General features: G+C 64.4%; 51 protein-coding genes, 2 tRNA genes, 2 rRNA genes and 1 riboswitch (1 of these 56 cut by a window edge). Of the genes, 25 read left to right on the plus strand and 30 right to left on the minus strand.

The window, feature by feature from the left end; all coding sequences use genetic code 11:
• The 4 genes from BraRD5C2_RS27810 to BraRD5C2_RS27825 all read right to left on the minus strand — a co-directional run.
• Positions 1-772 (minus strand): 23S ribosomal RNA (locus tag BraRD5C2_RS27810) (it extends 2074 nt beyond the left edge of the window).
• A 420-nt stretch (positions 773-1192) separates the two neighbouring features.
• Positions 1193-1268: transfer RNA gene (locus BraRD5C2_RS27815), tRNA-Ala, on the minus strand.
• A gap of 35 nt (positions 1269-1303) precedes the next feature.
• Positions 1304-1380 (minus strand) — tRNA-Ile (locus tag BraRD5C2_RS27820).
• A 209-nt stretch (positions 1381-1589) separates the two neighbouring features.
• A 16S ribosomal RNA gene (locus BraRD5C2_RS27825) occupies positions 1590-3080 on the minus strand.
• Together the 16S and 23S rRNA genes with 2 tRNA genes alongside form the textbook arrangement of a ribosomal RNA operon.
• Before the next feature lie 1029 nt (positions 3081-4109).
• Between BraRD5C2_RS27825 and BraRD5C2_RS27830 the strand changes: the two genes are divergently transcribed.
• Positions 4110-6173, plus strand: coding sequence for a M23 family metallopeptidase (locus BraRD5C2_RS27830; RefSeq protein WP_223974170.1), 2064 nt, complete (start codon positions 4110-4112; stop codon positions 6171-6173).
• 167 nt (positions 6174-6340) lie between these two features.
• Positions 6341-6607, plus strand: coding sequence for a hypothetical protein (locus tag BraRD5C2_RS27835; RefSeq protein ID WP_223974171.1), 267 nt, complete (start codon positions 6341-6343; stop codon positions 6605-6607).
• Between the two features lie 52 nt (positions 6608-6659).
• Here BraRD5C2_RS27835 and clpB read toward each other — a convergent pair whose 3' ends face one another.
• Both clpB and BraRD5C2_RS27845 read right to left on the minus strand, forming a co-directional pair.
• On the minus strand, positions 6660-9311 hold the full coding sequence (gene clpB / locus BraRD5C2_RS27840) for an ATP-dependent chaperone ClpB (RefSeq protein ID WP_223974173.1): 2652 nt from the start codon (positions 9309-9311) through the stop codon (positions 6660-6662).
• A gap of 192 nt (positions 9312-9503) precedes the next feature.
• Positions 9504-10067 (minus strand): helix-turn-helix domain-containing protein, encoded by a 564-nt coding sequence (locus tag BraRD5C2_RS27845; RefSeq protein WP_223974175.1) that lies wholly within the window; start codon positions 10065-10067, stop codon positions 9504-9506.
• A 56-nt stretch (positions 10068-10123) separates the two neighbouring features.
• Here BraRD5C2_RS27845 and BraRD5C2_RS27850 point away from each other — a divergent pair, with 56 nt between their 5' ends.
• On the plus strand, positions 10124-10639 hold the full coding sequence (locus tag BraRD5C2_RS27850) for a GNAT family N-acetyltransferase (RefSeq protein ID WP_223974177.1): 516 nt from the start codon (positions 10124-10126) through the stop codon (positions 10637-10639).
• 56 nt (positions 10640-10695) lie between these two features.
• A complete protein-coding gene (locus BraRD5C2_RS27855; RefSeq protein ID WP_223974179.1) occupies positions 10696-11472 on the plus strand; it encodes an MOSC domain-containing protein in 777 nt (258 codons plus the stop codon).
• A 58-nt stretch (positions 11473-11530) separates the two neighbouring features.
• Here BraRD5C2_RS27855 and BraRD5C2_RS27860 read toward each other — a convergent pair whose 3' ends face one another.
• A complete protein-coding gene (locus BraRD5C2_RS27860) occupies positions 11531-12193 on the minus strand; it encodes a TIGR02594 family protein (RefSeq protein WP_223974181.1) in 663 nt (220 codons plus the stop codon).
• A gap of 63 nt (positions 12194-12256) precedes the next feature.
• Between BraRD5C2_RS27860 and BraRD5C2_RS27865 the strand changes: the two genes are divergently transcribed.
• Complete coding sequence (locus BraRD5C2_RS27865) at positions 12257-12442, plus strand: hypothetical protein (protein ID WP_223974183.1); 186 nt, start codon at positions 12257-12259, stop codon at positions 12440-12442.
• A complete protein-coding gene (locus tag BraRD5C2_RS27870; protein ID WP_223974185.1) occupies positions 12427-13299 on the plus strand; it encodes an alpha/beta fold hydrolase in 873 nt (290 codons plus the stop codon). Before BraRD5C2_RS27865 ends, BraRD5C2_RS27870 begins: the two co-directional genes overlap by 16 nt.
• A 152-nt stretch (positions 13300-13451) precedes the next feature.
• Here BraRD5C2_RS27870 and metW read toward each other — a convergent pair whose 3' ends face one another.
• Complete coding sequence (gene metW / locus BraRD5C2_RS27875; RefSeq protein WP_223974186.1) at positions 13452-14117, minus strand: methionine biosynthesis protein MetW; 666 nt, start codon at positions 14115-14117, stop codon at positions 13452-13454.
• On the minus strand, positions 14114-15319 hold the full coding sequence (gene metX, locus BraRD5C2_RS27880) for a homoserine O-acetyltransferase MetX (protein ID WP_223974187.1): 1206 nt from the start codon (positions 15317-15319) through the stop codon (positions 14114-14116). Before metX ends, metW begins: the two co-directional genes overlap by 4 nt.
• Before the next feature lie 83 nt (positions 15320-15402).
• Positions 15403-15482, minus strand: a riboswitch (SAM riboswitch).
• A gap of 185 nt (positions 15483-15667) precedes the next feature.
• On the opposite strand from metX, the gene BraRD5C2_RS27885 reads away from it, so the two are divergent.
• The 3 genes from BraRD5C2_RS27885 to BraRD5C2_RS27895 are packed head-to-tail and all read left to right on the plus strand — an operon-like array spanning position 15668 to position 18579.
• Complete coding sequence (locus tag BraRD5C2_RS27885; protein WP_223974188.1) at positions 15668-16516, plus strand: chorismate mutase; 849 nt, start codon at positions 15668-15670, stop codon at positions 16514-16516.
• 24 nt (positions 16517-16540) lie between these two features.
• Positions 16541-17638 (plus strand): histidinol-phosphate transaminase, encoded by a 1098-nt coding sequence (gene hisC / locus BraRD5C2_RS27890; RefSeq protein ID WP_223974189.1) that lies wholly within the window; start codon positions 16541-16543, stop codon positions 17636-17638.
• An 8-nt stretch (positions 17639-17646) separates the two neighbouring features.
• Complete coding sequence (locus BraRD5C2_RS27895; RefSeq protein WP_223974190.1) at positions 17647-18579, plus strand: prephenate/arogenate dehydrogenase family protein; 933 nt, start codon at positions 17647-17649, stop codon at positions 18577-18579.
• Between the two features lie 315 nt (positions 18580-18894).
• On the opposite strand, the gene BraRD5C2_RS27900 is transcribed toward BraRD5C2_RS27895, so the two are convergent.
• Positions 18895-19992, minus strand: coding sequence for a MerR family transcriptional regulator (locus BraRD5C2_RS27900; protein ID WP_223974191.1), 1098 nt, complete (start codon positions 19990-19992; stop codon positions 18895-18897).
• A 221-nt stretch (positions 19993-20213) separates the two neighbouring features.
• Between BraRD5C2_RS27900 and BraRD5C2_RS27905 the strand changes: the two genes are divergently transcribed.
• Complete coding sequence (locus BraRD5C2_RS27905; RefSeq protein WP_223974193.1) at positions 20214-20903, plus strand: outer membrane protein; 690 nt, start codon at positions 20214-20216, stop codon at positions 20901-20903.
• Positions 20904-20992: 89 nt separating this feature from the next.
• A complete protein-coding gene (locus BraRD5C2_RS27910) occupies positions 20993-21487 on the plus strand; it encodes a VOC family protein (RefSeq protein ID WP_223974195.1) in 495 nt (164 codons plus the stop codon).
• Positions 21488-21646: 159 nt separating this feature from the next.
• Here BraRD5C2_RS27910 and BraRD5C2_RS27915 read toward each other — a convergent pair whose 3' ends face one another.
• From BraRD5C2_RS27915 to BraRD5C2_RS27925, 3 genes are all read right to left on the minus strand, one after another.
• The gene (locus BraRD5C2_RS27915; protein ID WP_223974197.1) at positions 21647-22636 is read right to left on the minus strand and encodes a Bug family tripartite tricarboxylate transporter substrate binding protein; all 990 of its coding nucleotides are present in this window, start codon (positions 22634-22636) and stop codon (positions 21647-21649) included.
• Positions 22637-22728: 92 nt separating this feature from the next.
• Positions 22729-23208 carry a hypothetical protein gene (locus tag BraRD5C2_RS27920; protein WP_223974199.1) on the minus strand — a complete coding sequence of 160 codons (480 nt, stop codon included), beginning with the start codon at positions 23206-23208 and terminating at the stop codon, positions 22729-22731.
• Positions 23209-23470: 262 nt separating this feature from the next.
• Positions 23471-25039 carry a hypothetical protein gene (locus BraRD5C2_RS27925; protein WP_223974200.1) on the minus strand — a complete coding sequence of 523 codons (1569 nt, stop codon included), beginning with the start codon at positions 25037-25039 and terminating at the stop codon, positions 23471-23473.
• A gap of 318 nt (positions 25040-25357) precedes the next feature.
• Here BraRD5C2_RS27925 and BraRD5C2_RS27930 point away from each other — a divergent pair, with 318 nt between their 5' ends.
• Entirely contained in the window at positions 25358-25675 is a 318-nt protein-coding gene (locus BraRD5C2_RS27930) for an antibiotic biosynthesis monooxygenase family protein (RefSeq protein WP_223974201.1), read from the plus strand.
• A 100-nt stretch (positions 25676-25775) separates the two neighbouring features.
• On the opposite strand, the gene BraRD5C2_RS27935 is transcribed toward BraRD5C2_RS27930, so the two are convergent.
• Positions 25776-26963, minus strand: a complete 1188-nt coding sequence (locus BraRD5C2_RS27935; RefSeq protein ID WP_223974202.1) for a DUF2125 domain-containing protein — start codon at positions 26961-26963, stop codon at positions 25776-25778.
• A 177-nt stretch (positions 26964-27140) separates the two neighbouring features.
• Between BraRD5C2_RS27935 and BraRD5C2_RS27940 the strand changes: the two genes are divergently transcribed.
• The 3 genes from BraRD5C2_RS27940 to BraRD5C2_RS27950 all read left to right on the plus strand — a co-directional run bounded on the left by BraRD5C2_RS27940 (position 27141) and on the right by BraRD5C2_RS27950 (position 33144).
• Positions 27141-27749 carry a gamma-glutamylcyclotransferase gene (locus tag BraRD5C2_RS27940; protein WP_223974203.1) on the plus strand — a complete coding sequence of 203 codons (609 nt, stop codon included), beginning with the start codon at positions 27141-27143 and terminating at the stop codon, positions 27747-27749.
• Positions 27750-27867: 118 nt separating this feature from the next.
• Complete coding sequence (locus BraRD5C2_RS27945) at positions 27868-29679, plus strand: caspase family protein (RefSeq protein ID WP_223974204.1); 1812 nt, start codon at positions 27868-27870, stop codon at positions 29677-29679.
• Positions 29680-29850: 171 nt separating this feature from the next.
• Complete coding sequence (locus BraRD5C2_RS27950) at positions 29851-33144, plus strand: efflux RND transporter permease subunit (RefSeq protein WP_223974205.1); 3294 nt, start codon at positions 29851-29853, stop codon at positions 33142-33144.
• Positions 33145-33276: 132 nt separating this feature from the next.
• Here the strand turns inward: BraRD5C2_RS27950 and BraRD5C2_RS27955 are convergent, their stop codons facing one another.
• Entirely contained in the window at positions 33277-33681 is a 405-nt protein-coding gene (locus BraRD5C2_RS27955; protein WP_223974206.1) for a carboxymuconolactone decarboxylase family protein, read from the minus strand.
• Positions 33682-34129: 448 nt separating this feature from the next.
• On the opposite strand from BraRD5C2_RS27955, the gene BraRD5C2_RS27960 reads away from it, so the two are divergent.
• Positions 34130-34597 (plus strand): peroxiredoxin family protein, encoded by a 468-nt coding sequence (locus BraRD5C2_RS27960; RefSeq protein WP_223974208.1) that lies wholly within the window; start codon positions 34130-34132, stop codon positions 34595-34597.
• Between the two features lie 109 nt (positions 34598-34706).
• On the plus strand, positions 34707-36188 hold the full coding sequence (locus BraRD5C2_RS27965; RefSeq protein ID WP_223974210.1) for an aldehyde dehydrogenase: 1482 nt from the start codon (positions 34707-34709) through the stop codon (positions 36186-36188).
• Between the two features lie 70 nt (positions 36189-36258).
• Here the strand turns inward: BraRD5C2_RS27965 and BraRD5C2_RS27970 are convergent, their stop codons facing one another.
• From BraRD5C2_RS27970 to ftsE, 5 genes are all read right to left on the minus strand, one after another.
• Positions 36259-37014 carry an SDR family NAD(P)-dependent oxidoreductase gene (locus BraRD5C2_RS27970; protein WP_223974211.1) on the minus strand — a complete coding sequence of 252 codons (756 nt, stop codon included), beginning with the start codon at positions 37012-37014 and terminating at the stop codon, positions 36259-36261.
• A 248-nt stretch (positions 37015-37262) separates the two neighbouring features.
• Positions 37263-38024 carry a lysophospholipid acyltransferase family protein gene (locus tag BraRD5C2_RS27975; protein WP_223974212.1) on the minus strand — a complete coding sequence of 254 codons (762 nt, stop codon included), beginning with the start codon at positions 38022-38024 and terminating at the stop codon, positions 37263-37265.
• A 1-nt stretch (position 38025) separates the two neighbouring features.
• Positions 38026-38745 (minus strand): YdcF family protein, encoded by a 720-nt coding sequence (locus BraRD5C2_RS27980; protein WP_223974213.1) that lies wholly within the window; start codon positions 38743-38745, stop codon positions 38026-38028.
• Positions 38746-38904: 159 nt separating this feature from the next.
• A complete protein-coding gene (locus BraRD5C2_RS27985) occupies positions 38905-39876 on the minus strand; it encodes a cell division protein FtsX (protein ID WP_223974214.1) in 972 nt (323 codons plus the stop codon).
• On the minus strand, positions 39869-40528 hold the full coding sequence (gene ftsE / locus BraRD5C2_RS27990) for a cell division ATP-binding protein FtsE (protein WP_021079468.1): 660 nt from the start codon (positions 40526-40528) through the stop codon (positions 39869-39871). The genes BraRD5C2_RS27985 and ftsE overlap by 8 nt, the downstream gene beginning before the upstream one ends.
• Before the next feature lie 166 nt (positions 40529-40694).
• On the opposite strand from ftsE, the gene BraRD5C2_RS27995 reads away from it, so the two are divergent.
• Both BraRD5C2_RS27995 and BraRD5C2_RS28000 read left to right on the plus strand, forming a co-directional pair.
• Complete coding sequence (locus BraRD5C2_RS27995) at positions 40695-41558, plus strand: MJ0042-type zinc finger domain-containing protein (RefSeq protein WP_223974215.1); 864 nt, start codon at positions 40695-40697, stop codon at positions 41556-41558.
• Between the two features lie 37 nt (positions 41559-41595).
• The gene (locus tag BraRD5C2_RS28000; RefSeq protein ID WP_223974216.1) at positions 41596-41973 is read left to right on the plus strand and encodes a response regulator; all 378 of its coding nucleotides are present in this window, start codon (positions 41596-41598) and stop codon (positions 41971-41973) included.
• A gap of 108 nt (positions 41974-42081) precedes the next feature.
• Here BraRD5C2_RS28000 and BraRD5C2_RS28005 read toward each other — a convergent pair whose 3' ends face one another.
• Positions 42082-42396 (minus strand): YrhB domain-containing protein, encoded by a 315-nt coding sequence (locus BraRD5C2_RS28005; protein WP_223974217.1) that lies wholly within the window; start codon positions 42394-42396, stop codon positions 42082-42084.
• Positions 42397-42465: 69 nt separating this feature from the next.
• Positions 42466-45099 carry a TIGR02302 family protein gene (locus tag BraRD5C2_RS28010; protein WP_374708053.1) on the minus strand — a complete coding sequence of 878 codons (2634 nt, stop codon included), beginning with the start codon at positions 45097-45099 and terminating at the stop codon, positions 42466-42468.
• Positions 45100-45270: 171 nt separating this feature from the next.
• Here BraRD5C2_RS28010 and BraRD5C2_RS28015 point away from each other — a divergent pair, with 171 nt between their 5' ends.
• Both BraRD5C2_RS28015 and BraRD5C2_RS28020 read left to right on the plus strand, forming a co-directional pair.
• On the plus strand, positions 45271-45654 hold the full coding sequence (locus BraRD5C2_RS28015) for a carboxymuconolactone decarboxylase family protein (protein WP_018268955.1): 384 nt from the start codon (positions 45271-45273) through the stop codon (positions 45652-45654).
• Between the two features lie 98 nt (positions 45655-45752).
• Positions 45753-46664 carry an NAD(P)-dependent oxidoreductase gene (locus BraRD5C2_RS28020; protein WP_223974218.1) on the plus strand — a complete coding sequence of 304 codons (912 nt, stop codon included), beginning with the start codon at positions 45753-45755 and terminating at the stop codon, positions 46662-46664.
• A 163-nt stretch (positions 46665-46827) separates the two neighbouring features.
• Here the strand turns inward: BraRD5C2_RS28020 and lysA are convergent, their stop codons facing one another.
• The 3 genes from lysA to argH all read right to left on the minus strand — a co-directional run bounded on the left by lysA (position 46828) and on the right by argH (position 49869).
• Positions 46828-48093 carry a diaminopimelate decarboxylase gene (gene lysA / locus BraRD5C2_RS28025; RefSeq protein ID WP_223974220.1) on the minus strand — a complete coding sequence of 422 codons (1266 nt, stop codon included), beginning with the start codon at positions 48091-48093 and terminating at the stop codon, positions 46828-46830.
• Between the two features lie 16 nt (positions 48094-48109).
• The gene (gene lptM / locus BraRD5C2_RS28030) at positions 48110-48379 is read right to left on the minus strand and encodes an LPS translocon maturation chaperone LptM (RefSeq protein ID WP_212318253.1); all 270 of its coding nucleotides are present in this window, start codon (positions 48377-48379) and stop codon (positions 48110-48112) included.
• Between the two features lie 92 nt (positions 48380-48471).
• Complete coding sequence (argH, locus tag BraRD5C2_RS28035; RefSeq protein WP_223974222.1) at positions 48472-49869, minus strand: argininosuccinate lyase; 1398 nt, start codon at positions 49867-49869, stop codon at positions 48472-48474.
• A gap of 128 nt (positions 49870-49997) precedes the next feature.
• Here argH and tlpA point away from each other — a divergent pair, with 128 nt between their 5' ends.
• Positions 49998-50678 carry a thiol:disulfide interchange protein TlpA gene (tlpA, locus tag BraRD5C2_RS28040; RefSeq protein ID WP_223974224.1) on the plus strand — a complete coding sequence of 227 codons (681 nt, stop codon included), beginning with the start codon at positions 49998-50000 and terminating at the stop codon, positions 50676-50678.
• Here the strand turns inward: tlpA and BraRD5C2_RS28045 are convergent, their stop codons facing one another.
• From BraRD5C2_RS28045 to BraRD5C2_RS28055, 3 genes are all read right to left on the minus strand, one after another.
• Positions 50679-50867: a putative motility protein gene (locus BraRD5C2_RS28045; protein WP_223974226.1), complete on the minus strand. Its 189-nt coding sequence runs from the start codon at positions 50865-50867 to the stop codon at positions 50679-50681.
• 68 nt (positions 50868-50935) lie between these two features.
• A complete protein-coding gene (locus tag BraRD5C2_RS28050; protein WP_223974227.1) occupies positions 50936-51154 on the minus strand; it encodes a helix-turn-helix domain-containing protein in 219 nt (72 codons plus the stop codon).
• A gap of 8 nt (positions 51155-51162) precedes the next feature.
• Positions 51163-51738, minus strand: coding sequence for a DUF2975 domain-containing protein (locus BraRD5C2_RS28055; protein ID WP_223974228.1), 576 nt, complete (start codon positions 51736-51738; stop codon positions 51163-51165).
• Between the two features lie 85 nt (positions 51739-51823).
• Here BraRD5C2_RS28055 and BraRD5C2_RS28060 point away from each other — a divergent pair, with 85 nt between their 5' ends.
• A complete protein-coding gene (locus BraRD5C2_RS28060) occupies positions 51824-52192 on the plus strand; it encodes a chlorophyllide reductase (RefSeq protein WP_223974229.1) in 369 nt (122 codons plus the stop codon).
• 21 nt (positions 52193-52213) lie between these two features.
• On the opposite strand, the gene BraRD5C2_RS28065 is transcribed toward BraRD5C2_RS28060, so the two are convergent.
• A complete protein-coding gene (locus BraRD5C2_RS28065; protein ID WP_223974430.1) occupies positions 52214-53071 on the minus strand; it encodes a LysR substrate-binding domain-containing protein in 858 nt (285 codons plus the stop codon).
• 105 nt (positions 53072-53176) lie between these two features.
• Between BraRD5C2_RS28065 and BraRD5C2_RS28070 the strand changes: the two genes are divergently transcribed.
• Together BraRD5C2_RS28070 and BraRD5C2_RS28075 are read left to right on the plus strand one after the other, a co-directional pair.
• Positions 53177-53560, plus strand: coding sequence for a tautomerase family protein (locus tag BraRD5C2_RS28070; protein ID WP_223974230.1), 384 nt, complete (start codon positions 53177-53179; stop codon positions 53558-53560).
• The gene (locus tag BraRD5C2_RS28075) at positions 53557-54768 is read left to right on the plus strand and encodes a pyridoxal phosphate-dependent aminotransferase (protein ID WP_223974231.1); all 1212 of its coding nucleotides are present in this window, start codon (positions 53557-53559) and stop codon (positions 54766-54768) included. The genes BraRD5C2_RS28070 and BraRD5C2_RS28075 overlap by 4 nt, the downstream gene beginning before the upstream one ends.
• 136 nt (positions 54769-54904) lie before the next feature.
• Here the strand turns inward: BraRD5C2_RS28075 and BraRD5C2_RS28080 are convergent, their stop codons facing one another.
• Positions 54905-55786 carry a 3-hydroxybutyryl-CoA dehydrogenase gene (locus BraRD5C2_RS28080; RefSeq protein WP_223974232.1) on the minus strand — a complete coding sequence of 294 codons (882 nt, stop codon included), beginning with the start codon at positions 55784-55786 and terminating at the stop codon, positions 54905-54907.
• Positions 55787-55969: the final 183 nt, after the last annotated feature.

Below are 55969 nucleotides of genomic sequence, written 5' to 3' on the forward strand. Positions count from 1 at the left end.
CTAGATCACTAGGTTTCGGGTCTAATACAACGAACTTGACGCCCTATTCAGACTCGCTTTCGCTGCGCCTTCGCCTATCGGCTTAAGCTTGCTCGTTAAATTAAGTCGCTGGCCCATAATACAAAAGGTACGACGTCACCCAGAACGTATCTTGGGCTCCGTCTGTTTGTAGGTGTCCGGTTTCAGGTCTATTTCACTCCCCTCGTCGGGGTGCTTTTCACCTTTCCCTCACGGTACTGGTTCACTATCGGTCGCTGAGGAGTACTTAGGCTTGGAGGGTGGTCCCCCCGTGTTCAGACAGGATTACACGTGTCCCGCCTTACTCGTGGATACATCATCGCATTACTCGTACGGGGCTATCACCCTCTGAGGCCCAGCTTTCCTGACTGGTTCCGATTGTCTTTGATGTATCACTGGCCTGGTCCGCGTTCGCTCGCCACTACTAACGGAGTCTCGATTGATGTCCTTTCCTCCAGGTACTTAGATGTTTCAGTTCCCTGGGTTTGCTTAAAACCTCCTATTTTATTCGGAAGTCTCATACCTTCTCTTGATAACCGGAAATCCAAAACCTCGCGGTCTGATTTCTTCCATTTCTGGTCGAACCCCAAAACACAAGGTCTTGGAGTTCCGGCTATCGAAGGTGGGTTTCCCCATTCGGAAATCCGTGGATCAAAGCTTCTTCGCAGCTCCCCACGGCTTATCGCAGCGTAGCACGTCCTTCATCGCCTCTCAGCGCCAAGGCATCCACCGAACACCCTTAAGGCACTTGATTGCTCTCATTATCAATGTCCACACACTCGGCAGAATGTTGTCTGCACAACTGCCACTTAAGGCGCGCATCCTCGATGAATGCGATTGCACAGCCGGACATTGACTAGAAAGACCAGCTTGCTTCGTAAGATCGGCCCGATAGCGAGGCGGTCAAGCTTCGCTACAAAGATCGTTTTACAACTCGCTCACCTCACTCATCTTGCGATGAATGGCGATTCGCGAGCGCCGAAAACGATCTGGAGATTAGGAATGGTACCCGCGAATTGCTTCGCAGATCCAAACTCGGATCGATCTCCTCTTTACGATGTCAGAAAACACGCACGTCACCGTCCATCCGGACCAATGAGTGCGAAGTGATGTTTCGCGGACGATTTGAACAGAGCTTCTTGCACAAGGTGCATTGTCGAGCTTCAATTCCATCTGGTGGAGCCAGACGGGATCGAACCGACGACCTCATGCTTGCAAAGCACGCGCTCTCCCAGCTGAGCTATGGCCCCGTACCAGAAGACGAATGCTCCGCACTCGATCAAAATGGTGGGCCTGGGAAGACTTGAACTTCCGACCTCACGCTTATCAAGCGCGCGCTCTAACCAACTGAGCTACAAGCCCCTAACACGAGGGACATGCCGGCGCGCACCCGACTTATCGTCGGTGCGTCGCACAGCGCTCAGCCCTGGCGCGTGTTCGTCCGCGAAGAAAGAGAAACGAAGACGGCGAAATCCCGCCAATGGAGCTCAACAATCCTGAAACTGTTGGCCCCTGAATGTTTCTAAAACGGTTCGATAGTGAGCGTGAGCTCGCTGAAGAACCATCCTTAGAAAGGAGGTGATCCAGCCGCAGGTTCCCCTACGGCTACCTTGTTACGACTTCACCCCAGTCGCTGACCCTACCGTGGCCGGCTGCCTCCCTTGCGGGTTAGCGCACCGTCTTCAGGTAAAACCAACTCCCATGGTGTGACGGGCGGTGTGTACAAGGCCCGGGAACGTATTCACCGTGGCGTGCTGATCCACGATTACTAGCGATTCCAACTTCATGGGCTCGAGTTGCAGAGCCCAATCCGAACTGAGACGGCTTTTTGAGATTTGCGAAGGGTCGCCCCTTAGCATCCCATTGTCACCGCCATTGTAGCACGTGTGTAGCCCAGCCCGTAAGGGCCATGAGGACTTGACGTCATCCCCACCTTCCTCGCGGCTTATCACCGGCAGTCTCCTTAGAGTGCTCAACTAAATGGTAGCAACTAAGGACGGGGGTTGCGCTCGTTGCGGGACTTAACCCAACATCTCACGACACGAGCTGACGACAGCCATGCAGCACCTGTCTCCGGTCCAGCCGAACTGAAGAACTCCGTCTCTGGAGTCCGCGACCGGGATGTCAAGGGCTGGTAAGGTTCTGCGCGTTGCGTCGAATTAAACCACATGCTCCACCGCTTGTGCGGGCCCCCGTCAATTCCTTTGAGTTTTAATCTTGCGACCGTACTCCCCAGGCGGAATGCTTAAAGCGTTAGCTGCGCCACTAGTGAGTAAACCCACTAACGGCTGGCATTCATCGTTTACGGCGTGGACTACCAGGGTATCTAATCCTGTTTGCTCCCCACGCTTTCGTGCCTCAGCGTCAGTATCGGGCCAGTGAGCCGCCTTCGCCACTGGTGTTCTTGCGAATATCTACGAATTTCACCTCTACACTCGCAGTTCCACTCACCTCTCCCGAACTCAAGATCTTCAGTATCAAAGGCAGTTCTGGAGTTGAGCTCCAGGATTTCACCCCTGACTTAAAGACCCGCCTACGCACCCTTTACGCCCAGTGATTCCGAGCAACGCTAGCCCCCTTCGTATTACCGCGGCTGCTGGCACGAAGTTAGCCGGGGCTTATTCTTGCGGTACCGTCATTATCTTCCCGCACAAAAGAGCTTTACAACCCTAGGGCCTTCATCACTCACGCGGCATGGCTGGATCAGGCTTGCGCCCATTGTCCAATATTCCCCACTGCTGCCTCCCGTAGGAGTTTGGGCCGTGTCTCAGTCCCAATGTGGCTGATCATCCTCTCAGACCAGCTACTGATCGTCGCCTTGGTGAGCCATTACCTCACCAACTAGCTAATCAGACGCGGGCCGATCTTTCGGCGATAAATCTTTCCCCGTAAGGGCTTATCCGGTATTAGCACAAGTTTCCCTGTGTTGTTCCGAACCAAAAGGTACGTTCCCACGCGTTACTCACCCGTCTGCCGCTGACATATTGCTATGCCCGCTCGACTTGCATGTGTTAAGCCTGCCGCCAGCGTTCGCTCTGAGCCAGGATCAAACTCTCAAGTTGGACTTGAACTTTGAACCGGCTGATCACAACGTTTTGACGAGGTCCCACCATTCTTCGCCGACCGAAGTCTGCGAGCTGCCTACGATTCACATCGCTGGCAACGATGGTGTAACCTTTAAAACGTGTACCGCCGAAGTCTTTCGTCCACTCTCAGAAAGTCAAAAGCCGAAGCTTTCAAGTATTCCGAGAGACGCAAGGACTCCGCCGTCCACGTTTCTCTTTCTTCATCTTCACTTGTCAAACAGCCCGGGATCCGATGACCCCACACCCTTAGAGGGTGGTTCTACCCTTCAGCGACGAACAGTGAACCTCAACCGATTTATGTCGGCTGCTGTGTCACTCATCAAAGTGAGGAGCATCAGTGGCGCGTTCGCTCGCCTTGGTCAGTGACCCGGCGGCGCCGCGCTCAGTGGTTGGTTTATAGTCCCCACCCCTCGGGATTGTCAACGACCATTGTCAACAAATCGTCGCACGCCCAAATCGTGTGTGCAGCGCAGAAAAGTTCTCGTATTTTCTGTAGCTTAGCTCGGAGGTAAAAATTCGCGACCCAACCCGCGTTGCAAAAAACTTCAAAAAAAGTTTGTCGCCGACGAGCTCGAGAGGCCCTCCGGAACGGGTTCCCCAACCCCCCGGGAACGGGGTCCCCGGCGCTCCAGACCGGGCAGCGGCATCGACCTGCTTCAGGAAGCTTTTCCACCTCAAACGCCGCACTTGAGCCACAATCCTGCGACGTTCTGGCTATAAGACATGCATTGAACCGCTCGTAACCTGTGGGGGCACGGGTGGTTTTTCAGGGGGACCAGGCGATTTTCTCCAAGAACCCGTCGCCTCTTCCCTACGCGGCCGAGCAACATCGAGAGATCTGCACACCATTGACGTTCGAGATCGCGGCTAGCTAATGGCCATCGGCTTCTCGATTTCGATGCGTGTGGCTCGCCACACTGCCGAGATTCCTCTTCGGAGGATTGAGGTGGGGACGAGGACGAGCAGAGGTTGATCGCAGTTGCCGGAATTTGGGGGGATATCGGGTTGAGCCAACGGGCGTCACGCGGAAGCGGTAATGGGCGCGAGACCGGGATGATTGATCTCGGTCACGAACCGCCGCTTTCAGTCGACGGCACCGAGGCTGCGGTGATCGATCGCCGCCGTGTCTCCGTACAATGGTTCAGCGGCACCATTCTGACCGGATTATGTGGCGCGGCCCTGATCGGCGGCGCCGTTTTTGCGTCGCTCGATGGCGAGATGACCTTCGCCAAGGTGCCGGAGCGCGTCGAAGGCGCGCTGCGCGGCGCCTTCACGGGCAATGATCGCGTCGTCAGCCTGCACAAAGGCGACCGCCTGCCGCCGCCGAGCGAATCCTCCGCCTCCCGCAGCCTGGTGCGCGTGTCGACCGTGACCCGCGTCGGCAATCGCGACGTGATGCGGGTGCGGCCCTTCATCCGGATTTCCGGCAATCTCTCGATGACCACGAGCGATCTGTCGTCCAAGATTCCGGCATTCAACGCGCAGCGTCTGTTGACCGATGTCGGCTCCGACACGCCGGCTGCGGCCGAGGATCCGAATGCGGCCGACGCCGCCGAGCCCGACGCCGAGGTCTCTTTCGTCACCAAGGATCTCGGATCGGTGCTGCCGAAAGCCAAGCTCGCCGCCGTTGTCGCGCTCGACGACGTGTTGATGCGAGTGCGCGACGCCGCCAACTGGCGCGGCTCCGGCGGCTCGGTGCGCTACGCTTCACTTGCCAATGCCGCAGCCGATGCCACCGGCGCCGGCCCCGATATGCGGATGGCCTACGCTACCGAGGGCAACACCTCCGATCCCTATGCAGGCTTCGAGACCCGCGTGGTGCCGGAGAACGTCACCCTGCTGCCGAAGACCAAAGAGCAGGTCACCGGCGGCAATCCGGTCGGCGAACGGGTTCACCTCGTCAAGAAGGGCGACAGCATCACCTCGATCCTGCGCGATCAGGGCGCAACGCCCGACGAGGCGAAGGCGATTGCCGCAACGCTAGGCCCGCGCGGCCGCGACGGCGGGCTGAAGGAAGGCCAGAAGGTGCGGATCCTGATGGCGCCGGCAGCGCCAGGCGCCCGGCTGCAGCCCTATCGCGTCATCGTCGCCAACGAATCCATCGTGGAAGCTGTCGCCGCCCTGTCCGATCTCGGCAAATACGTCGCCGTCGACGTGCAGAGCATGAACACCACGACCGACACCGCCGACAATTCCAGCGACGATGACGAGGATGATGGCAGCGGCGTGCGGCTCTATCAGAGCATTTATGAGACCGCGCTGCGCAACAAGGTGCCGCCGACCGTCATCGAAGACATGGTCAAGATCTACTCCTACGACGTCGATTTCCAGCGCAAGGTCCAGCCCGGCGACTCGTTCGACGTGTTCTTTGCCGGCGAGGACGAGGGCGTCGCCAGCACCGAAAAGACCGAAGTGCTCTACGCCGCGCTGACCGTGGGCGGCGAAACCAAGAAATACTACCGATTCCAGAGCTCGGACGATGGCCTCGTCGACTACTATGACGAGACCGGCAAGAGCGCGAAGAAGTTCCTGGTGCGCAAGCCGGTCAACAACGCGATCATGCGTTCGGGCTTCGGCGGCCGCCGCCACCCGATCCTCGGCTATGTGAAGATGCACACCGGCGTCGACTGGGCCACCGCCTACGGCACGCCGATCTTCGCTTCCGGCAATGGCGTGCTCGAGAAGGTCGGATACGAGGGCGGGTACGGCAAATATATCCGCATGAAGCATTCGAACGGCTATGAGACGGCCTACGGCCACATGTCGGCCTTCGCCAAGGGCATGGAGATCGGCAAGAAGGTGCGGCAAGGCCAAGTGATCGGCTTCGTCGGTTCGACCGGCCAGTCGACCGGCCCGCACGTCCACTACGAAATCCTGGTCAACGGCCGATTCGTCGACCCGATGCGCGTGAAACTGCCGCGCGGCCGCTCACTCGAAGGCCCGATGCTGGCCAATTTCGAGAAGGCGCGCGACGGGATCGAAGCCCAGATGTCCAGCCGCGGCAGCTCGCGCATTGTCTCGGATGCAACGAGCTCCACGTCGCAGACGCGCTCCACCACCAACCGCTAGAGCGTTTTCGAGCGAAGTGGATACCGGTTCGCGTGAAGAAAACGCATCAAAACTAGAATCCAGAGCGCCGTTCCGATTCATTCGGAACGGCGCTCTAGTTCAAAAACGGAACGATTCGCGCCGATCAGGCTTTGTCCCGTCGGGCAAACCTTGCGCAGGAGGCGCGCATGACCAGCCTCACCCGCGAAGACGTGCTGAAGGCTGTCGGCCATGCCGACGACGTCACGATCGCCAGGATCATCGCATCCGGCGCCACGATCACCGAACTTGCCGAAGCCCAGGCCTGGCTTGCCAATGACGAGCCGCTGATGAACGCCGGCAGGCCGCTGGCCACAGGCCGCGCCCGCGAGCTGGTCGATATCCTGTCCGAACTCGAACCCGCCGATGACGACGAGCCCGGTCAGCTCAGTCCACCGATCGTCCCGCAGGAATAGCCTGGACGACAAGGCCCTCCCCGCGACCGCGGGGAGGGCTTTTGCACGCGTATCAGTTCAGCTTGCGCTTCGATACCGGGGCATCGAACTGCACGATCTCGGCGGTGTTGGGCACCTGACCGTTGAAGGTCAGCACGTTGCCCTTCTCCGAAATCAGCACGCGATCGCCGTCCTTGACCTCGCCGGCGAGAATCATCTCGGCCAGCGGGTCCTGCACGCTGCGCTGGATCACCCGCTTCAGCGGGCGGGCGCCGTAGGCCGGATCCCAGCCCTTTTCCGCGAGCCAATTCCGCGCCTTCGGATCGAGCGTGAGCTCGATCTTGCGATCCTCGAGCAGCTTGGTCAGCCGCGCGAACTGGATCTCGACGATGCGGCCCATCTCGTTCCGCTGCAGCCGGTGGAACAGGATGATCTCGTCGATGCGGTTCAGGAATTCCGGCCTGAAATGCGCCCGCACGACGCCCATCACCTGATCGCGAACCGCCGCGGTGTCCTCGCCTTCCGGCTGATTCACCAGGAATTCCGAACCGAGGTTCGAGGTCATGATGATCAGCGTGTTGCGGAAGTCGACGGTGCGGCCCTGACCATCGGTCAGGCGGCCGTCATCGAGCACCTGCAACAACACGTTGAAGACGTCGGGATGCGCCTTCTCGATCTCGTCGAACAGCACGACCTGGTAGGGCCGGCGCCGCACGGCTTCGGTCAGTGCACCACCCTCGTCGTAGCCGACATAGCCGGGAGGCGCGCCGATCAGCCGCGAGACCGAGTGCTTCTCCATGTATTCGGACATGTCGAGGCGGACCATCGCGGTCTCGTCGTTGAACAGGTCAGCGGCGAGCGCCTTGGTCAGCTCGGTCTTGCCGACGCCGGTGGGGCCTAAGAACATGAACGAGCCGGTCGGCCGGTTCGGGTCCTGCAGACCTGCGCGGGCACGGCGCACGGCGGTTGCCACCGCGCGCACCGCTTCGGCCTGGCCGACGACGCGCTTGGCGAGCGCGTCCTCCATTTTCAGGAGCTTGTCCTTTTCACCCTCGAGCATCTTGTCGACCGGCACGCCGGTCCAGCGCGAGACGACCTGCGCGATGTGGTTGGCGGTGACCGCCTCCTCCATCATCTCGCCGCCGTTCGGCTTGCTGCTTTCTTGCGCCTCGATGTCGGCGAGCTTCCTTTCCAGCTCGGGGATTCGGCCATAGGCCAGTTCGCCCGCCTTCTGGAATTCGCCGCGACGCTGCGCATTGGCAAGCTCGACGCGGAGCGCATCGAGTTCGCTCTTCAGCTTCTGGGCGTTGGAGAGCTTGTTCTTCTCCGCGCTCCAGCGCGCCGTCAGCGCAGCCGACCTCTCCTCGAGCCCGGCGAGCTCCTTCTCCAGGGTCTGCAAGCGGCTCTTCGAGCCGGCATCGCTCTCCTTCTTCAGCGCCTCCTGCTCGATCTTCAGCCGGATGATGTCGCGATCCAGCGAATCGAGCTCTTCCGGCTTCGAATCGACCTGCATCTTCAGCCGCGCCGCCGCCTCGTCCATCAGATCGATGGCTTTGTCGGGCAGGAAGCGGTCGGTGATGTAGCGGTTCGACAGCGTTGTCGCGGCCACCAACGCGGAGTCGGTGATGCGCACGCCGTGATGCTGCTCGTACTTGTCCTTCAGGCCGCGCAGGATCGAGATGGTGTCCTCGACCGTCGGCTCGCTGACATAGATCGGCTGGAACCGGCGGGCCAGCGCGGCATCCTTCTCGACATGCTTGCGGTACTCGTCGAGCGTGGTCGCACCGATACAGTGCAGCTCACCGCGCGCCAGCGCAGGCTTCAAGAGGTTGGACGCGTCCATCGCGCCGTCGGCCTTGCCGGCGCCGATCAGGGTGTGCATCTCGTCGATGAACAGGATGATGCCGCCCTCGGCGGACGAGACCTCCTGCAGGACGGACTTCAGCCGCTCCTCGAACTCGCCGCGATATTTCGCGCCGGCGATCAAGGCGCCCATGTCGAGCGACAGCAGCTTCTTGTCCTTCAGGCTCTCCGGCACGTCGCCATTGAGGATGCGCAGCGCCAGGCCCTCGACGATCGCGGTCTTGCCGACGCCGGGTTCGCCGATCAGGACGGGATTGTTCTTGGTCCGCCGCGACAGCACCTGGATGGTGCGGCGAATCTCCTCGTCGCGGCCGATCACCGGGTCGAGCTTGCCGTCCCGCGCAGCCTGGGTCAGGTCGCGGGAATATTTCTTCAGCGCGTCGTAGGCGTTCTCGGCGGTCGCGCTGTCAGCGGTGCGGCCCTTGCGCAGCGCTTCGATCGCCGAATTCAGGTTCTGCGCCGTGACGCCGCCCTTGCTCAGGATGGAGGCCGCCTCGCTGCCCTTCTCGAGCGTGAGCCCGAGCAGCAGCCGCTCGACGGTGACATAGCTGTCGCCGGTCTTGTCGGCGGCCTTTTCCGCCGCGTCGAAGGCACGCGCCAGCTCCGGCGACAGGTAGACCTGTCCGGCACCATTGCCCGAAACCTTCGGCAGCTTGTTCAGCGCCTCTTCGGTCGCTTTCAGGATCGCTCTGGAATTGCCGCCCGCACGGTCGATCAGACCGCCGGCGAGCCCCTCATTGTCGTCCAGCAGCTCCTTCAACAGATGCAAGGGCGAAAACTGCTGGTGACCGTCGCGCATGGCGAGCGACTGGGCAGACTGGATGAATCCGCGCGAGCGCTCGGTGTACTTCTCAATGTTCATTCGTTTTCCCTCGGCCTGCCATCGTCACCCATTCAGGCATGACAACGGCATCTTCATTGGGTTTTCCGCGGGCCGCGTTGACGTTCCTCAACCAGCCTCTGGTCGTCGCCATCATTTTTCAGGCTTGCCGCAGATGTGGGCACTTGGTTCCGAAACGGAAGAGCCACAGTCTGCGATTTCGCCCGATGGAGCTCAGCGCCGCACGATGGCGACAAGGTAGCGGCAGGGCTGAGCAGTTTCGTTACGGAAGACGATGTCCGACGGTGGCCCGAGCTCGACGCGGTCACCCGCAGCCAGCTCATGGCGCTCCGCCCCCTCCATCAAGGTGAGGCGGCCGCTGATCACCCACACTACCTGGCGGACCAGGTGATACGCGCTGGCGGGGAAACCGGCTTCCTGCCTGGCAGGCAGCTCGACTTCCACCAGCTCCAGCGGATTGGCCGGATGCAGGAACACCTGCCGCCGCAGATAGGCCGCCTTGGGATCGCGCCAGACCGGCTGATCCTTGGCCCGCTGCAGGCGGGAACTGTGTGAGGCAATCTCGAACAGCGCCGCCATGGTCAGGCCATAGGCCGTGGCAATCCGCGACAGCGTCGCCGCCGTCGGGCTGGCTTCCGCCCGCTCGATCTTGCTCAGCATGGCCTTGGACACGCCGGCCCGCCCGGCGAGTTCCGCCAGCGACCAGCCGCGGCCCTCCCGCTCGGCGCGAACCCGCCGCCCGAGAGCCTCATCAGCACTGTCTTCTATAATTGACATGATGTCTTATATAGTGGACGGTAGGGAGCATTCAAGAGGCCCGTCGAGGAACGACCATGATTATCCGCCCCGCCACCGAGCAGGACATTCCCGCGATCACCGCGATCTTCAATGAGGCGGTCGTCAACTCGAACGCGATCTGGACCGAGAAGCAGGATTCCGACGCTGAACGGCTGGCTTGGATGAAGGCCCGGCTGGCGCTGGGCTACCCGGTGCTGGTCGCCGCCGAAGGGTCCGTGGTGCTCGGGTACGGCACGTTCGGCGATTTCCGCGCCTTCCCGGGTTACCGCTACAGCGTCGAGCACAGCGTCTACATCCACGCCGATCATCGCGGCCGCGGCCTCGGCCGCGTCATCGTCGACGAGCTCATCGCCGCTGCCATCGCGCTCGGCAAGCACGTCATGATCGCCGGCATCGACGGCGGCAATCCGGCTTCGCTCCGGCTGCACGCGCAGGCCGGCTTTGTCGAGGTCGCGCGGATGCCGGAGGTCGGGCGCAAGTTCGGTCGCTGGCTCGAACTCGTGTTCATGCAGCGCGTGTTGGACGCCCCGGGCGCAGCGCGGCCCGACTAGCTGCCTTGGCATTGGCGGCGGTTCTCCTCGCGCGACAAACAGGCTAGAGCGGGCGGATGGACAGCACGCACACCTCCGCCGCCCGGATCACCGACATCTATCGCTATCCCGTCAAGGGTCTGACGCCCGAGCCGCTGCCCCGCGCCGAGCTCAAGATCGGCGAGACGCTGCGCTCGGATCGCCGCTACGCGATCGAGAACGGCCCGAGCGGTTTCGATCCGTCGGCGCCGAAATGGCTGGCGAAGCCGCATTTCCTGATGCTGCAACGGGACGAGTGGCTGGCGCCGCTGCGCGCCCATTTCGACGATGACAGCCATGTGCTGACGTTGCGCCGGGACGGCGCGATGGTGGCCCAGGGCGATCTCGAGACCGAAGCAGGTCGCGCGGCGATCGAGCGCTATTTCACTGACCGTCATGCCGGCCAGATCAAGGGGCCGCCCAAGGTGCTGGTCAGCCCCGGGCACAGTTTCTCCGACGTGCCGCGCAAGGTGGTCTCGATCATCAATCTGGCGAGCCTGCGGGCGATCGAGGACATGGTGCACGCGCCGGTGCATCCGTTGCGCTTCCGCGCCAACCTCTATGTCGAGGGTTGGCCGGCCTGGCATGAAGCCAGCCTGCTCGACCAGACCATTGCGATCGGCAGCGCGCGGGCCAAGGTGGTGAAGCGCATCACGCGCTGTGCTGCGGTCAATGTCGATCCCGATACCGGTGCGCGCGACCTCTCGGTTCCGAACACGCTGATGCAGCGCTTCGGCAACAACGAATGCGGCATCTACGCCGAGATCATCAGCGACGGTGGCGCGGCCGTCGGCGACACGATTGCCGCCGAATAGCCTGTAGCGTCGCAGGCTGGGCAAGGCGCGCGTGCGCCCCTGGCCAACCTTCGACGGCTCAGTTCGACGGCATCACATAGGCGTAGATCCGGCCGCGCGAGACCGGCGTCTCGCGGACGCGGTGGCTGCTGTTGCCCGAGATCATGATCGGATTGCCCTTGGCATCGACGCCGGTGATGATCCCGACATGACCGCCGCCACGGCGGCCCATCACGGCGATGGCGCCGACCTGCGGCCCCGAAACGCGCGTGCCGTATTTGGCGAACGAGCTCGCCATGTCGGAGCCGGTGCCGCGATGGCCGGTCTGCTGCAGCACCATGTTCATGAAGCGTGCGCACCACAGGCTGGAGCGCCCGGTCGGATTGCCGCCGCCGAGATAGCGGCGCGCCGTGTCGACGATGCCGGATGAGCCGAAGCCACCTGTCGCATTCATATCGGTGTTGGACGCGGCCTCAGCGCCGGGCATCACGGCCGCATTGGCCTCGCCGAAGCCGCCCGCCTGCATCTGGGCGCGCCGCCCGGCACGCGACAGCCGCGCGGCGTGCCGGTGGTGATGATGGGCGGAATGCCGCGCGTGATGGCCGGCATGGGCCGAATGCGCGTGACGCGAATGGTGCGGACGGGCGGACGCCGGAGCGGCGGAGATCACGGCGAGCGTGAGCGAACACAGAGCCAGCGCCAAAACTCGAAGCGACCGGCGATACGCAAGCAACTGAACCATACTTCACGAGATCCTCTGTAACGCCCCCCGATTCCCAGTCGCGTTCCGAAGGGGAATGCGGCGGTGGTTTTGAAAATCGGGATGTGGCGCGAGGAAGATTTCATGCGGCGCTCAGGAAACGATTTCTGGGTCATTCCGCGCAAATTCCATGACGAAAATAGCCAGAACTGCCGCATTGCAGCCGCGGAAATTAATTGCAAATCTGCGGCCGGCCAACGAGAGGAGAATTTCAAATGCCCCACGCCCTGACGAAAGATAATGTCCGCCTCCACTTCGAAGAGGCAGGCAATGGCACCCCGATCATCTTCCTGCACGAATTCGCCGCGGACCATACCAATTGGGAACCGCAGATGCGCTACTTCTCGCGCGGACACCGCTGCATCGCTTATTCCGCGCGCGGCTACACCCCGTCGGACGTACCTGCGAACGCCGACGTCTACACCTACACACACTTCTACACCGACGCGCTCGCGGTGCTCGACCACCTCGGCATCGCCAAGGCCCACTTCATCGGGCTCTCGATGGGCTCCTATTCGTCGCTGCAGGTTGCGCTCAACGCGCCGGAGCGCGCGCTGTCGATGACGCTGGCCGCCGTCGGCTCCGGCTCCAGCCTCGAAAATCTCGATGCCTTCCGCGCGCAGTGCCGCGCCAATGCCGAGCAGTACGAGGCGATCGGCTCGATCGAGGTCGCCAAGGTGACGCGCGAGGCGCCGAGCCGGATTCCGTTCCTGGTCAAGGACCCGCGCGGCCACGCCGACTTCTACGCCGCGCTCGCCCGCCACGACGCCAAGGGTTCGGCCAACACGATGCGCAGCTTCCAGGGCGGCAGGCCCTCGATCTACACCATGACCGACGCCATCAAGCGCGCGGCGACGCCGGCGCTGATCCTGTGCGGCGACGAGGACGACAATTGCATCGCGCCGAGCATGTTCCTGAAGCAGCATCTACCGGCCGCCGGCCTCGCCTTCTTTCCGAAGTCGGGCCATGTGCTCAACCTCGAGGAGCCGGCGCTGTTCAACGAGATGGTGGAGCGCTTCATAGCGCTGGTGGAAGCCGGCCGCTGGCCGGTGCGCGATCCGCGGTCGCTGGTGGCTGCGGCGGTTTGAGGCCGTCATTCCCCGGTGCGCAATTGCGCACCTGAGGGCGATGCGCAGCATCGGGCCCGGAATCCATTCATCCACGGAGTCTGCGGCCCGATGGATTCGGGGTTCTCGCTTCGCGAACCCCGGAATGACGATCGTAATTAACGACGCATCGATTACTTCGCCTTGCCACCCCGACTGAGCAGGAACACGCCCTGCTCGCCGAACATGTTCCACACCCACCAGGGCAGGTTGAGCGGCACCGGACGGCCGTAGAGATCGAGCGCCACCGCGCGCTCCATCTTGACATTGATCTGCTCGCAGAGCTCCACGAAGTCCTTGATGGTGCAGAAATGGATGTTCGAGGTGTCGTACCAGCTCGCCGGCAGATTTTCGGTGCGCGGCATGTGGCCGCCGATCAGCAGCTGCAGGCGCATCTTCCAGAACCCGAAATTCGGGAACGAGACGATGGCGCGCTGGCCGATCCGCAGCAGGTTCTCCAGCACCACCTTGGGCTGGCGCGTCGCCTGCAGGGTCTGCGACAAGATGACATAGTCGAACGCATCATCGGGATAGTTGACGAGGTCGGTGTCGGCATCGCCCTGCACCACCGCGAGGCCCTTGGCGACGCAGCCATTGACGCCCTCGCGGGACAGCTCGATGCCGCGGCCGTCGATGCCGCGGCTCTCCAAGAGCTGCAACAGCTCGCCATCGCCGCAGCCGACGTCGAGCACGCGCGAGCCCGGCCGCACCATCTCGGCGACCAGGAGATGATCCCTGCGATAGCCGCCAGTCCGCTCCGGCGCAACGCCCGGCAAGGGCAAGGTTTGCTGCATGCTCATGACTGGCCGCCGTCTTTCAGTCCGCGCGCCTTGCCTGCGGCCTGCAGGAAAGCGCGGGAGATCTCCAGGAACTCCGGCACGTCGAGCAGGAACGCGTCATGGCCGCGATCGGTCTCGATCTCGGCGAACGACACCCGCGCGCTCGACGCGTTCAGCGCATGCACCAGCGCGCGCGATTCCGAGGTCGGAAACAGCCAGTCGCTGGTGAACGACACCACGCAGAACCGCGTCTTGATGCCGGCGAACGCAGTCGCCAGCGCGCCGTTGTGATCGGCGGCGATGTCGAAATAATCCATCGCGCGGGTCAGATAGAGATAGGAGTTGGCGTCGAAGCGCTCGACAAAGGACGAGCCCTGGTAGCGCAGATAGCTCTCGACCTGGAAATCCGCATCGAACGAGAAGGTCGGCAGCTCGCGATCCTGCATCCGCCGCCCGAACTTGCGGTGCAGCGCGGCGTCCGAGAGATAAGTGATGTGCGCGGCCATCCGCGCCACCGCCAGTCCGCGATGCGGATGGGTGTCCTCGTCGACATAGCGGCCGCCGCGCCAGTCCGGATCGGCCATCACGGCTTGGCGGCCGAGTTCGTGGAACGCGATGTTCTGTGCCGAGTGCCGCGTCGAGCAGGCGATCGCGAGCGTCGAGAACACGCGCTCGGGATAGGCCGCGGTCCATTGCAGCACCTGCATGCCGCCCATCGAGCCGCCGACCACGCAGAACAGCGTCGCGATGCCGAGGCGATCGATCAGCATCGCCTGCGCGCGCACCATGTCGGGGATCGTGATGATCGGGAAATCGAGCCCCCACACCTTGCCGGTCGCGGTGTTCAGCGACGCCGGCCCGGTCGAGCCCATGCAGCCGCCGATCACGTTGGAGCAGATGATGAAGTATTGTTCGGGATCGATCGGCTTGCCGGCGCCGACCATGGTGTCCCACCAGCCGGGCTTACCGGTGACGGGATGGGTGTTGTTGACGTGCTGATCGCCGGTCAGCGCGTGGCAGATCAGGATCGCGTTGGATCTGTCGGCATTAAGCTCGCCATAGGTCTGATAGGCGATCTGGAAAGGCGCGAGATCGATGCCGCAATCCAGCTTCAGCGGCTGATCCATGCCGAACTTCGCCACCAATGACGACGGGTGATCGGTCTCATGGGCGCGATCATCGCTCTGGGTTTGCGGGCTCGTTATCGGACGCACGTTGCTCATCTAGGCGACCCTGCCCCCGCGCGGGAGGCTCGAACAGAAATCAGGCCATAAAAAAACCCGGCCTGAACAAGGTTCGGCCGGGAGCTGATCTGTCCCCGGCCTGTTTAGCGAGTTGTTTAACGTGGCTGCAAGCCGGCCGGCTCAAATGACCACGGAGTGGAGCGAACCTAGTCCTCAGGCCCCCCGTCGTCAAGGCGGCCAGCGAACGTCCCCTTGCCGGAGGCCATAGTTAACCGTTTGCGCAAGGCTGGACCGCGAGGTTTCTCTTTGCTTTCACTGCCCGTCTTTCCTAATCAGGGACCCTGTCTGGCGCGGCATCGGGCCGCCCGGACGACAAGGTTTGAGAGCATGTCCAACCCACCCCCGTCGCCGCCCTCGCTGCAGGAGCTGCGCAAGGAGATCGATGCGATCGACGAGCAGGTTCACCGCCTGCTGATGGCGCGCGGCGACATCATCGACCGCCTGATCCAGGTCAAGAAGACCCAGGAGGTCGGCTCGGCGTTCCGCCCGGCGCGCGAGGCCAGCATGATGCGCGAGCTGGTGCGGCGCCATCGCGGCATCCTGCCGCTCGACACCATCGAGGGCATCTGGCGCGTCATCATCTCGACCTTCACCTACGTGCAGGCGCCGTTCGCCGTGCATGCCGATGTGTCCGTCGGCGAGTCGGCGATGCGCGACTCGGCGCGGTTTCATTTCGGCTTCGTAGTGCCTTACGTCTCGCATTTCAGCGCCCAGGCAGCGGTCGAGGCCGTGACGAAGTCGAAGGGCGACCTCGCGCTGGTCTCCGCGATCGCGAGCCGCACGCCGTGGTGGAATGCGCTCGAGGCCGATGGCGCGCCGAAGATCATCGCGCGGCTGCCGTTCCTCGAACGCGCCGACCATCCCGCCGCGCTGCCGGTGTTCCTGATCTCGCGGGTCGCCGACGACGCCATGGTGACCGAAGTGCAGATCTGGAGCGTGCGCGTCTCCGGCTGGAATGCCGATGTCGCTCGGGCGCTGGCGCCACTCGCCGAGATCGTCGCGGTCCCCGACACCGCGTTCGACGGCGCGGCCCTGCTGGTCTCGGTCACCGGCCACGATTTCGAGAAGATCAAGCTCGCCCTGATCGAGGCCGGCGCCTCGGTGCGCTCTTCGGCCCTCGTCGGCAGCCACGCAACGCGCTATACGGTGCCCTCTAACGGGTCGGCCAGAAGCTAGCCGCCTGTATATCCGGAGTTGATGATGTCCCGCCCCGTGCCGAATCCCGGCATCCTCGATATTGCGCCCTACACGCCCGGCAAGAGCCCGGTGCCGGAACCGGGCCGCAAGGTGTTCAAGCTGTCCGCCAACGAGACGCCGTTCGGCCCGTCTCCGAAGGCGATCGCGGCCTACAAAGGCGCGGCTGACCATCTCGAGGACTATCCGGAGGGCACCTCGCGCGTGCTGCGCGAGGCGATCGGCCGCGCCTATGGGCTCGATCCCGATCGCATCATCTGCGGCGCCGGCTCCGACGAGATCCTCAATCTCTTGGCGCACACCTATCTCGCCCCCGGCGACGAGGCGATCTCGACCACCCACGGCTTCCTGGTCTACCCCATTGCCACCATGGCGAACGGCGCCAGGAACGTGATTGCGGCCGAGAGCAATTTCACGGCTGACGTCGACGCCATCCTCAAGGTGGTGACGCCGAAGACCAAGTTGGTCTGGCTCGCCAACCCGAACAATCCGACCGGCACTTACATCCCGTTCGACGAGGTCAAGCGGCTGCGCGCCGAACTCCCGCCGCATGTGCTGCTGGTGCTCGACGCTGCTTACGCCGACTATGTCTCGCGCAACGACTACGAGCTCGGCATCGAGCTGGTCGCGACCACGGACAATACGGTGGTGACGCACACCTTCTCGAAGATCCACGGCCTGGCCGCACTGCGGGTCGGCTGGATGTTCGGTCCGGCGCATATCGTCGATGCCTGCAACCGGATTCGCGGCCCGTTCAACGTCACGACGCCCGCGATGCTGGCGGCGGTGGCGGCGATCGAGGACACTGCGCATGTGCAGATGTCGCGGACGCACACCGAACAGTGGCGCAACTGGCTGACCGAGGAGATCGGCAAGCTCGGGCTGAAGGTGACGCCGAGCGTCGCCAATTTCGTGCTGATCCACTTCCCTGCCGACAAGGGCAAGACCGCGGCGGAAGCCGACGCCTATCTCACGCGGCGCGGCCTCGTGCTGCGCGCGCTCAACAATTACAAGCTGCCGCATGCGCTGCGCATGACCATTGGCACCGAGGAAGCCAACCGCCTCGTGGTCGAGGGCCTGCGCGACTTCCTGGCCGGAAAGTGAACACCGACGTGACCACGGCTCCGATCTTCAATCGCATCGCCCTGATCGGCTTCGGCCTGATCGGCGGCTCGATCGCGCGCGGCGCGCGCGCGCAAGGCCTGGTCGGCGAGATCGTGACCACCGCGCGCTCGGAGAAGACGCGCGCCCGCGTCGCCGAGCTCGGCATCGTCGATCGCGTCGTCGAGACCAATATCGAGGCGGTGAAGGATGCCGATCTCGTCATCCTCTGCATCCCGGTCGGCGCCTGCGGCCCGGTCGCGGCCGAGATCGCCGGCCATCTCAAGCCCGGCGCTGTTATCTCCGACGTCGGCTCGGTGAAGGGCGCCGTCGTCAAGGACATGGCGCCGCATCTGCCTGAAGGCGTGCATTTCGTCCCGGCGCATCCGGTGGCCGGCACCGAACACTCAGGCCCCGATTCCGGCTTCGCCGAACTCTTCATCAACCGCTGGTGCATCCTGACGCCGCCCGAAGGCACCGATCCCGCCGCGACCGACCGGCTGCGCGCGTTCTGGGCCGCGCTCGGCGCCAAGGTCGAGGTCATGACGCCGGATCATCATGATCTCGTGCTCGCGATCACCAGCCATCTGCCGCATCTGATCGCCTACACCATCGTCGGCACCGCCGACGAGTTGGCGCAGGTGACGGAATCCGAAGTCATCAAGTTCTCCGCCGGCGGCTTCCGCGACTTCACCCGCATCGCGGCGTCGGACCCGACGATGTGGCGCGACGTGTTCCTCGCCAACAAGGACGCCGTGCTCGAGATGCTCGGCACCTTCACCGAGGATCTGTCGAAGCTCACCCGCGCGATCCGGCGCGGCGACGGCGACGCGCTGTTCGACCACTTCACCCGCACCCGCGCCATCCGCCGCGGCATCGTCGAGATCGGCCAGGATTCGGCCGCGCCCGACTTCGGCCGGCCGCATGCGAATTTGAAGAAGTAGTCGGGGCCCGCGATTTCTCCACTTGGTCGTCCTGGCGAAAGCCAGGACCCATTGCCACCGCATTGGGTTATGAACGGGAACGCAGCCCCAGCGTCGCGCGACAACTGACACTTGGGGTAATGGGTCCGGCTTTCGCCGGGACGACGATGAGGATGGGTCCCGCGCGATACGACGCACCGACATTGCGGACTTCATCTCGGCGTCATCGCCCGCCCGAGTCGAAGGGCTGACAGGTTTTGCTGCGCTACCCGTCCGGTTGATTTTGTCGCACCCGATTCCTGCCGAACAGCTTCAGCGCCGCTTCTCCGCTTCTGCTCAAGGCAACGACCGAAGCAGCACTCCATCGATCTTTCCGTCGGATGCCAAAATGATCCGCCATTCCATGTCGACATTGGCGAAGCTGACGTCATAGACATCCCAACCGTCTCGTCCGACGCCCTTGAAGCGAATCGTTTGCATGCCCCCGGCGAGGTCCAGCGCGGCGATGATCGCCGGAGCCTGCTCGCGGGCCACCGCCGCCATGATGTCGCTCATGCCGGCGTAGTCGACGGCACCTTGCTGGTGCTGGATGATCAGGTGGCGGATCGCCTCCTCGGTTCCCGGCGACGGCGTCTTCCCATCTATCTTCTTTGCCAGCGCGGTGGCCGCATCTCGGGCCTGCCGGTCGTCGATCCGGGTCGCGTCGTGCGTCAACCCGCCTTGATGAAGCGTCAGGGCGCTCGCGATTCCGTCCAGTTCGACGACGAAGGTAATCTGCGCGGCCGTGGTCTTGAGAAAAAACGTGTGCTCGCTTTCGGGATATATTTCCGAGGCGAACTGTCCGAGAGGCTTCGCGAACAGATGACCACCATCGCGTGTGATCGTCACCACCTGCCCGCCGGTCTGAAACCGAAAATGACCGACGTAGCGCTCCATCACGCCGGGATCGATTTGAATCGCAGCGCGGGGCCGGGCCTGTTCGTAGCGCCGTTGAGCGACGGCATCGAAGGATGCTTCGGCCATATTGGTCTCTTTGGCCAGCGCAATGAGGTCGGCGATCGAGAGCGATCCGCCGGCGGAAAGCTTCAAACGCGCCACATTCACCAATGCAAGGCCCTCATCGGCGCGGTTGCGCAGTTGAAGGATCGACGATTGTTGCATGGCCAGGATCCGATCGAGATCGATCGCGCGGCCTTCGAGAAGCTTGGCGATTTGCGCCAGGCTGAGCCCCATTCGCTTTAGCGCGAGGATCTCGTGCAGGCGGCTGATCTCCGCAGCTCCATAGAGCCGCCAACGCTTCGCCGTGCGGCGCGGCGAAATCAGGCCGCGGCTCTCATAGAGCCGAAGTCCGCGTACCGTGAGACCGATGCGAGCGGCGCACTCTGCCGCGGTCAGCAAAACGTCCTTGTCGGCTTTGTCTCTCGGCTCGTTCATCGACGGAGGCCCTTTCGCCAGTACCCTACGGTGTGACCTTAGGTCCGGCTCAAGGCCTTTTTCGGCGCGGCAGGCGATAAACCGCTTGAGCCGACCCCAAGGTCATAGGTCAGAAGCGGGCCAGGAAGACCCTTCAATGCACAAGCAGCCACGCGGCACGCGCGCATGGACGACGGTCCTCCCACCTCGCCACTCAACCATAACAACGGGAAACTCATCTCATGAAAAAGCTTTTGCTCGGTGCGGTCGCTGGTATCGCCTGCGCGGCTCCTGCGGTCGCGGCCGATCTTCCGGCGCGAACCTATCCGAAGGCGCCGGCCTATACGGCGCCGGAGGCGGTCTATAGCTGGACCGGCTTCTATATCGGCGGCCACGTCGGCGGTGCCTTCGCGGGCAACAACAGCCTGGGTGGGGACAAGGGCCGCTTCCTGGGCGGCTTGCAGGGTGGCTTCGACTACCAGTTCGCATCGAGCTGGGTGATCGGTGCCGAGGTTCAGTTCAGTGGGCTCACCGGCAACGCTGGCAAAGGCTCGGCTCTTCCGGCAGGCGCGCTGGTGACAGGCAATCAGCTTGGCTCGATCACCGGCCGACTCGGCTACGCCTGGGGCCCGGCGCTCCTCTACGCCAAGGGCGGTTACGCCGTCCGCGACAACCTCAATATCGGCGCCGGCTCCGGCGGAATTCCGGAGGTCGTTGCGACCAATGGCAGTCACCGGAGCGGTGTTACCCTCGGCGGCGGTCTCGAATACATGTTCGCACGGAACTGGTCCGCGAAGGCCGAATATCAGTACTACAACTTCGGCAACACCACCTTCGCCGGCGGCCCCGCCACGATCGTCGGCGTCCGGTTCAGGGACGACGAGCATACCGTCAAGGTGGGCTTCAACTACCGCTTCGGCTGGGGTGGCTAGCGCGCAGGATGGGCAGAGCGACACTTCCGGGGCGCCAGCCTGTCTACCAGTCGACGGAGCGAACTGGTAGCCTTGAGCGAGAGAGGCCGTTGCCGGCAGTCCACCCGGCGGAGGCCGACTGGCGCGGCTTCGGTGACAGGAGCGACAAGATGATACTCAGTCCGGATCATGTGACGATCGCAGTGGCCGACGCCGGCCCGGCGATCGCATTCTTCGCACTCCTTGGATTCAGAAAGACTCACGTCGCGACCATCGACGGTGGTATTCCTGCCCAGTACATGGGCATGCCCGCCATGAAAGCGCAGCACATCACTCTCGCGCTTGAAGGAGCGGACTTCGAAATCCAGCTGCTCGAGTTCGACTCGCCCCCAGGCACCGATCCGGGGGTGCACCCGACCAACCTGCGAAAGCTCGGCTTCAATCACCTCGCTTTCCGCGTCGACGACATCGAGGCGGCCACCGCGCACCTGATCGCCAACGGTGTAACCATGCTGAGCGACGAGATGGACTACATCAGCCGAAAGCTCCGGCTGTTCGAGGGGCCCGAGGGCATCACCTTCGAGTTGGTCCAGCGGGACGAATGAAACTCCGCTGACATTCCATCCTCGTCATTCCGGGGCGGCCCGCAGGGCTGAGCCCGGAATCCATTCATCCACAATCGCTGTGGCTCAATGGATTCCGGGCTCGTGCTTCGCACGCCCCCGGTGCGCGTTTGCGCACCGGGGAATGACGAGGAGAGATGCCTACGCCGGCGGCAGGCCGAGCGACTGGGCGGCTTCCATCCAGACCGGCAATTCGCGCTGATACAGCGCATTGCTCTCCTTGAAGCCGATCGCGGGCTCCAGCACGAAGGTCGCGAGCACCTCCTTCACCTTGGGATCGCTGTTGGCGGCGACACAGAGCTCGGATAAGCGATCCACGATCGGCTGCGGCGTCGCCTTCGGCAGCGCCCAGCCCGAGAAGCCGCTCACGGTGAAGAATTTCGATGTCGCGCCCTGTTCGGGCAGCGTCTTGATCTCAGGGATCGCATCGACCTTCTTCGCGTGCACCCCAAAGACGACGCCGCGGCTGCTTTGCAGGACGGTTTGCGCAGCGGTGTAGCTGCCCATCGCGACATCGAGCGTGCCTTCCGCCAGGCCCGTCCACATCGGCGCTTCGCCGCGATAGTGGATCGGCTCGATATTGAGGCCGTATTGCTTGTTGAGCTCGTTGATCGTCATGTGCGGGGCCGAGCCCGCGCTGTAGGTGCCGAAATTCACCTTGCCGCTGCTCCGCGCATGGGCGACGAATTCCGCCAGCGTCTTGACGCCGAGCTTGGGGCTCGCGACCAGCAACAGCCCGGCGCCCGGAATGACGCTGACCAGCGCCAAATCCTTGTCCATGTCGTAGCCGGGGTTCTTCATCATCGCCCGGTTCATCACGTAAGTGGTCGAGATCGAGCACAGGATGGTGTGTCCGTCGGGCGCGGCGCGCGCCACCTCGGCGGCGCCGATCGAGCCCGAGGCACCCGCCTTGTTCTCGATGACGACGGTTTGTCCCACCTGCCTTGCGATGAATTCGCCGAAGGCGCGCGCCAACAGATCGGTCTGCCCGCCGGCCGGGTAGCTGCAGATCATGCGGACTTGCCGCGACGGCCACGCCGCCTGCGCCGAGGCGCCGCGCGACAGCAAGGGCATCGCGAGCGAAGCTGCTCCGGCAGCGATGACGTGACGGCGGCTGAATTCTGCTGGCATGTAAGTCCCTCCCCGATTTTTCAGCGAGGGTACCGCATCGGTCGATCTCAGCTACGGGACAGATTGGCGCAGCGGCTGGTCAGCGACGGCGCTCACCGTCGCATTCGTTGATCCCGGATCGGCCCCGCCGCCGATATCGGCGCAACTTTTTGGGTCAGCCGCTGGCGGCCGACGAGGCCGGCGGTTGCCAGCATGACGTCGCCGCCGAACCACCACGAGCCGATCACGAACTCCCAGGCACGCGGCGGAATCTCGTCGAACACGATGCCATAGACCGACACCAGCGCAGCCAGCGCGGCGAGGAAGATGCCGCCCGCGCTCATGAGCTCGACGGCATCGATGCGCCCGGTGGCGCGCAGGGCGGGTCTTGGAATATCGATGCCGAGATAGAAGCCGACGGCGCCGACCACGATCGCCGTCACGATGAAGGCAAGTGTACCGAAGAAGGTGATGTGCCCCTTCGCGAGCTGTGCGGCGACGAAGGTGCCGGCCATGGCGCCGGCCATCGCCAGACCGGTTCGCTGCAGCACATGCGCGGCGCGGCTGACCATCATCAGTTCGCGGGCGAGCACGGCCCTCTCCTTTCGGCTCACGATCCTCATCTGCAGTGTCCTTTACCAGCGGTGCGCTCCCTCTCCCCGTTCTTACGGGGAGAGGGCTGGGGTGAGGGGCCGTCTCGGCAATAACGTCGACGAACGGACTCGCGAAAACTCCCCCTCACCCGGATCGCATCTTCGATGCGACGTAGCCGAAGCTCTGCCTCGGCATTCTTAATGACGGCCGCCGGAGGCGGCCTACGCCTCTCCCCGCACGCGGGGCGAGGTAATCGAAGCCTTAGAACGGGTAGTAGCGGATCTGGGTCATGACGATGTGGTCGTCGGTCTTCGGCGCGCCGCCGACACCTTGGAAGGCGAAGCGCTGGTTATAGGAATACTGCACGCCGGCCTTGATCGCCCCGTAATCGCCCTTGAAGATCGTGTCGTAGAAACCGACCGTGTATTGCCTGACCTCCGAAGTGTTGCCGTTGCAGGTCGCCGCCGGCGAGTTCTCGATGTTGCAGCCGAGATTGTTGTAGAGCGGATTGCCGTAGCCGAACGGCACCGTGCCGACATTGGAGAACGTCGCCTTGGTCTTCTCGAGGCCGGCATAGGCATAGAGATCGAGCGACGGCGTCGTGTGCCAGACCGTGCCGAGCAGGAACGCCGTGATCGGCAGCGGCTGGATCGAGCCGTCCTGGCGCACCGTCGCATCCGGGAACGGCGTCGCCGTGAAGCGGCCGAGCGCGCCGTGCGACGCCGAGCCCTGCAGCTCCAAGAGCTGCGGCACGATCTCCGCCGAGAAATGCCCGCCGAAGCTCACCGTGTTGACGTCGTGATTGGCGAAGTTGAAGCGATCGTAGAAGTCGCGATACATCGCCCAGCCCTCGACATGCAGCTTGTAGGGTCCGAGCCGCGGATCCCACGCACCCTTCACGGTGAAATCAGGCACGTGATTGAGGCTGACATTGTTGGCGTTGTTGAAGAAGCTCCCGCCCGGCCCGGTGAGGTTGACCAGGAGGTTCGGGTTGAGCACGCCCTGCGGGCCGGCCGCGGGCGTACCGACCAGCGGCGTGTTGCCGCCGAAGAACGAGGTCTGCGGGTTTTCCGCCGAGACCGCGAGCTTGAATTCGGGCCCGATGTCCTGCCAGACGCGAATGCCGGGTTGCCGCGCCGCAAGGAAGCCGGGCACCGATTCGAAATCGATCACGCCGGGCGCATCGACCCCGCGCGGATCGATGCCGGACTTGCTCGGCGCATTCAGCGACCAGCTCTGACCGGCAAGCACATGCAGGCCGAGATCGGTGCGGCTGACCTCGACGCTGGCCTGACGCAGCCGCGGGTTGAACGAGTTGGTGGCGACCGAGTTCGCGGTCTGCGCCGCGCCTTCGAAATCCATTTCGCCGTAGCCGGCGACGCGGGTGTTGGCGAAGATTTCGGCTTCCGCAAGTACCGAGAAGCGGGTCTGCCGCGCCGAGAAGCGCGATTCTCCGGTGTTGAAGTTCTTGCTCTGCGGGAACGGAATGAAGGCGTAGACCGAACCGGTGTCGGAGGCGAGATTGCGGGTGCGATAGATGCCGGTGAGATCGACCCAGCCGCCGAAGGTGAAGGTGACGCCCTTGTAGCAGAGCTTGCCCGATGCGCAGGGATCGAACGGCACCGGCGCCTTGGCCGCCATCCGCGTGTTCTGCATTGCGCTCTGTCTTGCCGCCAGCGCCTCCTCCTTGCGCGCCTGCACTTCCATTTTCTGTTCGAGCTGCTTGAGCCGCGTCTTCAGCGCCTTCAGCTCGGACGCATCGTCTTCCGCAAACGCAGAACCAGTCGACAGCAGCATGCTGCCGAGCAGAATTCCCCCGAGAATTCGCATCGCTTCTCTCCCACGCGAGGTTGTTTCCTCAGGCCAGAGAGAGCGGTATTCGAGGACTGATATTCGCGGCGGCCCGCAATATTCCGGTCACGTTTTTCTCATAGCGGCCGCGGGAATGTTTTGCCGCGACAGACGATATCGCGCGCGAGGGGTTAAGGTGTCGATGCACTGCGGAGGGTGGATTTTGCGCAGCACAATCCGCCTCTCAACCTGCGGAGAGCGACGGCGGACATGTAACAACACCGGTCGCGAGATCGAATTGTCGTTCGGCGCCTGCTTCAGGCTGCCATGGACATTCGAAGGACGAAGGACAGCAACATGATCGGTGAAGTCATTGTGGTCGGTGACCTGAAGTTGCGGGATGACGCCTCGCTCGACGAATACAGCCGGCTGGGCGAACGCATGTACGACATCGTCAGCCGCCTTCCGGGATTCCTGTCGGTGAAATCGTTCAAGGCGGCGGATGGCGAGGAGCTCACCCTGTTTCGCTTTGCATCGGAAGAAGCGCTCGAAGCCTGGCGCCATCATCCGGACCATGTCGAAACCATGCAGCGCGGACATGCCGAATTCTACGCCAGCGGCTTCCTGCAGATCTGCAAGGTGATCCGCGAAGTCGGCCCGTTTGAGCATTCCTGACGATGCGCAGGGCGGATCAGCGTAGCGTAATCCGCCGCACAGCGGGGCGGTGAACAACGGCGGGTTACGGCTTCGCCTAACCCGCCCTACGAAACACCGCTCAGAACAGCGGCGGAATCTGCGCGACCTTCAGCGGCCCCAAAAACACCGCGCCATCGGCGAAGCGCAGCGGGAAGCTGCGCGCCTTCTTGCCTTCGAGCGTGGCCTCCGTGCCGAGCGAATTGATGCCGGCGGAGATGCCGGCATTGGCATTCTGCTTGATCACCTTGCCGAGGCCGGGGATCGCGCGATCCAACGCACCGAACAGATTGCTGAGGTCCTGGCTCTTCACGCCAGGTGCGACGCGATCGAGCGTCGCCTGCGGCACGCCGTCCTCGAGCATCTTGTCGATGCCGAGCGCGGGGATGACGCGCTCGAGGCCGGCGACCGTCATCTGCAGTTCGCCCTCGATGCGGCCTTGCGCGTTGAGGCGGAGCGTGCCGGCCGCGACCGACAGCACATCGCCCTGCTCGATCCGCGACTGCTGGATCTCGACGCTGCCGCCGGCCGCCTGGATCTCGCGGAAACGGTCGGGCCATGGCTTCGGCGAAAAATCCTTCAGGCCGTTCAGCCGCGCGTGGATGTCGGCGTTGAACGGCTGGGTGAGCAGCGGATGCACGTCCTGCAAGGTGCCGCCGGCGATCTGCAGCACGGTCTCGATCGCCGGGCTGTCCGGGGCCGAGCCGTCGACCTGCCGGCCGTGCAGCTCGATATGATTGACGCGCATCAGCGGCGTCGGCGCGGGACCGCCGGTGCGATCGATGGCGAGATTGTCGAACACCAGCGAGGCGCGCTGCGGCACTGCCGGCAGGCCGACCACGCTGGAGCGTCCCAGGCTCCAGTTGACCTGTAGCGTCGGCTGCGCGTTGCGCTCGGCGATCGTGGCCGGGCCCTTGAACTCCGCGATCACGAGCTTGGGATCGTAGACCTGTGCCACGACCAGGATTTCGGCCAGCCGCGCCACGAACGCCATCTGCGGCGAGGCGGTCTGCGACACCAGCATCACGCTCGGATCGGTGCAACGGACCTCGAATCGAAACGGATAACCCGCCACCGAACGGTTGCCGCAATCATAGACCCGGCCGGCCGTTGCCTCTTGCGCGCGCCAGGCATCGGCCTGCACGCCGACCTGCGAGGCGGCGAAGAACCAGAAGCCGCTCCACGCGACCGCGGCGATCAGGACCACGACAGGGACGGCATAAAGGCCGAAGCGCGAGCGACGGCGGGGGGCTGAGTTCAAATCGGACATGCGGCGTCCTTTGGCGGGCGAATTTGTCAAAATCGAAGCGGCAGCAGGCCGCGGGCAACCTTTACGCCACCGCTTGCGCAACCTTCGCGCAACCTTTGCGTAACCCTTACGTAACCCTTGGAAACATCACGGAATCTGCTTCGCTTCGACGGCGTGTTCTGCTAGCCCATCTGCGCGATGTCAGCAAATCCTCCCCATTCCGAAACCGACGGCGACCTCTGGGTGTTCGGCTACGGCTCGCTGATGTGGAAGCCGGGCTTCGAGTTCCTGGAGCAAGTGCCGGCGCGGCTGATCGGCGAGCATCGCGCGCTCTGCGTCTATTCGTTCGACCACCGCGGCACGCCGGAGAAGCCGGGCCTGGTGCTCGGGCTCGACCGCGGCGGCGCCTGCCGCGGCATCGCGTTCCGCGTCGCCGCCCGGCTGCGCCACGACACTATCGCTTATCTGCGGGCGCGCGAGCAGACCACCAACGTCTACCGCGAGGTGATGCGCTCGGTGTGGCTGGAGAACGCGGCGCGCGATCGCGTCTCCGCGCTGGCCTATGTGGTCGATCGCGGCCATGTGCAATATGCCGGACGGCTGTCGCTCTCCGAGCAGCTGCGCCTGGTGCAGCAGGGCCACGGCCGCTCCGGCAACAACCGCGACTATGTGCTCTCGACCGTCGCATCGATCGAGAAGCAGGGCTTTCGCGATGCGCCGCTGCATCAGCTGGCAGTGATGCTGCATGATTCGGGCACGACGTTGCATCGCGATGCGCGTGCGGCTGATGGGCGCGACCAAGCCTGAGTGCGGCCGCGCCATTGGCGTCGATCGCGTGCATTGAGGAACCCCGTTCGCGGAATTTTGCCACGGCGCGAACAACATTGTGGTCTCAATTTCCGGTCGCTGGAATGGAATGACCGGAATGCGCCCCTCATTGCCCAAGCTCGCCGTGCTCGGCCTGCTGTTGCTGCTGAACTCACCATCTCATGCCGGTCTGCGAGAGGATGGCGCGGCGTGCGACGCCAAGGATCCGCATCCGGAGCTCGCGATTCCCGCCTGCACCCGCCTGATCGCCGCCAATCCGAGGGGGCGCGACCTTTCGATCACCTATTACAACCGGGCGCTGGCCTGGCATAACAAGGGCGATCTGACAAAAGCCAAGACGGACTACGATCAGTCGATCGCGATCAATCCGTCGTTTGCGCCCTCCTATGGCCAGCGGGCGAAGGTCTATCTGCAAAACCAGGACTACGACCGCGCGCTGAGCGATTTCGATCAGGCGATCCGGCTCAAGCCTGCCGGTCCGTTCAGCGCCGGCTGGTTCAACAATCGTGCCGAGCTGTTCGTCGCCACCGGCGACTATGATCGCGCGCTGGCCGATTACGGCAAGTCGATCGAGCTCGATCCCAACTCGTGGTACGCCTACGTCAATCGCGCACTGGTCTACGATTTCAGCGGCAAGGATCGGCTCGCGGCGCTGCATTGCCAGGATGCGATCAAGCTCGCGCCGCGCGCAGCCGGCCCATATTATTGCCGGGCCGTGGTCGAAATCAGCGCCGGCGATCTCGACAACGCCGCGCGCGATATCGAGCGCGCGATCGGCATCCAGGATGGGCAATCCGAGTTCTACTCGTTGCGTGGGCTGACGCTCGCGAGCAGAGGCGAGCTCGACCAGGCCATGCGCGACTATGACCACGCCACGCAATTGAACGCACAGGGCGCGCTGAATTACGCACGGCGGGGCCTCGCCGACGAGAAGAAGGGCGATATCGATGGCGCGCGCGCCGACTTCCGCCACGCGCTCGACGTCATCGGCCTAGATCAGCTCGACCGCACGCAGGGCCAGCGCGTCGCCCGCGAAGGCCTGAAACGGCTGGATCAGGTCGCCACCACGGAGAAGAGCGTCGTCGCCGATCACGGCGCGACCAAACCTGACACGGTCAAGCCCGCCCCCGCGCTCGCCGCGGCCGTTCCGCTCGCGCCGATCGGCGCGGGCCCGAAGGCAACGACGGCCGAACGGCGCGTCGCTCTCGTCGTGGGCAACTCGAAATACCGCTCCGTCCCGGTGCTGCCGAACCCCGGCCAGGACGCCGCGGCGATTGCCGACACGCTGCGCGCGGTGGGCTTTCAGGATGTCCGCCTCGTCACCGACGCCACGCGGGACAGCCTGGTCGAGGCCCTCAAATCATTCGCCAGCGCCGCGGACGGCGCCGACTGGGCCGTGATCTACTATGCCGGACACGGCATGGAGATGGCTGGCGAGAACTATCTGGTGCCGGTCGACGCCAAACTCGCCACCGACCGCGACGTGTCGTTCGAGGCCGTCGCGCTGACCCAAGTGATGGGCGCCACCGAAGGGGCGCGCAAGCTGCATCTCGTCATTCTCGATGCCTGCCGCGACAACCCGTTCGCCAACCAGATCAAGCGCACCGTCGCGTCACGCTCGATCGGCAGGGGATTGGCCCAGGTCGACCCCGACAGCGGCACGCTGGTCGTCTACGCCGCCAAGCACGGCCAGGTCGCGCTCGACGGCGACGGCGGTCATAGCCCGTTCGTGACCGCCCTGATCAGGCGCATGCAGACCCCGCGGATCGAGATCCGCAAGCTGTTCGACCTCGTGCGCGACGACGTCATGGCCGCGACGGATCGGCGCCAACAGCCCTTCAGCTACGGTTCGGTCCCGGGAGCTGAGGATTTCTACTTCGTCGGCGCGAGCCAGAATGCGGCGAAGTAATCCGTGTCCGCGCGGTCGAGAACGATGCGATCGGGAATATGGTCGCCATCTGGCGCTTTGTTGCGGCCGGACAAATCGCGGCGGCTGTATGGCGGCGCCCTGTGACATTTAGGCTTTTGCATCGCGGCACGGACAGATAGAAGCTCATCCGCGAACATCGACACTGATGCAATGAACCTCTCCGCCCCATTCATCCGCCGGCCGGTCGGCACCACGCTGCTGTCTCTTGGACTGGTGGTGGCGGGCATCATTGCGTTCTTCAAGCTGCCGGTGTCGCCGCTGCCCGACGTCGACATCCCGACCATCATGGTGCAGGCGACCTTGCCTGGCGCCAGCCCGGCCGACGTCGCTTCCACCGTGGCGAGCCCGCTTGAGCGCCACCTCGGCCAGATCGCCAGCGTCACCGAAATGACGTCGACGTCCTCGCTCGGCTCCGCCCGCATCACGCTGCAGTTCGACATCGACCGTGACATCAATGGCGCCGCGCGCGACGTGCAGGCGGCGATCAACGCGGCGCGCGCCGACCTGCCGACCAACCTCCGCGCCAACCCCACCTACCGCAAGTTCAACCCGGCCTCGGCGCCGATCCTGATCTACACCCTGACCTCGGACACGCTGACGCCGGCCGACCTTTATGATGCCGCCTCGACCGTGCTGGCCCAGAAGCTGTCGCAGGTCGAGGGCGTCGGCGAGGTTTCGGTCGGCGGCGGCTCGCTGCCCGCGGTGCGCGTCGAGCTGATCCCGCCGGCGCTCTACAAATACGGCATCGGGCTCGAGGATGTCCGCGCCGCGCTGTCGAGCGCCAATGCGCACAGCCCGAAAGGCGGCATCGACGTCGGCGACCAGCGCTACCAGATCTACGCCAACGACCAGGCCCGCAAGGCCGCCGACTACAAGCCGCTGGTCGTCGCCTACCGCAACGGCGCGGCGGTGCGCCTGACCGATGTCGGCGACGTCATCGATTCCGTGGAGAATGTGCGCACGCTCGGCCTTTCCAACGGCAAGCCGGCCGTCGTGATGATCGTGTACCGGCAGTCGGGCGCCAACATCATCAAGATGGTCGACAGCGTGAAGGGGCTGATGCCGCAGCTCAAGGCCTCGGTCTCGCCCGCGATCGACATCACGCTGGCGATGGACCGCTCGAAGACGATCCGGGCCTCGCTGCACGACGTCGAGATCACGCTGCTGATTGCGGTCGCGCTGGTGATCCTGGTCGTGTTCGCGTTCCTGCGCAACGCCCGGGCGACGCTGGTGCCTGTGGTGGCGGTCGGCGTGTCGCTGATCGCGACCTTCGCCGTGATGTATCTGCTCGGCTACACGCTCGACATCTTCTCGCTGATGGCGCTGACGGTTGCGACCGGCTTCGTGGTCGACGACGCCATCGTGGTGCTGGAAAACATCACCCGCCACATGGATGCCGGGCTATCGCGGCTGGAGGCGACGCTGGTCGGCACCCGCGAGGTCGGCTTCACCGTGCTGTCGATGAGCGTGTCGCTGATCGCGGTGTTCGTGCCGATCCTGCTGATGGGCGGCCTGGTCGGCCGCCTGTTTCGCGAATTCGCCATGACGATCACGATCGCGATCGTGATCTCACTGGTGGTCTCGCTGACGACGACGCCGATGATGTGCGCGGTGGTACTGCGCAAGGAGGAAGGCCAGTCGCACGGCTGGATCTACCGGATCAACGAGCGCGTCTTCGAGCTGATGCTGAGCGGCTACCGTGCCACGCTCGGCCTCGCGCTGCGCCATCCGCTGCTGGTGATGCTGATCCTGGGCTGCACGCTCTATCTGAATGTCCATCTCTACACGGTGGTGCCCAAGGGCTTCGTTCCGCAACAGGATACCGGGCTGTTGATCGGCTCGATCCAGGCCGACCAAAGCACCTCGTTCCAGCTGATGCAGCAGAAGCTGACGCAGTTCATCGACATCGTGAAGTCAGATCCGGCGGTCGATACAGCGGTCGGCTTCACCGGCGGCGGCGGCGTGGGTCCGGGCGGCACCAACACCGGCACCGTATTCGCCTCGCTGAAGCCGATGGACGAACGCAAGCTGCGCGCCGACAAAGTGATCGAGCGGTTGCGCGACCCGCTGGCAAGGGTGGCCGGCGCCACCCTGTTCCTGCAATCGATCGGCGATCTCGGCGCCGGCGGGCGCTCAGGCAATGCGGCCTATCAATACACGCTGAAAGGCTCGACCTTCGAGCAACTGAACGAGTGGACGCCGAAGCTCGTCGCCGCCTTGCAGAAGGAGCCGACGCTCGCCGACGTCAACACCGACCAGCAGAACAAGGCGCTGCAAGCCAATCTGGTGATCGATCGCGACGCCGCCTCGCGGCTCGGGGTCACGGTCAGCCAGCTCGACAACACGCTCTATGACGCGTTCGGGCAGCGCCAGGTCTCGACCATCTTCGTTGCGCGCAACCAGTATCACGTGATCATGGAGGTCGCGCCGCGCTTCTCGCAGGACCCGCAGACCCTGAAGGAGGTCTACATCTCGACCTCGGGCGGATCGGCGAGCGGCACCCAGAGCACCAATGCGGTGGCCGGCACGGTGGCCTCGTCGTCGCAGAAGAGCTCGATCAACTCGATCGCCGCCAGTGTGGTGCGCAATCAGGCCACCAACTCGATCGGCGCCACCGGCAAGGGCGTCGCCTCGACCGGAACGGCGGTCTCGACCAGCGCGGAGACGATGATCCCGCTGTCGAGCGTCGCCCGCTTCGAGCATGGCGAGACGCCGCTTGCGGTCAACCACCAGGATTTGCTGGTCGCCAGCACCATCTCGTTCAATTTGCCGCCGGGCGTCTCGCTCAGCACCGCGACCACCACGATCGAGAACGCGATGCACACGCTCGGCATGCCGGCGGGCATTTCCGGCGGGTTCGCGGGCTCCGCGAAGATCTTCCAGCAGGCGCTGGCGAACGAGCTGTTTTTGATTCTCGCGGCACTCGCGACGATCTACATCTCGCTCGGCATGCTCTACGAGAGTTACATCCACCCGCTGACCATCCTCTCCACCCTGCCCTCGGCCGGCGTCGGCGCGGTGGCGGCGCTGATGCTGTCGCATACAGACTTCGACATCATCGGCATGATCGGGGTGATCCTGCTGGTTGGCATCGTGAAGAAGAACGCCATCATGATGATCGACTTCGCGCTCGATGCCGAGCGCCAGCGTGGATTGTCGTCGCGCGATGCGATCTACCAAGCCTGCATCATGCGCTTCCGCCCGATCATGATGACGACGCTCGCCGCGCTGTTCGGCGCGGTGCCGCTGATGATCGGCCTCGGCGAAGGCAGCGAGCTGCGCCAGCCGCTCGGCATCGCGATCTTCGGCGGCCTGATCCTGAGCCAGATCCTGACGCTCTACACCACGCCGGTGGTCTATCTCTATCTCGACCGCGCCAGGCTCTGGACCCAGCGGCGCCGCGCCGCGCGCCGCGCTCGGCGGGCAGCGGCGAGCGCGTCCTGACCAACAAAGCCGCAACGCGTGTCCGGGGTAGCGAGATCCGCCTTACCCTGAACAGCAGGCGTCGGCTATGCCTGAGTTGATGTCCGCCAAAGGCCAATAGCCGTCGTCAGCAGATGCAGCATAATACCAAGGCTATTTCGGTGCGGACAGTCTATCAACTTCCTGTTGGAATTTCTGCATGTCATAGCCCGAGCCTTGCAGCATCGTGCTGTTGAAACGGACGAGCGCGGCGGTTGCAATGGCCTCCTTTATCTGAGCATCGGTCGCACCAGCGGCTTTTGCCAATTTGGTGTGGCCGTAAACGCAATAGACACAGGGAATCTGTGCTGCCACACCGAGGGCAATGAGTTGCTTGGTCTTCGCGTCCAAAGCCCCCTTGGGATTCATCAAGGCCAGCTGTAGGTCCCAATGCTGCTTCAGTGCCTGGTCAGGAAGTGTCTGTTTGAAATAATCAGGGGCCTCCTGAGCGCTGACGCTTGATCCCGTTGCCAAGGCCAACAACAGCGTTAAACCAGCATTCGCCAGTAAGGTTCTCATGACTGATCTCCCTTAAGGGGACGCCGACAAAAAATCGGCGCGCAACCATGGTCTCCTGCAATGAAAGTGGCTGCATCGCCTCGCTGTGGCTCGGCTTGCAGCTACCCTGATTACAGCAGGGAAATGCGACCGGCGAAATATGCTCGATGGTCTATTTTGCGCAGCAGCAATTCGGTGTCGCCAATGTCTCTTGCGGGTCACAAGAGGACATCTCGGCGGCCGCCTGTCCGCTTTACCGCTCAAGGCGGACGTCCCGGATTTATGAGACCAGGTTGAAGCGTCATCGCGCGTTAGCCTCTTGTCCGAGCGTGTTCTCGGCGCAAACGCGTTCCGCGTTTGTCGCGAGGGACGACTGCTTCGCACTTTGCCGGATCATGCTTTGGGTCGTTGACAGACCTTGTCCCGCCTTGCCAATTTGCCGAAAGGCCCAGCCCAAGGAACTGAAATCGTGACTCCAGCACCCGAAATCGCCGCGTCGCGCTGGTTCAACACCAGCGAGCCCCTGAGCCTGGCCGGGCTGCGCGGCCGACCGGTTCTGCTGCACGCATTCCAGATGCTGTGTCCCGGCTGCGTCTCGCACGGCACGCCGCAGACCCAACGCGCGTTCGAGCTGTTCAAGCATTCCGACCTGCAGGTGATCGGGCTGCACACCGTGTTCGAGCACCACGCGGCGATGACGGAGGTATCGTTGGAAGCCTTCATCCACGAGTACCGGCTGACCTTCCCGATCGGCGTCGACGAGGCCGGCGACGGCACGCCGATCCCGGTCACCATGCAGCGCTACGGCATGCAGGGAACTCCAACCAGCATCCTGATCGGCCGCGACGGCAACATCGTGCATCACGGTTTTGGGCAGCAGAGCGACATGGCGCTCGGCGCCATCATCGCAGCCGAGCTTGCCGCGCCGCACGGCTGATGCCGGCCCACGCGGCCTGCAACCCATTCCCGCGGCTGCGTTATGACGGCGTCGCGCAATGCGTGATACGATTTCGCCAACCAGAACCGTCGCCTTGCGGGAGGATGTCATGAAGACCTATCAGCTCTACATCAACGGCCAGTATGTCGACCCCGCCAATGGCGAGTGGTTCGACACGGTCGATCCCTATCGCGGCGAGGCCTGGGCCAAGATTCCGCGCGGCACGACCGCCGATGCCGACAAGGCGGTGAAGGCCGCCAACGAGGCGATGTGGCGCGGCCCGTGGGCGAAGATGACGGCCTCCGCGCGCGGCAAGGTGATGCGCAAGCTCGGCGACCTGGTCGCGGCCAACGCCGAGCGTCTCGCCGAGATCGAGGTGCGCGACAACGGCAAGCTGATGGCCGAGATGCTGGGCCAGCTCCGCTACCATCCGGAGTGGTGGTGGTATTTCGGCGGCCTCGTCGACAAGCTCGAGGGCGGCCTGGTGCCGATCGACAAGGCGGACACCTTTGCCTACACGACGCATGAGCCGGTCGGCGTCGTCGCAGCGCTGACCGCCTGGAATTCGCCGCTGCTGTTCGTCGCCTGGAAATGCGCCGCCGCGCTCGCCGCCGGTTGCGCGGTGATCGTCAAGCCCTCGGAATTCACCTCGGCCAGCACGCTGGAATTCGCGGCCCTCACCAAGGAAGCCGGAATTCCCGACGGCATCTTCAACGTGGTGACCGGCTTCGGGCCCGAGGCTGGCGCCGCGCTGATCTCGCATCCCGGCGTCGCCAAGATCACCTTCACCGGATCGGACACGACAGGCGCAAAGGTCTATGAGACCGCGGCCAAGGGCCTCAAACGCGTCTCGCTCGAGCTCGGCGGCAAGTCGCCGAACATCGTGTTCGAGGATGCGGACCTCACGGCGGCCGCGACCGGCGCGATCTCCGGCATCTTCGCCGCCACCGGCCAGACCTGCATCGCCGGATCGCGCCTTCTGGTGCAGAGCTCGATCAAGGAGAAGTTCGTCGCGCGCGTGCTGGAGCTGGCGAAATCCGCCAAGATCGGCGATCCGATGCAGGCCGACACCAACGTCGGCCCGATCACGACACCGGCGCAGTACAAGAAAGTGCTCGACTACATCGATATCGCCAAGGCCGAAGGCGCGCGCTGCCTGCTCGGCGGCAAGCCGGCGACCGGCGACGGCATCAAGGGCGGCCAGTTCGTCGAGCCGACCATCTTCACCGATGTCGACAACACCATGCGGATCGCGCGCGAGGAGGTATTCGGCCCGGTGCTGTCGATCATCTCCTTCGACACCGAGGAAGACGCCATCCGCATCGCCAACGACACGATCTACGGCCTTGCCGCCGGCATCTGGACCAAGGATCTCGCCCGCGCCATCCGCGTGCCGAAGCAGCTCCGCGCCGGCACAGTGTGGGTGAACACCTACCGCGCCATCAGCTACATGATGCCGTTCGGCGGCATGAAGTTCTCCGGCGTCGGCCGCGAGAGCGGCATCGACGCGGTGCGCGAATATCAGGAGACCAAGAGCGTCTGGATCTCGACCGCAACGGACGTGCCGGCCAATCCGTTCGTGATGCGGTGATAGGCCTCTGATCTTTGGTTCACCTTTCCCTGATGGCGGAAAGGTGAACCGGGCTCACGCGCCGCTGCCGCTAATGCATCGCCATCGGATTGCCGCCGTCCACGACAATCGTCTGCCCCGTCACGCTGTCCATTCGGCAATAGGCCACCACAAGCTGGGCGATGTCATCGGCGCTTCCGGTTCGTCCAAGGACTGACTGGGCGCGCGCCGCTTGCCGCATGGCTTCGGGCACGCGCTCCGCCATGCGCGTTCCTTCAACCAGGCCGGGGGCAACACAATTGACGGTCACTTCGGGCGACAGCGTGACTGCCAGGCAATGGGTGAGGTGGATCAATGCCGCCTTGCCGACCGCGTAGGCGATACTGCTGCCGCCTGGTGCAACCCCGGCGATTGAGGCAATGTTGACGACGCGACCGGCCTTGTACCGCCGAAGCTCGGAGGCAAAGCCGCGCGCCAGCAGAAATGGTCCGCGAAGATTCGTTTCAAGGATCCGATCCCAGATCTCGGGCGTCAAGGCGTCGAGTTCCTTGAACGGGATGCCGACGTTCCAGGCAGCGTTGTTGATCAGGATATCCAACCGACCAAAGTGGCCGGTCACGGCTTTGACACACGCATCGATCGATTGAGGATCGCGCTGATCAAGCTGTACTGCGTGACTGCGCCGGCCAGCTTTCCGAAGCGCGTCGACCAGTTCACCCGCACGCGCCGTTTCCGCCACGTAGGAAACGGCAACGTCCGCGCCGGCGGCGGCGAGAGCCTTGGCTATCGCCTCTCCGATTCCACCGGAGCCGCCGGTGACCAATGCAACTTTTCCATTGAGCTCCATGGCTAGCTTCCCCTTCGTCCACACGAACGGCAACGCTCGAGGCGAAGGATACACGTTTCAGCGCATCCGGCAAAAATTGCGGTAAATCCATGCGCGTCCGTGTCCGGGCGAATACGCTGTCTTTATCTCCCGCCTTGATCGGACCAATGACTATCGGCTTTCGACGCTCGATCGGCGATGATCTGGTTCGCTGATGCATGCCCCCGCGATTCTGTGCGACGGGAGGCCGAGGGTGAACGAGATCGGCCCTACCCCTTTGCCTCGCCCGGCACCCCGCCGAACAATTGCGCCTGCTCGGCGCGGCCGGCGTCAACGATGCGGGTGGTGGCGGTTTCGATCTGGTCGCGCAGGCGGGTCATGAACTCGTCACGCGGCAGGCCCGGCGGCAGCGGATCGAGGAATTCGACCACCAGCGTGCCAGGATAGCGCATGAAGGTGCGGCGCGGCCAGAACAGCCCCGAATTGAGCGCGATCGGCAGGCACGGCACGCCGCTCTCGGCATAGATCTGCGCGACGCCGGCCTTGTAGTTCGGCGCAGCGCCGGGCGCGGTGCGGGTGCCTTCCGGAAAGATCACGAGCTGGCGGCCGAGCTTCACCTCGGCTGCCGCACGCTTCAGCGTCTTGATCAGCGAGCGCGGGCCGCCGCCGCGCTCGACCGAGATCATGCCGACCTTCTTCAGGTACCAGCCGAACACCGGGATCATCATCAGCTCGCGCTTGAGGATGAACAGCGGATGCTCGAAGAATCGCACCAGCGCGAACGTCTCCCAGAACGACTGGTGCTTGGAAGCGACGATCAGCGGGCCTTGCGGAATCTTCTCGACGCCGCGGAACTCGATCCGGATGTTGCAGATCACGCGCATCAGGAACAGGCTGGTGTTGGCCCACGCGGCCTCGATCGCCATCATCGCGCCGCGCGGCAGCAGCAGCGCCGGCAGCGCGACGATGCAGAGCAGCACCAGCACCAGATAGAACAGCACGTTGAAGATCAGCGAGCGCAGGAAAATCATTTCAGTCCTTGTTCGCCTGCGCCGTTGCCGGGCGGCGCGGCGTAGCTGCCGGCTGCTCGGCGAGATCGGAGGTCAGGTCGAGGCCGATATCGGCCAGCCGCACCCGCATCTCCGCAGCGACATATTTGGCGTATTCCGATAGCAAGAGACGGAACGTTCCGCCACTCGTCCACCACGGCTCGTCGCGCCATTTGTCGCCGACGACCGCGAACGGGATCAGCGTGATATCCGGCATAGCATGTGACAGTTCCACGATCGCGCGCGGCATGTGGTAGTTCGAGGTCACCACGATCAGCGACTTGAAACCGCGTTCGTGCGCCCAGCGCCGCGTCTCCGCCGCATTGCTGCGGGTGTTGACCGCCGAGCGGTCGAGATCGACGCAGCACCGCATCAGCCCCTGGCTGTCCGGCACCGAGCGGGAAATGTCGTTGGCGTCGTTGGTCGGATGCACGCCGGAGATCAGCAGGCGCTTGCCGTAGCCTGCGGCCAACAGCTCCATCGCGTCGGACACCCGCGACGAGCCGCCGGTCAGCACCACGATGCCGTCGGCATTGTGCGGCGGATCGGTCTCGACGCCGCGCAATTGCGACAGGAAGCCGATGAAGCCGACCGCGGCGGCAATGAAGGCAAGCGCCAGCGGCACGACGACGACGACGCGCAGCCATCCGCGCGCCTGCGCGGCATGGCCTTTCGGCGACGTATCGTCGGGCTGCAAACTCATGTGATGCTGATATCCTTCCCCCAGGGGATTTTAGAGCATGATCCGGAAAAGTGGAAACCGGTTTTGCCCGGCCAGGGCAGCGCGGATCCGCGCGAAATCACATTCCGGCGACGACCCGCGATCACGAAACCGGCCCCATGATTGCGACGCCGTGGGCCGTCAGTCGATGTCGTCGAGCGTGGCGAACAGGGTGCGCCGCGACGCCCATGCGGTGATCGCCGCGATCAGCACCGCCTGCAACGCCAGGACGAGGTAGCCCGACGGACGCAGCGAGAACGTGCCGAGCAGGGCCGCGAACTGGTCGCCCACCGGCGTGCCGGAGAACCAGTTGGCGATCGACTCGGAGAAGCCAAACGCAAGCATCGCCGCGCCGCCGCCGATCAGCCCGCCCTCGAGGCCGAGCCGGAGGAAATGCCGCAGGAAGCGGTTGGCGATGAAGCTGTCGCCGGCGCCGACGAAATGCAGCACCTCGACGATCGGACGGTTGGACGCCATCGCGCCGCGGGTTGCGAACGACACCGAGATGATGGTGGCGATGATCACGAGGATCAGGATGCCGACGCCGGCAAACACCGTGGCGCCGGTCATCGAGCGCATGCGCTCGATCCAGGCGCGGTGATCGTCGACGCTGGCGGTCGGCGCCACCTGCGTCACCCGCGCGCGTAAGCCGGCGAGATCGAGCGTGGTGCCCGGCTGCACCCGCGCCACGATCACGCGCGGCACCGGCAGTTCGTCGATCGAGAGCCCGCTGCCGAGCCAGGGCTCCAGCAGCTTGGCGGATTCCTCCTTGCTGAACGGGCGGACCTCGAGAATGCCGGGCTGCGCCCGCATCGCCTCTACCGCGGCCTGCGCGTCGCGGTCGAGGTCGCGGCCCGGCGAGGGCCGCACCTGGATGGTGATCTCGCTCGACACTTCCGACTGCCATTCGGCCGCCGACGCGCTGACCAGCAGCACGGTGCCTGTCGTCAGCGAGGCGAGGAAGGTCATGATCGCGACCACCGCGACCAGCGCGCGGCCGGAGATCGAGGCGCGCGGCACGATCGGCGACATGTTGCGTGCGGTGGCCGGGACCTGCGGGCGCTCGCGCCCGAGATCGACCAACGACACTTTCTCGTCGCCGCTCCTACTCATAGATGTGCAGCCGTCCCTGATGCAGCACCAGCCGCCGCGCCTCGTATTGATCCATCAATGTAATGTCGTGGGTCGCGATGATAACCGCGGTGCCCGATTTGTTGAGCTCGATGAACAGCCGCAACAGGCGGCGTCCGAGCGTCGGATCGACGCTGCCGGTCGGCTCGTCCGCCAGCAGCAATTGCGGCCGCGAGATCACGGCGCGCGCGATCGCCGCGCGCTGCTTCTCGCCGCCCGACAGGATCGGCGGCAGCGCATCCATGCGCTCGCCGAGGCCGACCCATTTCAAGAGGTCGATCACCTCGCGGCGATAGGTCGATTCCTCGCGGCCCATCACCCGGAACGGCAGCGCGACGTTCTCGTAGGTCGTCATGTGGTCGAGCAGGCGGAAATCCTGCAGCACGATGCCGATCCGCTTGCGCAGGTCGGCGACCTGGTCCTTGCTCAGCAGGGAGACGTCCTTGCCGAACAGATTGACCAGCCCGCGGGTCGGCCGCAGCGACAGGAACAGCAGCCGCAGCAGCGAGGTCTTGCCCGCGCCGGACGGCCCGGTGAGGAACTGGAACGAATGCGCCGGGATCATGAAGGAGAGGTCGCGCAAAATCTCCGGGCCGAGCCCGTAGCGCAGACCGACATTTTCGAACCGAACCAATGCGCTAGCTCCGTTCGAGAGGGCCTGTGGCCCAATACCCAATACTGGCGGCCCGCCGAGCGGCCGCGAACCGCACAGAAAGCTTGTGCGTCGGTTATGGTTTCCGATTCGTTAACGGTCGCTCAGTAGCATCCGGGCATACCACACGGTGGAGATTCGGCTCCATATGCATATCGTTTGCCCGCATTGTACAACATCCTACGCCATCAATCCGGCCACCCTGGGTGAGGCCGGACGCACGGTCCGTTGTTCCCGTTGCCGCGAGGTCTGGCTGGCCCGGCCGGAGGACGCGATTGGGGCGACCGCACCGACTTTGGCCTATGAGGCCGCCGGCTCCAATCTCGCCGCCGAATGGGACGCGATGGGGCGCGAGGAGGCCGATACGACCCCGATGGTCGAGAGCCCCTCGATTTCGGCCGATTTACCCGCCGACGGGGACGCGGCCACGGAATGGCCGGCGGTGGCCGAGGCGGATGCCGCCGCCCATGCCGGCACCCAGGATGCCGCCGGAAAGCGCCGCTTCCGCCTGCCGCGGCTTCCCCAGCTGTTCCGCCTGCCCTCGCTGCCCCGGATTCCCTACATGCCGGTGATCGGCGCCCTGCCGACCACCTGCGCCGCGATGGGCGCGCTGATCATTGCGCTGTTCGTCTGGCGCAACGACGTGGTGCGGCTGCTGCCGCAGACCGCGCTGTTCTACAAGATGGTCGGGCTCGACGTGAATTTGCGCGGCCTCGCCTTCAGGGACCTCAAGATCACCAACGAGACCGTGGACGGCAAGCCGGTGCTGGTGATCGAGGGCATGATCGTCGGCCAGACCAGGAAGCCGGTCGAACTGCCGCGGCTGCGCTTCTCGGTCCGCGACGCCCAGGGCGCCGAAATCTATGCCTGGAATGCGGTGCTGGAGCAGCCGGTGCTCAATCCCGGCGAGCGTGCCTTCTTCAAGTCGCGCCTCGCCTCGCCGCCGCCCGAAGGCCGCAATATCGACGTACGCTTCTTCAACAAGCATGATCTCACCGGCGGCCGCGCCTGAGGCTGACGGCCACCACTTTCGGAAACCGACCATCACCATGACGCGTGTTCTGATCGCCGACGACGAAGACTCGATGCGCTCGCTGGTGGCCCGCGCCATCGCCATGGACGGCCACGAGACTGTGACCGCGCAGGACGGCGCCGAGGCGCTGGAGATGCTGACGCGCGACGAGGGCGCGTTCGACCTCCTGCTCACCGACATCCAGATGCCCGTGATGGACGGCATCGCGCTGGCGCTGACCGCGGCGCGCGATTTCCCGGAGCTGAAGATCCTGCTGATGACCGGCTTCGCCCACCAGCGCGAGCGCGCTTCGGGCCTCAATGCCATCGTGCATGATGTGGTGACCAAGCCGTTCTCGGTCGCCGATATCCGAACGGCCGTGGCCGACGCGCTGGCGGCGCGGAAGGCGAGCTAGGACGCGTATTTATAGCGCCGCGATGTCTGCTTAGCGCTCGATGGCGAAACAACGCGCGAGGCCCGGGATAGACCACCCGCACAACGCAGCTCGTTCAACCTTGTCTGCTCACCAAGTCGGAAGTTCCGGTGTGCGTTGAAGCGAAATGGGAGGGAGCGTTTTCTCGTACTCTTCCAAATAACGCTCCAGAGGCCTTGGTGCCCCCGCGACGCGTAGCTCAGACGTGCTCCTGTTCACGATGATCGGAGAGTTCCCGGCAAGCTGTGCCGAAGGCGTGCCATGGTCGAGAAACTCTTTGGATTGATAGAAGAATATCCAGCCGTATGGTTTCGTGATCGTGGCTTCACGCACAATGCGAGCCTGTCCCTCACAACAAATATCCACCCAAGCAGTTGCAAGTGCTGCCGCCTGATCGAAGTCCATTGTGTCAACGTCTCGTGGGCTGGATCGCCCGGTCGAGCCGGGCGATGACAGCGGAGGGGAATGGTGGGCTCAATAATCCTTCAGCAGCCGCTCGATGTAGTCGAGCTCGAGCTGCGGGCGTGACGGATCGGCGAGGCGGCGACGCAGCTCTTCGAGGATGCGGCGGACGCGCTGGACGTCGATCTCGCCGGGGATCTTCACCGTGTAATCGTCGCCGAATTCGCGGCCGTGCAGCGGACGGCCGAGCGGATCGGTCTGGTTGCCGCCGCTCTGCTGGCGGCCGGCGCGGTTGCCGGGGCCATCGCCGGGCTGGTCGCCGTCGCCCTGCTGCATCGCGTCGGCGAGGCTCTGCGCGCCCTTGCGCAGCGCATCCAGCGCGCGGCCTTGCGAATCCACCGCACCGTCGGCATTGCCCTCGCCAAGCCGCCCGGAGGCATCGCCCATCGCGGAATCGGCCTGGTCGAGCCCGTCGCCGTCGTCATCACCCTGATCGCCGCCCTGGTCGCCTTGCTGGGCCTGATCGCCCTTCTGGCCTTGCCCCTTCTGGCCTTGCCCCTTCTGGCCCTTCTGGCCGCGCTGCTCCGGTCCCATGCCGCGCTTGGCGAGCTCTTCCTGCAGCTTCTTCAGGCGGTCGCGCAGCGCCTGCTGATCCTGCTGCAGGTCGCCCATCGACTGGTCGCCCTGCTTGCCGCGCATCCGGTCGCGACGGGAGTCCTGACCCTGCTTGAAGGTCTTGTCGCGCAACTGCTGCTGCTTGCGGATCATGTCGCCGAGCTCGTTGAGCGACTGCTGCATGTCGTCGTCGCCCTGATTGGGCTGCGCCATCTGCAGGTTTTCCAGCATCTGCTGCATCTGTTCCAGCAACTGCCGCGCCGCATCCTTGTCGCCGGAGCGCGACAGCCGCTCCATGCGATCGAGCATGTTCTTGAGATCCTGCTGGCTCAGCACCTTGGCATTGGGATCGAGCGGGCGCGCGAGCTGCTGCGGGTTGTTGCGGAACTGCTCGACCATCTGGCGCAGGAAATTGTCCAGCGCCGCGCGCAGATTGTCGGTGAGCTTCTTGATCTCCTCGTCGCTCGCGCCGCGCTCCAGCGCCTGCTTGAGCGCGTCCTGCGCCGCGCGCAGCGCCTTGTCGACGTCACTGATGTTGCCGTCCTCGATGGTGACGGCGAGCGCCCACAGGCTGGCGACGACCTCGCGCAGCTGGTCGTCGGTGCGCGCCGCCTCGAGCTGGCGGCTCACGGTGTGGAGGCCGAGATAGTAGCCTGTCTCCGGCATGAACATTTCCGGCGCGATCATCAGCGCGTCGAGCGCGACGTAGACCTGGCCGTTCTGGTTGGCATCGAGCGCCAGGATACGGCGCTGCTCGATCAGCGCGCGCGCCAGGGGCTTGGTGAACAGCCGCTCGGGCAGCCGCATGTTGAAGGGCTCGCTCCTGCCCTCATTGCCGGCCTCGTCCTTGGCGGTCAGCGTCAGCGTCACGTCGGCGCCGGCGTAGGGGTCCTCGCTGAGGTCCTTGACGGTTTGGCCGACGCCGTTGCGGGTGCGCGCATTCGGCAGCACCAGCGGAAATTGCGGCGGCTCGAACAGCGGACGCGGCTGCGCGGCCTTGCCGTCGGCATCTTTCGGCGCATCGGCCGGCCGCGGCGCGAACTGCGCGCGGGCTTCGGTGACGCCGTAATCGTCCTCGAGCTTGTAGGACATCTGCAAGGCGCCGCGCGCCTGCCGCTCCGGATCCTTGGCGAGCGCAATCGACGGCGGGCGGTCCGGCGTCGCGGTGAACTTCCACTGCGGCTGGCCGGCCGGCGCGCGGACATGCGCGGTGCCGTCGCCGGTGATCTTGAAATGCCGCTCATTGGTGCCCTTGGGCGCCTGCCCCTCCGGCGCAACCTCGGCGACGCCGCCTCCGACCACGACGTCGATGGTGCCGCCGCTGGAGCGCACCAAAAGCGTGCTGCCGGCCGGAACCGCGAGCGGGGTGGCGTCGGCGGCGTTGGCGTCCTTGTTGGCATTGGACAGGATGATCGGCGGCTTGCCGGTGTAGTTCGGCGGCGTCACCCAGGCGTCGACCCGGACATTGGCCGGCGCCATGATGCCGTTCCAGTCGAACGCGGAGGCGACCCGCAGGCCGCGCTCGTCACCGGCGGCGACATAGGTCGCGACCAGCATCACGATGACCAGCGCGCGCAGCGCCCACGGATCGTGCAGCGAGACCCGCGGCCGCGGCAGCCCGGCGCGGATGCGCTTGATCGAGGCCAGCGTGCGCTCGCGCTGCGCCTGCCATAGCGCCAGCGCGAACGGATCCTTGTTGGTGAGCGTGTCGGAGAGCGTGGTCGCCGGGCGATGGCGGACGCCGGCGCCGCGGTCGAGCCGGCTCAGGCCCTCCTCGCGGCTCGGCCAGCGGAAGCGCAGCAGCGGCGCTAGCACCGCGAGCGCGGCAATGCCGAACAGGGCGGCGCCGGCCACGCGTGCGGCAAACGGCAGCACCAGCCACAGCCCGGCCCAGGACGCGACCAGGAACAGACCGGCGACCGTCAGGAACCGCGCCAGATGTGGCCACGCCCGTTCCCACGCAATCGCGAACTTTGCCCGCTGCAGAGCCTCGGTCAGCTTCAATTGCGTCAGCTTCAGCCGCGCGTCTGCATCGCTGTCGTTGACGGCGCGTGACGGGTTCTCAGACGGGTCGATGTTGGCTCCGCTCAACAATATCTCCGGGGTAGCCGGCAGGTCACCCTAGCACAGCGGCGGCTTTGAGGCACCCGTTCCGGCACGTAACCCACACCGGGAAATACGCATAACACGAAGGCGTGACTGCGGCGGTTCGACCCCGTAACGTCCCGGCCGAACCAACGCCTTAACGCATGAGGAAACGACATGGACCAGAAGACGCACGACAAGGGGCTCGAAATCCGCAAGGCGGTGCTCGGCGAGGCCTATGTCAACAATGCGCTGAAGAATTCGGACAGCTTCAACAAGCCGTTCCAGGAACTGGTCACGGAATATTGCTGGGGCGCGGTCTGGGGCCGCGAGGAATTGCCGCGCAAGACGCGCAGCATGCTCAACCTCGCCATGATCTCGATCCTGAACCGGCCGCACGAACTGAAGGCGCACATCAAGGGCGCGCTGACCAACGGCGTGTCGCGCGACGAGATCCGTGAGATCTTCATGCAAGTCTCGATCTATGCCGGCATCCCGGCCGGCGTCGACAGCTTCCGCATCGCGCGCGAGGTGTTCGCTGAACTCGACAACAAGGCGTGAGGCGCACGACGCCTCCGCATCGTCGTCCCGGCGAAGCCGGGACCACATCAAACGTGGGGCGCGCGGCTCGGCACATAAGGACGTAGAGGAAACGACATATGGAAATCGGATTCATCGGCCTCGGGAAGATGGGCTTCCCGATGGCGCGCCGGCTGATCGAGGCCGGCCACAGGCTCACCGTGTTCGACACGAGCAAGGAGGCACTCGACAGGCTGGTTGCGCTCGGCGCCGCAACGGCAACATCACCGAAGGACATTGCCGACCGCGTCGAGACCGTAATGGCGAGCCTGCCCTCGCTGCAGGCCTCGCTCGAGGTCGCAACCGGCGCCGGCGGCGTGATCGAGGGCAAGCGCGTCAAGCGCTTCATCGATCTCTCCACGGTCGGCTCGCAGATGGCGGTGAAGATCCACGATCTGCTGGCGAAGAAGAACATCGTGCAGATCGACAGCCCGGTCTCCGGCGGCGTCTCCGGCGCCGAGAAGGGTACGCTGGCGGTGATGGTGTCGGGCCCGCGCGCCGATTTCGAGCTGGTGAAAGCCGCGCTCGACGTGATCGGCAAGGTGTTCTTCATCGGCACCAAGCCGGGCTCCGGCCAGACCATGAAGCTCGCCAACAACTTCCTCTCGGCGACCGCGATGGTCGCGACCTCGGAAGCGGTGGTGATGGGCGTGAAGTCCGGGCTCGATCCGGCCGTGATGATCGACGTGATCAATGCGGGCTCGGGGCTCAACACCGCGAGCCGCGACAAGTTTCCGCGTTCGGTGCTGCCGCGCAGCTTCGACTTCGGCTTCGCCACCGGCCTGATGGTGAAGGACGTGCGGCTTGCGGTCGAGGAAATGCGCTCGCTCGGGCTGTCGATGGAAGTTGCCGAAGCGGTCGGCCGGCTCTGGGAAGTCATCATCCGCGACGAGGGACCGGAGTCGGACTTCACCGCGGCGATCAAGCCGATCGAGAAGGCCGCGGGCGTGATCGTCGGCGGTGGCAAGGGCGGCACTCACGCCGCAAAGTAACGCTGTCGTCCCGGGCAAGCGAAGCGCGACCCGGGACCTATAACCACTGGGTTTCGTGGCTTGGCTGAGCTGGAGCCCCAGCTCAGTACGACAATCGAGAACGGTGGTTATGGGTCCCTGCTTTCGCAGGGACGACACCGTTAGTGAGGCGCGATGCCGGCCATCACAGCCACGGCGCGGGCTTGTCCATTGCGATCAGCGCTTCGACGTCGATGCGTGGGCGGACCACGGCGTACTGGTCGTCCTTGACCAGCACTTCCGGCACCAGTGCCCGCGTATTGTAGGTGCCGGCCTGCACCGCGCCATAGGCGCCGGCGGTCATGATCGCCAGGAGATCGCCGGCCTTCGGCTGCGGCAGCGAACGGTCGAGCGCGAGATAGTCGCCGGTCTCGCAGACCGGGCCGACCACGTCGGCGACCATGGTCGGTGTGCCCTGCGCAGGCTGGCGCACCGGCAGGATGTCGTGATGCGCCTCATACAGCGTCGGCCGGATCAGGTCGTTCATCGCGGCGTCGATGATCACGAAGTTTTTGGCATCGCCCGGCTTCACATGGATCACGCGGGTGACGAGGATGCCGGCATTGCCGACAATCAGCCGGCCCGGCTCGAACATCAGCGTGCAGCCGAGATTATGCGTGACGCGTTTGACCATCGCGGCATAGGCCGCCGGCGCCGGCGGCGCGGCGCGGTCCATGTAGTAGGGAATGCCGAGGCCGCCGCCGAAATCGACATGCGAGATGTCGTGGCCGTCGGCGCGCAGCGTCTGCACGAATTCGGCGAGCAGCCGGAACGCCGCCTCCAGCGGGCCGAGATCGGTGATCTGGCTGCCGATATGCACGTCGGTGCCTGTCACCTTGATGCCCGGCAGCTTCGCCGCGCGCGCATAGACCTCGCGGGCGCGCGCGATCGGAATGCCGAACTTGTTCTCCGACTTGCCGGTTGAGATCTTGGCGTGGGTGCCGGCATCGACGTCGGGATTGACCCGCACCGAGATGCGCGCGGTCGTCTTCATCTCGACCGCAAGGCGCGACAGCATCTCGAGCTCGGGCTCGGACTCGATATTGATGCAGAGGATGTCGGCGGCGAGCGCGGCGCGCAGCTCGCCCTCGGTCTTGCCGACGCCGGAGAACAGGATCTTCGACGGCGGAATGCCGGCCGCGAGCGCCCGCTTCAGCTCACCGCCGGACACCACGTCGGCGCCGGCGCCGAGCTTGGCCAGCGTGCGCAGCACCGACTGGTTGGAGTTGGCCTTCATCGCGTAGCAGACCAGCGCCTTCTCACCGGCAAAGGCCTCGGTGAAGACGCGGTAGTGCCGCTCCAGCGTCGCGGTCGAATAGCAATAGAACGGCGTGCCGACGGCCTCCGCCAGTCCAATGAGATTGACCGCCTCGGCATGCAGCACGCCGTTGCGATAGTCGAAATGGTTCATGACACGCTTTTAGATATTAGTTGCCGAGCAAGGGATCGAGCACGAAAGACCGTTTATTGCCTTTCGACGCGGCCGGCGCGGCATCCGAGCCATAGGTCGGATTGAACACGCTGGGCTGGGCCGCGCGCTCGCTCTCGGTGTCGCCCGGTGCTGTGGCCGGCGCGGCGTTCGCGGTCGGCGGCAGGTCGAGCGGTCCCTTGCGGCCGCAGCCGCCGAGCGCAAGCGTTGCAGCGCTCAGCACAATGATGGCCCATCCCGAGGGGGTCAGGCGGTTCTTGCTAATCACGACGAATTCCCCAATTTGGGCGGCACCATACAAACATTGGCGTGCTCTGGCGAGAGGCGGAGGCCTGAGAAATCACGGCCAAATTTTCCGGATCAGCCCAATTTTCGCTCTTTTTCCAGCCGCTTGGCCCAGGCTTTGGCCTGGGCCATCACATTCTTCGGCGCCGTGCCGCCGAACGAGGTCCGGCTCTTGACCGAGGATTCGACGCTCAGCACCTTCAGCGCCTCTGCCGTAATCTTCGGTTCGACCTCCTGCATGGCCTTGAGCGGCAGCTCGTGCAGCGCCACGCCCTGTGCCGAGGCCAAGCCGACGATGCGCCCGGTCACGTGGTGGGCGTCGCGGAACGGCATTTTCAGGGTACGCACCAGCCAGTCGGCGAGGTCAGTCGCGGTGGCATAGCCCTCGCCGGCCGCGGCCTTCATCTTCGCCTCGTCCGGCACCAGATCCTCGACCATGCCGGTCATGGCGCGGATCGCGAGCGACAGCGCCTCGAACGCCTCCATGGCCCCCTGCTTGTCCTCCTGCATGTCCTTTTGATAGGCGAGCGGCAGGCCCTTCATCACGATCAGGAGCGCAGTGAGCGCACCGATCACGCGGCCGGTCTTGGCGCGTACCAGTTCGGCGGCGTCCGGGTTGCGCTTCTGCGGCATGATCGAGGAGCCGGTCGTGAACTTGTCGCTGAGCTTGACGAGACCGACCAGCGGCGAGGTCCAGATCACGATCTCCTCGGCGAAGCGCGACATGTGCACCGCGCAGATCGCAGCCGCAGACAGGGTTTCCAGCACGAAATCGCGGTCGGACACCGCGTCGAGCGAATTGGCCATCGGCCGGTCGAAGCCGAGCGCCCTGGCGGTCGCCGTGCGGTCGATCGGAAACGAGGTGCCGGCGAGCGCGGCCGCACCCAGCGGCGATTCGTTCAGCCGCTTGCGCGCATCGGCAAAGCGGCCGCGGTCGCGGCCGGCCATCTCGACATAGGCCAGGAGGTGATGACCGAAGGTCACAGGCTGCGCAGTCTGCAGATGGGTGAAGCCCGGCATCACGGTTCCGGCATGCTCCAGCGCGCGGGCGACCAGCGCCTGCTGGAACGCGGCCAGCGCAGCGTTTGTCTCGTCGATGGTGTCGCGGACGTAGAGCCGGAAATCGGTCGCGACCTGGTCGTTGCGCGAGCGCGCGGTGTGCAGCCGGCCCGCCGCGGGCCCGATCAATTCGGACAGCCGCGACTCGACATTCATATGGATGTCCTCGAGCGCGCGCTTGAAATCGAAATCGCCCTTGCCGATTTCTGACAAAATCGTGTCTAGACCTTTGCCGATATTTTTCGCATCAGCTGAGGTGATGATGCCCTGCGCAGCGAGCATCGCGGCGTGGGCCTTGGACGCGGCAATGTCCTGGGCATAAAGGTGACGGTCGACGTCGATGGAGACGTTGATTTCCTCCATGATGGCGTCGGGACGCTCCGAGAACCGGCCGCCCCACATCTTGTTGCTCATGACATCTCGCTCACGAATTTGTATTTCAGGCCGTGCTGTTTCTTTGGCCGTAGTGGCGAAACAGCATGGCGGTTCCGGACGTATTCCCGGCACTGCTTAGCCACATCTGACCCAGGATGACAAACGATATGCCCGAGACGACCCCATCCGAACCGACCGCCAAGCCGACGGCCAAATGGCACATCCCGCTGGTGATCGGCGCCGTGCTGGCCGGGGCCGTGATCGGCTATATCGGCGTCTCCGGCCTCAGGCATCCCGCCGGCGGCGACGTCGCCTGCAACAGCGCGGTGGATCTGGCGAAGAAGATCGCCCCGCTCGCCCATGGCGAGGTCGCGGCGCTGACCATGGCGACCACGCCGCTCCGGCTTCCCGACCTGACCTTCGAGGACGCCCACGGCCAGCCGAAGAAACTCTCGGACTGGCGCGGCAAGACGGTGCTCGTCAATCTGTGGGCGACCTGGTGCGTGCCGTGCCGCAAGGAAATGCCCGCGCTCGACAGCCTGCAAACCAAGCTCGGCGGCAAGGATTTCGAGGTGGTCGCGATCAACATCGACACCCGCGATCCGGACAAGCCGAAGAACTTCCTGAAAGAAGCCAATCTGACCAATCTCGGCTATTTCAGCGACCAGAAAGCCAAGGTCTTTCAGGACCTTAAGAACATAGGCAAGGCGCTGGGCATGCCGACTTCGGTACTGGTCGACGGCAAGGGCTGCGAAATCGCCAATATCGCCGGTCCCGCCGAATGGGCGAGCGACGATGCGATAAAGCTGGTGAAGGCGGCGCTGGCCCCGGCCGCGGCAGGGTTCTGATCAGGCGACCGCGTTGAGGTTGCCGCCGACGCCGGGACCGAGATTGGCGGTCGACGGCGAGCCGAGCAGGGTCTGAACCGCGAACTTTTCCGCATCGAGGTTCTGCTTGGTCACGCGGGTCGCGATCTGACCCTGCAGGTTTCCCTGCTGCATCGACAGGATGCTCGACACCATGCTCATCATGTCCATACGCGGCACTCCCAAACTTGCCTTTGCGTAGCGCGCGAAAGTTAATGCTTGGGTAACGCATGGCCGCGTCAGGCTGACGCATCGTCGCCCTCATGGCGCAACAGATCGCCGGGCTGGCACTTCAGATAGGTGCAGATCCGTTCCAGCGTATCGAACCTGACGCCCTTCACCTTGCCCTGCTTGAGCAGCGACAAATTGGCCTCGGTGATCCCGACAAATTCGGCGAGCTCCTTCGATTTCACGTTGCGCTCGGCGAGCATCACGTTGAGCCGGACCCGGATCGGCATCGAAAACCTCAGACGAATTGCGCGTGTTCATCGGCGATCGCATTGGCTTCGGCCATCACCCAGGCCGTCACCGCAACCAGACCCGCGAACAGCAGCGCCAGCAGCGTGTCGGAGCCGAGCGCGATGACGACGGACTTGCCCTGCGCGTAGGTTTGCCAGCTCAGCAGGATCGAGAGCAGCGCGCCGATCACGGGCTTCAGCAGGGTCGAGAGCAGCATCGCAATCGCGAGGTCACGCAACCCCGCGACGTTTGCCGCCGTGAAGAAGCGGCCTTGCGCGAACGACGTGAAAGCGCGGCGCACGCGCGACAAGCCCCAGATCAGACAGGCGAGCGGCAGCGCCGAGACCAGCAGACCCATCAGGCGGACCAGCCAGCCGATGGGATGGAATGCAATGCCGGTCAGCCCTGCATCGCGCAGGATCGCCTCATCCGGGCTCGCCAGCCAGTAGGCCAGCAATCCGACCGCGAGCACGAACGAGATGCCAGTGCACGCATAAGCGAGCACGCGACTAAGCGCGCGGATACGTTCGAGGCGGGCCGGCCGCGCGGATGGGGAAAGGTCTGACGAGAGGGACGCGGACATGGCTCAACCTCGGGATTGCTGTTCTAATATTATTGTTTTACGATAATTAATATCTGCAAGTCAACCTGCCTTAGGAGATGAGATTATGCTCGTTCGTCCCGCTCACGCGATCTGCGCCGTCCTTCTCTTGACGACAGCGGCGCATGCGCAGCCCTCGACGTCGCGCGGGCAGATCTCGGTCGCGCAGGTCAGGGCCATGCTGGACCAGGCCGCGACCAATCCGACCGCGCGGCAGACGCTGACGGCCTATCTGGCCGGCACCGGCGAAACCGCCGGCTGGCTGCTCGATGCCGCGCGCGGCATGCCGCCCTGCGCCCGGCGGCTGACACTCGACGCGCAGCAGGCGCGTGACGCGATCGCAAGCGCGGCGGCCACGGCAGCGACCGAGACACCGGCCACGCCGCTGATCATCCGCGACATGCTCAAGCGCGCGGGATGCCGCCTGACAGACTGAGCAGCGCTAATGCTTGCGAGGTCAGGCGGCGTTCGCCGCGAAGGCCGCACCGAGGGTGCGCAGAGCCTGCCGGGTCCGCGCATCCGACAGCTTTGAGTGAAGCATGACGTCGCGCGACGGCAATGGCGGCAAGCCAAGTCGCGGCCCGAGGTCGACGGTATCGGCCGGCGCCACCCGGCGCGCCAGCGCGGCAACGGCGAGGCCTGCGGATATCGCAGCGCCGATGGTCGAAAGCCCGCCACCGACGAACGCCTCGGTCCAGGCGATGCCGGCAGCGTCGAGCGTTTCGACCGCCATGGCGCGCACGCTGCAAGGCTCGGCTTGCGTCGCCAGGCGCAGCGGCTCACCGGGCCGATGGTGAAAATCGGGCGCGGCCATCCAGCCGAAAGGTTCTTCGAACAGCACGTCGCCGTCGCGGCGCTTGGCATCGTGGCGCAGCACGATCGCGGCATCGAGCCTTCCGTCGTCGAATGCGCTGAGCACCGAACGCGACGTATCGACATGCAGCTGGATCACCAGTCCGGGATCTGTGGTGTTCATCCGCTTCAACAGCGAGGCCAACTCCGATCCAACGATGTGGTGGCTGATGCCGACGACGAGTCGACGGTGCTCGACCGCAAACGACCCGAGCGCCGATTGATGCGCGGCTACCAGATTGCGCGCCGCGCCGAGGAAGGCAGTGCCCTCCGCCGACAGCCGAACCAGCCGCGGCGTTCGCTCCAGCAGCCGACGGCCGAGCCCATCTTCCAGCCGCCTGATCTTCAGGCTGACCGCGGACTGCGTGGTCTCCATGACCTGCGCCGCGCGCGTGAAGCTGCTGAGGTCGGCCACCAGGACAAAGGCCTGCACCGCCTCGACGTCGAGCGCCTTCATGATCATCCATTTAAAAATGAAATCATTGAAATACATTACAATACCATTTTTCAATGATCAACGAACTCCTAGGATCAGCGCAGTCAACGATTGCCACCAGGAGACAACATCATGCCGCTGACCCGCGTCTCACTGCGACGGGGCAAGCCCGCCGCCTACCGCAAGGCCATTCTCGAGAGCCTCTATCGCGCGATGCGCGAGACCTTCGATGTGCCGGAAGGCGATCGCTTCATGACGATCTCCGAGCACGATGACGACGATTTCGCTTATGGCGCGGCCTATCTCGGCATCAGGCGCAGCGACGATCTGGTCATCATCCAGATCACGGTCAGCAACACCCGCCCGGTGACGCAGAAACAGAAGCTCTATCGACGGATCGCCGAACGGCTGACGGAGAGTCCCGGCCTGCGCACTGAAGACATCTTCATCAATCTGGTCGAAGTGCTTCCGGAGAACTGGTCGTTCGGCAACGGCGAGGCGCAGTACGTCCGATGACCGCGACACCGATCCTCTCGCCGCGCATGAGCGGCATCAAGGCCTCACCCGCATCAGTGCTGCGCCGCCGCGCACGTGAACTGCGCGCCGTCGGGCGCGACATCATCGAGCTGTCGTCGGGCAATCTGGACTTCCCGACACCCAACCATGTGATCGCGGCAGCGCATGACGCGGCACTGCGCGGCGAAACCCGTTACACCGATGTCGACGGCACGCCTGAGCTGAAGCGGGCGGTGCAGGCCGCGCTGCTGCGCGACCATCATCTCGACTATCGGCCGGACGAGATCGTCATCACCAACGGCTCGACGCAAGCGCTGTTCAACGCGCTGCTGGCGACGCTGGCGCCTGAAGATGAGGTGATCATCCCCGCGCCGTACTGGGCGCCCTATCTCGATCAGGTGCGGATGGCGGGCGCAACGCCGGTGGTGGTGCCGTGCGCGCAGAACAACGGCTTCAAGCTGCGCGCGGAGGATTTGCAGGCGGCGATCTCGGCGCGAACGCGCTGGATCGTGATCAACAATCCGGTCAATCCTTCGGGCGCAGTCTATTCGACGGAGGATCTGGCTGGGATCGCCGTGATCCTCTTGCAGCATCCTGACATCTGGGTGCTGGCCGACGGGCTCTACGAGCACATCGTGTTCGACGGCCGGCCTGCGCCGACGCTTGCGCAGATCGAACCGCGCCTGAAGCCGCGGACGCTGACCGTCAGCGGCCTCGCCAAGAGCTACGCCATGATGGGATGGCGCATCGGCTATGCCGCCGGACCATCGGCGCTGATCCGCGCGATGATCACGATCCAGTCGCAGACCACGTCCGGCGCCTCGTCGATCAGCCAGGCCGCCGCGGTCGCCGCCCTCGAGGGCGCGCAGGACGTGCTGGCCGAGCGCGCCGCCATCCTTCGCGCGAGGCGTGACCGCTTTGCCGAACTCGTGAACGGATGCAGCGGGCTCTCCTGCACGCCGCCCGAAGGCACGTTCTATCTGCTGGTCGGTTGCGCCGGCGTGATCGGCAAGCGCGCTGCCGACGGCAAGCTGATTGCGACCGACCGCGATTTTGCGACTTGCCTGCTTGAACACGCCGATCTGGTGGTGTTTCCCGGCGAGGATCTCGGGTTGTCGCCCTATATCCGCCTCAGCTTCGCCAACCCGTCATCGATCATCGAGGAGGCCGGCAGGCGGCTGAAGCGCGCCTGCGAGGCGCTGCAATGACGGCGCACAGGCAAAGCCAGCGCCTGGCTCTAACCGCGCATCTGCTCGGACTTGGAGTTGGTGTGACGATGATTGCAGGTCTGGTGCCCGCGACGCTTGCGCTGCTGCGGGCATTGATCTGACGAGAGCGCGTGAATTACCGGGTCGGGACCGGTTTGTCGCCGCGGTAGTCGTAGAAGCCGCGCTGGCTCTTGCGTCCGAGCCAGCCGGCTTCGACGTATTTCACCAGCAGCGGGCACGGCCGATACTTGGAGTCGGCCAGCCCCTCATGCAGCACCTGCATGATCGACAAGCAGGTGTCGAGGCCGATGAAATCGGCGAGCTCGAGCGGGCCCATCGGATGGTGCGCGCCGAGCTTCATCGCGGCATCGATCGCCTCGACGTTGCCGACGCCTTCATACAGCGTGTAGATCGCCTCGTTGATCATCGGCAGCAGAATGCGGTTGACGATGAAGGCGGGGAAATCCTCCGAGACCGCGACCTGCTTGCCGAGCTTGGCGACGAACGCCTTGGCCGTGTCGAAGGTCACATCGTCGGTGGCGATGCCGCGAATCAGCTCGACCAGCTCCATCGCGGGGACCGGATTCATGAAATGAATGCCGATGAATTTCTCCGGGCGGTCGGTCGAGGCGGCGAGCCGTGTGATCGAGATCGAAGACGAGTTGGTCGCGACGATCGCTTCCGGCTTCAGCACCGCACAGACGTCGTGGAAGATCTTGCGCTTGGTCTCTTCCTTCTCGACCGCGGTCTCGATCACGAGATCGCAATCGGCGAGCGCATCGATGGTCTCGGCGGAGGCGATGCGGTCGAGCGCCTGCTTGCGCTCGCCTTCGCTGATCCCCTTCTTGGCGACCTGGCGGGTCAGATTGCCGTTGATGGTCGCCAGCGCCGACTTCAGCCGGTCGGCGGAGACGTCATTGAGCACCACGTCGAAACCGGCCAGCGCCGCCACATGGGCAATACCATTGCCCATCTGGCCCGAACCGATCACGCCGACCTTCTTGATTGCCACCGTCATCTTGTCATCCACCGGAACGGCGCGCATGTCGCGCCTGCCCAATTCCAACGATACCCGAAGTGAAGCCTTCCGGGTTGCCCAATCCGCCGGAAAACGTTTCCCGGGACCATGATGTGATTGCAGGCAATCACACCCCGATCCCATTTCCCCTGTCGGGCATGATCCTTCCGGAAAACCGTTTCC

Source organism: Bradyrhizobium sp. RD5-C2 (assembly GCF_019972155.1).
GTDB lineage: Bacteria > Pseudomonadota > Alphaproteobacteria > Rhizobiales > Xanthobacteraceae > Bradyrhizobium.

Excerpts from the sequence above, each read along its gene's own strand:
- BraRD5C2_RS27835 (WP_223974171.1), top strand. The coding sequence starts at position 6,341 with ATGACCAGCCTCACCCGCGAAGACGTGCTGAAGGCTGTCGGCCATGCC.
- clpB (WP_223974173.1), bottom strand. The coding sequence starts at position 9,311 with ATGAACATTGAGAAGTACACCGAGCGCTCGCGCGGATTCATCCAGTCT.
- BraRD5C2_RS27845 (WP_223974175.1), bottom strand. The coding sequence starts at position 10,067 with ATGTCAATTATAGAAGACAGTGCTGATGAGGCTCTCGGGCGGCGGGTT.
- BraRD5C2_RS27850 (WP_223974177.1), top strand. The coding sequence starts at position 10,124 with ATGATTATCCGCCCCGCCACCGAGCAGGACATTCCCGCGATCACCGCG.
- BraRD5C2_RS27855 (WP_223974179.1), top strand. The coding sequence starts at position 10,696 with ATGGACAGCACGCACACCTCCGCCGCCCGGATCACCGACATCTATCGC.
- BraRD5C2_RS27860 (WP_223974181.1), bottom strand. The coding sequence starts at position 12,193 with ATGGTTCAGTTGCTTGCGTATCGCCGGTCGCTTCGAGTTTTGGCGCTG.
- BraRD5C2_RS27870 (WP_223974185.1), top strand. The coding sequence starts at position 12,427 with ATGCCCCACGCCCTGACGAAAGATAATGTCCGCCTCCACTTCGAAGAG.
- metW (WP_223974186.1), bottom strand. The coding sequence starts at position 14,117 with ATGAGCATGCAGCAAACCTTGCCCTTGCCGGGCGTTGCGCCGGAGCGG.
- metX (WP_223974187.1), bottom strand. The coding sequence starts at position 15,319 with ATGAGCAACGTGCGTCCGATAACGAGCCCGCAAACCCAGAGCGATGAT.
- BraRD5C2_RS27885 (WP_223974188.1), top strand. The coding sequence starts at position 15,668 with ATGTCCAACCCACCCCCGTCGCCGCCCTCGCTGCAGGAGCTGCGCAAG.
- hisC (WP_223974189.1), top strand. The coding sequence starts at position 16,541 with ATGTCCCGCCCCGTGCCGAATCCCGGCATCCTCGATATTGCGCCCTAC.
- BraRD5C2_RS27900 (WP_223974191.1), bottom strand. The coding sequence starts at position 19,992 with ATGAACGAGCCGAGAGACAAAGCCGACAAGGACGTTTTGCTGACCGCG.
- BraRD5C2_RS27905 (WP_223974193.1), top strand. The coding sequence starts at position 20,214 with ATGAAAAAGCTTTTGCTCGGTGCGGTCGCTGGTATCGCCTGCGCGGCT.
- BraRD5C2_RS27915 (WP_223974197.1), bottom strand. The coding sequence starts at position 22,636 with ATGCCAGCAGAATTCAGCCGCCGTCACGTCATCGCTGCCGGAGCAGCT.
- BraRD5C2_RS27925 (WP_223974200.1), bottom strand. The coding sequence starts at position 25,039 with ATGCGAATTCTCGGGGGAATTCTGCTCGGCAGCATGCTGCTGTCGACT.
- BraRD5C2_RS27930 (WP_223974201.1), top strand. The coding sequence starts at position 25,358 with ATGATCGGTGAAGTCATTGTGGTCGGTGACCTGAAGTTGCGGGATGAC.
- BraRD5C2_RS27935 (WP_223974202.1), bottom strand. The coding sequence starts at position 26,963 with ATGTCCGATTTGAACTCAGCCCCCCGCCGTCGCTCGCGCTTCGGCCTT.
- BraRD5C2_RS27940 (WP_223974203.1), top strand. The coding sequence starts at position 27,141 with ATGTCAGCAAATCCTCCCCATTCCGAAACCGACGGCGACCTCTGGGTG.
- BraRD5C2_RS27945 (WP_223974204.1), top strand. The coding sequence starts at position 27,868 with ATGCGCCCCTCATTGCCCAAGCTCGCCGTGCTCGGCCTGCTGTTGCTG.
- BraRD5C2_RS27950 (WP_223974205.1), top strand. The coding sequence starts at position 29,851 with ATGAACCTCTCCGCCCCATTCATCCGCCGGCCGGTCGGCACCACGCTG.
- BraRD5C2_RS27955 (WP_223974206.1), bottom strand. The coding sequence starts at position 33,681 with ATGAGAACCTTACTGGCGAATGCTGGTTTAACGCTGTTGTTGGCCTTG.
- BraRD5C2_RS27965 (WP_223974210.1), top strand. The coding sequence starts at position 34,707 with ATGAAGACCTATCAGCTCTACATCAACGGCCAGTATGTCGACCCCGCC.
- BraRD5C2_RS27970 (WP_223974211.1), bottom strand. The coding sequence starts at position 37,014 with ATGGAGCTCAATGGAAAAGTTGCATTGGTCACCGGCGGCTCCGGTGGA.
- BraRD5C2_RS27975 (WP_223974212.1), bottom strand. The coding sequence starts at position 38,024 with ATGATTTTCCTGCGCTCGCTGATCTTCAACGTGCTGTTCTATCTGGTG.
- BraRD5C2_RS27980 (WP_223974213.1), bottom strand. The coding sequence starts at position 38,745 with ATGAGTTTGCAGCCCGACGATACGTCGCCGAAAGGCCATGCCGCGCAG.
- BraRD5C2_RS27985 (WP_223974214.1), bottom strand. The coding sequence starts at position 39,876 with ATGAGTAGGAGCGGCGACGAGAAAGTGTCGTTGGTCGATCTCGGGCGC.
- BraRD5C2_RS27995 (WP_223974215.1), top strand. The coding sequence starts at position 40,695 with ATGCATATCGTTTGCCCGCATTGTACAACATCCTACGCCATCAATCCG.
- BraRD5C2_RS28000 (WP_223974216.1), top strand. The coding sequence starts at position 41,596 with ATGACGCGTGTTCTGATCGCCGACGACGAAGACTCGATGCGCTCGCTG.
- BraRD5C2_RS28005 (WP_223974217.1), bottom strand. The coding sequence starts at position 42,396 with ATGGACTTCGATCAGGCGGCAGCACTTGCAACTGCTTGGGTGGATATT.
- BraRD5C2_RS28015 (WP_018268955.1), top strand. The coding sequence starts at position 45,271 with ATGGACCAGAAGACGCACGACAAGGGGCTCGAAATCCGCAAGGCGGTG.
- BraRD5C2_RS28020 (WP_223974218.1), top strand. The coding sequence starts at position 45,753 with ATGGAAATCGGATTCATCGGCCTCGGGAAGATGGGCTTCCCGATGGCG.
- lysA (WP_223974220.1), bottom strand. The coding sequence starts at position 48,093 with ATGAACCATTTCGACTATCGCAACGGCGTGCTGCATGCCGAGGCGGTC.
- argH (WP_223974222.1), bottom strand. The coding sequence starts at position 49,869 with ATGAGCAACAAGATGTGGGGCGGCCGGTTCTCGGAGCGTCCCGACGCC.
- tlpA (WP_223974224.1), top strand. The coding sequence starts at position 49,998 with ATGCCCGAGACGACCCCATCCGAACCGACCGCCAAGCCGACGGCCAAA.
- BraRD5C2_RS28045 (WP_223974226.1), bottom strand. The coding sequence starts at position 50,867 with ATGGACATGATGAGCATGGTGTCGAGCATCCTGTCGATGCAGCAGGGA.
- BraRD5C2_RS28050 (WP_223974227.1), bottom strand. The coding sequence starts at position 51,154 with ATGCCGATCCGGGTCCGGCTCAACGTGATGCTCGCCGAGCGCAACGTG.
- BraRD5C2_RS28055 (WP_223974228.1), bottom strand. The coding sequence starts at position 51,738 with ATGTCCGCGTCCCTCTCGTCAGACCTTTCCCCATCCGCGCGGCCGGCC.
- BraRD5C2_RS28060 (WP_223974229.1), top strand. The coding sequence starts at position 51,824 with ATGCTCGTTCGTCCCGCTCACGCGATCTGCGCCGTCCTTCTCTTGACG.
- BraRD5C2_RS28065 (WP_223974430.1), bottom strand. The coding sequence starts at position 53,071 with ATGATCATGAAGGCGCTCGACGTCGAGGCGGTGCAGGCCTTTGTCCTG.
- BraRD5C2_RS28070 (WP_223974230.1), top strand. The coding sequence starts at position 53,177 with ATGCCGCTGACCCGCGTCTCACTGCGACGGGGCAAGCCCGCCGCCTAC.
- BraRD5C2_RS28075 (WP_223974231.1), top strand. The coding sequence starts at position 53,557 with ATGACCGCGACACCGATCCTCTCGCCGCGCATGAGCGGCATCAAGGCC.
- BraRD5C2_RS28080 (WP_223974232.1), bottom strand. The coding sequence starts at position 55,786 with ATGACGGTGGCAATCAAGAAGGTCGGCGTGATCGGTTCGGGCCAGATG.